Here is a 56,445-nt window from a genome sequence, read left to right on the forward strand (position 1 = left end):
TACACCGACGCAAACTCCGGCGGGTAGCGCACCGTGCCCGCCGCCCGGGCCAGCGCGCCGGGCCGCAGCTCCAGGGCCATAAAGGCCTTGTCCGGTACCTCAAACGGGGCCCGGACGCCCCACAGGCTGGCCGGGGCGAAGCCGAAGCGCGGGTAGTACGCCGGGTGGCCCAGCAGGATGACCGACTCGTGGCCCCTGCTCCGGCCGGCCGCCAGTCCCGCCTCCACCAACTCGGCCCCGATGCCCCGGCGCTGCTGCGCGGGCTGCACCGCCACCGGCGCCAGGGCCAGGCTGGGCCTCGACGCGCCGCCTTCTACCGATTCAATGTCGATGGGCGTCAGCAGGATGTGGCCCACCACTTCGCCGCCCAGCGTGGCTACCAAGGCCAGCTCGGGGGTGTAGTCGGGGCGCCGGCGCAGCTGCTCCACCAGATGCGCCTCGCCGGGGCCGGGAAAGGCGGCGCGCAGCAGCGTGGCCACGGCGGGATAATCGGCGGGCGTTTCGGGGCGGATCAGCAGGTCGAACATGGGACGCGGGGAATGGACGGCCGGAAAGTACGGTTTCTACCACGGCAAAGGCCCCGGCGCCGACAAAGGTGTCGGCACCGGGGCCCTGGTTGAGCACCCGCGGGACGCGCTTACTGCAGCGCCACCGTTTGCAGGCGCAGCATCTTGCGGCCGGGCTCGTAGCGGTAGAGCAGCACTTTGCCGGGCGTGGCGGCCACGAAGCCGGTCAGCGGGTCCTGGCGGAAGTACACCGGCTGGGGCGGCGCCTCGCCGTACACGAACTTGTTCACGACCTCGGCGGTGGTGTTCAGGTTCTTGCGAAACAGGTCGATGCCCTGCTGCAGCTCGTTGGTGGGCTGGGGCGGCGCGGGCGGGTCGGGCAGCTTTTCCAGCGAGGAGGCGGCGCGTACGGCCGTGCGCGTGGGCACGTTGGCCAGCACCGTGGCGTAGGCGTACTCCTGCTGACCCTCCACCCCGGTGTAGAGCAAGTAGGGTTCGGCCTGCTTGCCCACCACGTTGCGGTAGTGGCTGTAGCGCAGCTCATCGGCCGAGCTGCCGGCCTTGAAGGTGCGCGCCACCGGGTAAATCCCGCTGGGCTTGCCCGTGGCGTCGAAGTTCAGCACGACGAACGGGCCGGGCTGCGAGGCGCCGCCGGGCTGCACCGAGGTGCTGTACTCCCCGATCAGCTTCGCGTCGTTGCCGGTGGTAGTGATGAGCTCGTGTAGGGGCAGGTAGCCGCGGCGCGACTGAATGCGCGGGCCCAGCGAGGGGTCGTTCAGGCTTTTGCCAAGGTCGGCCCAGCTGGTGAGCACCGGCGCGGCGGCCGAGCCGTCGGGCTTGTAGGTGGTCAGAAACACGCCCTGGGCGCTGTCGACGCGGGTGGCGCGGCTGTTGAAGTACAGGCCGGTGGTGGCCACGCGGCCGTCGGCCAGGGGCAGCAGCTGCTCGGGTAGCATGGTCAGGCCGTCGCGGCGGGTGGGCGTGCGGTAGAGCACCCGGCCGCTGGCGCGGTCGATGCCGAGCACGGAGAAGTCGGTGATGGTGCGCTGGGTTTTGAGGTTGCGGTTCACCACGTAGGTATCCGACAGCACCAGCGTAATCACGTCCTTGCTCACGGCCACCTTCAGCGGCACGTGCTGGCGCAGATCCTTCGGGAAATACATCTGCGACCATTCCGGCTTGAGGTTGGCGTCGAGCACGGTGATGGCGTAGCCGGTGGTGTCGTTGCGGTAGGGCTGCACCAGGCACACGCCGTCGGTGGGCGTGCCCACCACCAGCGGGGCGCCGGCCGGGGCGCGGCGGGTGTCGGGCAGGGCCTCCAGCTCGCGGCCGAGCTGGGCGCCGGTCTGCGTGTTGAAGGAATACAGGGCCAGGCCGGCGCCGCCGCGGCTGTGGAAGGCCAGCGTGTAGGTGGCCTTGCCGGGCAGCGTGGCCAGCGGCACGGCGCCCACCGGCACCGGCAGGGCGTACTGGTACTTCACTTTCAGCTCGGGGTCGAGCACGCGCACGGCGTAGAGGTCGTGGCCGTCTTCGCCGGCTTCGCTGCGGTACAGGGCCATGTAGCCCTTGCCCTCGATGGGCAGCAGCTGCGGCTGGCCGGGCACGCCCTTTATGGAGAGTTGTTGCTGGGCCTGGGCGCGGCCGGGCAGCAGCAGGCCCGCCGCCAGGGCCAGGGTGAGCAGCCCGCCGAGGGGCCGCTGGGGGAAAGTCGTCATCGAAAACAGAGGATTAGACACGCGGATTACTTCAGCCCGGGCACGTCGAGCACCTGCAGGTGCAGGGTACGGGCGGCTTTGTCGTAGTGCGAATAGAGCAGCTTGCCGGGGGCGTGGGGCAGCACGTCGTCGTAGGCCAGGTCCTGGTTGGGGGCGGCCACTTCGTGCTCAAACTCGCGCACCGTCAGCTCGCCGCGGTCCTTGTCGGCGGGCACTACGGGCTGGTCCAGGTAGAGGCGCGAGAACATATCGTCGCGCTTGTCGGTCAGGGCCACGGAGTTGACATACTGCAGGTTCTGGTGCCAGTTCAGGTACACCAGCCGGGGCGTGGCGCCGGGCGCCAGGAAGCGGTAGCTGTACATCGTGCGCTGGGACCAATCCTCGGGCCCACCGCCCACGCTGTGGTTCTGGTAGAGCTTGTAGGGCTTTGGAATGCGGCGGATGTTCTCGATTTTGCCTTGGGCGTCGAGGTCGAGCACCACGAAATCGAGGATGTAGCTGCGGGTGTTGCCGATGCCGAAGCCGCCCATCGAGCCGAAGCTGCTGTTGCTGTTGGTGGCCGCCGCCGGGGCCGACTTCACGCCGCCGGCCCGCTCGTAGTCGGCGTCGTTGTAGCCGAAGTTCTTGTAGGTTTCGCCCACCAACTGGTAGCCGCCGCCGGGCTTTTCCAGGATTTCGTGCAGCTTGATGCCCGGGTAGTTGCGCACGGTGAACACGGCCACGCTGGAGCGCGAGTTCAGCTTCTGGCCCAGCTCCTCGGTGTAGGGCGTGGTGCTCAAAAACTCCTGCTTGCCCTCGGGCGAGAGGCCCATGGTGAAAAAGCCGCCGCGGGGCGGGGCGTCGGGCTTTTCGGTGTACACGGCCGGGCGCGGCGACTTGTCGGCGTAGGGCCCGGCCAGCAGCAGGCGGCCGGCCTTGTCGACGCGGGCAATGTTGGGCAGCACTTCGTTGGGCGCCGCGGGCAGGGCCGGCCGGGCTTTTTCGGCCCCGGTGGCCCCGTCGAGGCAGGCGACTTCCCAGCCGGCTTTCGAGTACTCATCGATGGCGTAGACGTGGGTGTCGTCGGCGGCGAAGCGGCGCAGCTGGTACTTGCCCTTTTCGGGGGCGAAATCCTTCTGCCACTTGGGCTTGAAGTCGGCGCCATAGCGGGCTACTGAGTAGCCCTTCTTGTCGGCATCGATGGGGTAGGCCAGGTAAAAGTCACCGGCGGTGCCGGCCGGCTCCAGGGCGGTGATGCTGCCGAACACGTCGGCCAGCGGCACGTGGATGTCCTGGGTTTTCTGGCCGGCGGCGTTGAACTGCAGCAGGGTGCCGTCCTTGCCGTTGTAGAAGCAGAACACGGTGTTCGTCCCCACGGCGCGGGCGGTGAGCAGCTTGCCATTGCGGCCCAGGCGCACGTCGGTGGTCGAGAGCTTTTTCAGGTCGCGGCCGTAGAGCTCCAGGTGGAACAGATCGTACACGTTGCGCTCCTGGCGCATGGTGTAGTAGAGCTGCCCGTCGGCCGATTTGAAGCCGGTAAACGACCAGGCTTCTACGTCGGGAATGGTGACATCCTGCGCCACGGCGGGCCCGGCGGCCAGCAGCGCCAGCAGCAGCCCGCGGCTCAGGCCGCGGCGCGTAAAGCGGGTATTCATGCAGTCGATAAGTGAAGGAAGAAATGAAGTGAATCTATCCGCTGACCAGGCCACCGCAGCACGGGCGCAGGTAGCGGAACTTACTGAGGTAAAGATACTACCGGCGTTGGCTTATTCCGCGCTGGTTGACCGATGCCCGGCTGAAATAGTATACTGGGGCTGCTGGGTGCAGGCTGCCGCCGGGGCTTCGCTTGACTAGCTGCCCGCCCTTGCCGGCCGCCGCGTGCAACGCAGCAGCGCCGGTGGTTTCTTTGCCTCCTGCAACCTTCTCCCCTTATTCCCCATGCGCCTCCTGCTTCTCCCCTGCCTGCTGCTGGCCGCCCCGGCTGCCCTGGCCCAAACCAATGCCGCCGCTACCCCGCCCGCCGAAACCGAGGCCGTGAAGGCCACCGTCACCCGCTTTTTCGAGGGTTTGCGCAAGGGCGACAGCGCCGTGGTGCGCAGCACTCTGGCGCCCACCGTGGTGCTGCACACCATCAGCACCCGCGGCGGCAACGTGCAGGTAATCAACGAAAGCCCCAAGGAGTTTCTGAAAGCCGTGGGCACTCCGCACAAGGATGTATGGGATGAGCGCATCAGCTTTGAGCGGGTGCTCATCGACGCGCAGCTGGCCAGCGTGTGGACGCCCTACCAGTTCTACGCCGGCGCCACCTTCAGCCACTGCGGCTACAACTCCTTTCAGCTGGTGAAGCTGCCGCAGGGCTGGCGCATTGCCTACGTCATCGATACGCGCCGCAAGGACGGCTGCAAGTAAGCCCCGCCGCCCCCGTCCCTACTTCAGTGCCTCGCCGACCTGCTGGCGATACATGCGCCCGATGGGTACCTCCTGCCCGGCTACTTCCAGGTGGCTCGGGCTGTAGGTGCGCACTTTGTCGAGAGCCACGATGAAGGAGCGGTGGACCCGCAGAAAATTACTGGCCGAGAGCTTTTCCTCCATGCTGTTGATGGTCTGCTTGACGACCAGGGCCGGCCCCGCGGCGCAGTGAATCTTCACGTAGTCTTTCAGGCCCTCCACGTACAGCACCTCGCGCAGCACCACTTTCACCATCTTCCGGTCGATGCGGAAGTACAGAAAGGCGTCGGAGTTGACCCCGGCCGGGGCTTCGGGGGGCGCGGGCGGGGCCTCGGTTTTGGTGGCTTTAGCCACGGCTTTCAGAAACCGCTCCAGCGACACGGGCTTGAGCAGGTAGTCCACCGCGCTGAGCTCAAAGCCCTCGTAGGCGTACTCGCGGTAGGCCGTGGTGAAGATAACCTGGGGCGGGTGCGGCAGGCTGCGCAGAAACTCCGTCCCGAGCATCTTAGGCATCTTCACGTCGAGAAACAGCAGGTCGACGGGCTGCTGTTGCAGGGCAGCAAAGGCCTGCAGGGCATTTTCGCAGGTGCCGACCAGCTCCAGGTGGGCCACTTCCCGCACGTAGGCGGTCAGGACTTCCAGGGCCGGCGGCTCGTCGTCGACCAGCAGGCACTTTAGTTTCATAGCAGTTGCGGTTGAAGCGTGGCGGCGGCGGCCACGGGTTGCGGCTGGCCGGGGGCCGGCAGGGGCCGGGGCACCAGCGGCAGCTGCAGAATAACGAGGAAAGTATCGGGCTCGGGCACGAGCTGCAGCCGGTACTGCCCGGCGTAGTGGTGCTCCAGGCGCTGCCGCACGCGCCGCAGGCCCGCGCCTTCCGTCCAGCCCACCGCGTCGGGCGGCTGGCTGTTGATGACTTTGAGCACGAGCTGCCGCTGGCGCGCCACCAGGTCGATGCTGATCCAGGCGCAATCCAGGGCCGGGGCGGTGCCGTGGCGGAAGGCGTTTTCCAGAAAGGGCAGCAGCAGCAGCGGCTCGATGGCGTAGTCCTCGAACGAGCCGCTGCAGTTGAGCGACACCTCCACGCGGCGGCCCAGCCGGAGCTGCTCCAGGGCCACGTAGCGCCGCATCATGGCCACTTCGTCGGCCAGCGGCACGGTGTCGTGGGGGCTTTCGTAGAGCATGTAGCGCAGCAGCTCGGCCAGGTGCAGCACCGCCCCCGGCGACTCGGGGCCCTTGGCGGCCGTGAGGTGCTGCAACGACCGGAGCGTGCCGAACAGAAACGCCGGTTGCAGCTGAGCCTTCAGCAGCTGCAGCTCGGTGCGCAGGCGCTGCTGCCGCAGCTGCTGGCGCTGGCGGCGCTGCGTTTCCCACTCGCGGGTGATTTTCACCGTCACGGCAATGCCGGCCGTCAGCAGGGTGATGAAGAACGTGTAGTTCAGGTGCCAGTAATCCACTTTGTGAAACGCCGGATCAATGCGGGTATGAAACAGCCCGGGCAGCACCCCGAGGTCGAAGAAAATGACCGTCAGCATCGTCAGCGGGGCGCAGGCAACTACCCACGCGGCCAGCAGCAGCAACGTGAGGGGCCGCCGCTGGCGCAGCAGCCGGGGCAGCAGCCAATACAGCAGCGGGTAGGTGGCCAGCAGCGAGGCCGGCAGCTGGTTGAAAAACAGGCCCAGCACGTACAGCCGGGTGCCGTTGCCCCAGTGCGCGGGCAGCTGGATGATCAGGGAAAAGGCCAGCATGGCCGCCCAGAACAACCCGTGCCGGACGAGCCAGTGTCGCAGCGCGGTGCTCATGCGGATGCCGGGCTGGCAGTGGCTTCCAGCAACCGGGCCAGGGCCGGCCGCCGGCGCCGGCCCGTCAGCAGCCGGGCCCGCCGGCGCGGCGCAGTGGCCTCACCCAGCTCCCGCAGGGGCAGGCGCAGCTGCACGGTAAAGGTGTCGGGCAGCGCCTCCACCACCAGCTGGTGCTGCCCGGGGTAGAGCAGCTGCAGGCGCTGGCGCACGTTGCGCAGGCCGATGCCACCGGCTCCGGCGGGACCATCGGCGTTTTTCGTGTTGTGAATGGTGCAGCGGAGGTAGCCGGGCTCCAGCACCAGCCGGATATCGATGCGGGCGGCCCCCAGCTGCTCAGCGGAACCATGCTTGAAGGCGTTTTCGACCAGCGGCAGCAGCAGCAGCGGCGCCATGCCCGCCCGGGGCGGCATGGCGGGGGCCTCGAACCCCACCGTCAGGCGCGGGCCGTAGCGCAGCTGCTCCAGGGCCACGTAGTTGCGCAGCAGGGCCAGCTCGTCGCGCAGGTCCACCAGCGGCGCGTGGCCCTGCTCCACCACAAAGTGCAGCAGCCCCCGCAGCCGCTCCACCACCCGCGGCGCCTCGTCGGACTGCCGGAGCGTGAGGGCGTAGAGGTTGTTGAGGGTATTGAAGAGGAAATGCGGGTGAATCTGGGCTTGCAGCAGTTGCAGCTCCGCCTGGTAGGTTTCCTGCTGGAGCTGCTCGTTGGCCAGCTCCTTGCGGCGCCAGCGGCGGTAGCCCCACAGCCCGGCGGCGGCCCCGGCCGTCAGCAGCAGGGGCAGGTGCAAGGCCGGCGACAACGCCATCTGCGCATCCGGGGGGCCGGCCGCCATGGCCGCCCGCAGGGGCAGCAGCCCCCAGTGCCAGCCAGCGTAGGAAAGCAGCGCCGTCGCACCCAGCCACCCCAGCGCTAGTAGCAGCAGGCGGCCGTAGCGGGGCTGCTCGGCCCACAGCTCGGGCAGTACCCCGTAGAGCAGCGCGTAGGTGGCCGGCGCGAAGGTACCCAGCACCACCAGCAAGGCATACAGAAGGGCCAGCCCGAGGTGGTCGACGAACGTGCAGTGGTAATACAGCAGCACCGTTTCCAGCAGCACAATGGCCAGCCAGAACAGCCCGTGGCGCAGGCCGCGCCGCGCCTCAATCGTCCGCAGCGCCTGCCGCAGCGTCTGTGTTAGTGCCTGAGCCATATCCACCGGTTGCGTTGAGCCCAGTTGAATATACCGATTCCGTCGTCGTTAAACCGCTTGTTATCTGTTTTATAGACTAAATGCAATACTTCATCGACCAACGGCAGAATCGGCGGTTTATCGACCCACGCCTACCGTATTTCCCGGCGCGGGCGTCGCCGGGCGAATAGACCGGCGCGGGCTGATTGGGTGGGCCATCTTTAGGTCAGTCAGCGGCTGGTTCCCTGATGCGTGTTTCACCCTTAGCCTACCCCAACGCCATGAAAACGTCCCTGCTTGCCGCCTGCTTCTGCCTGCTGATGCCGGCCTTCGCCCTCGCCCAGCAAGCCCCGCACAGCGGCTACTGGAACCTGGAAACCAACCTCAGCACCCGCGACTACACCATCGTGCGCTTCTACAACGACCAGGACGAGCTGCTGCGCGAGGAGCGCCTCGACGCCCTCTGCCTCAACCTAAGCCAGGGCACGCCGCTGTGCCGCCGCACCGCTCGCCTGCTCAACACCACCCTGGCCCAGGTGCTCCACGACCCGGCCAGCCCCACCCAACTGGCCGCGCAGCTGGGCCAGAACCGCCGCATCCAGCGCGTGTACGCCGTGCGCTGAGTCTGGCCCGAGCCAGTTCTCAATCGACCTCAAAAGGCCGGAATGCGCCGCACGGGCGAGTCGTCGGCTTTCCAGCAATCCAGCTCGTACAGCTCGCCGGCCGTGTCGAGGTACAGGGCCACGAACACCGGCACGCCGTCTTCGTCCAGAAACTGCGTGCGGCCCACGATGTCGCCCAGCCGGCGCTCGGGCGTGGCGCTGACAAAGCGCAGGCTGCCCACGCCGGCGGGGTTGATTTCGGCCACGGCGGCCTCGTGCAGCCCGGCCAGCAGGCGCTCGGCCTGGGTCTGGCCGCGCAGCAGGTAGATGAGCAGGCCCAACTCGGGCAGGTTCAGCGGACGTTGGGGCATACCGAAGGACTTTGCCTTGGCATACGCAGCCCGCGCCAAAGGGTGGCACTCCCTACCTGCCGCGCTTATTCGACGCCCAAGGCCTGAATCTGCGCTGCCGACAGCTGCCCCAGCTCCGACACCACGAAATGCGCGTGGTGCAGGTCCTGGCCCGTGGAATGCTCGCTGCGGTAGCCGATGCAGAACATGCCCGCCGCCCGGGCCGCCGTCACCCCGTTGGCCGAGTCTTCGATGACCAAACAGTGCTGCGGGGGCATGCCGGCCAGCTCGGCCGCGCGCAGAAAAATGGCCGGATTGGGCTTGGACTGCGGAAAGTCCTCCCCGCTCACCATGTTATTGAAGTACGGGTAGAGCTCGAAGCGCGTGAACACCCGGTTGATGGTTTCGTGCGAGGCCGAGGAAGCCAGCTGCAGCGGCATGCCGGCGCGGTGCAGGTCGAGCACCAGGTCGAGGGCGCCGGGCAGCAGGGTCAGCGTGGTGTTGGCTTCGAAAGAGACGCCGAACAGCTCCCGCTTGCGCCGCACCAGCTCGTGCACTTCCTGGGTCAGGCCGTATTCCTGCTTGAGGCGCTGGTACATGTTGGTGGTCGAGGAGCCGAGGAAGGTGGCGTACTCGGTGTCGGAAATCAGCAGGCCCAGCTCGGCGAAGTGGCGGAAAAAGGCGTCGTGGTGCAGCGGCTCGGTGTCGACGAGCACGCCGTCCATGTCGAAAATGACGGTGCGAATCATGCGCTAGTGGCAGTGGTGGAAGCGCGGCAAAGGTAGACGACAGTCCCGCATCCGGCCACTACCTGCCAACGGGAAGGGTAGCACTGGCTTTTATCCAAATCCACCTTTGATTGTCGCAGGTCGTCGCGACGAGTAGGCCGTTGTCAGCGCGCAAGACCCTACTTGTCACGACGAGTACCGATTTGCTAACGAGCAACTAGCTTCTTGTCACGACAAGATCCTAGTTGTCAACGTGCGGAGGGCTTCTCGTCGCGACAAGTGTCTAGTTGCGAACGAGCAAATGCCTTCTTGTCGTGACAAGAACCTATTTGCTAATGAGCAAAGACCTTCTTGTCCGGACAAGCCAGTCGTTGCAAAGACGCGGGGGCCTTCTTGGCGGAACACGCCCCGTTATAAATGAGCAAGGCCCCGCTGAGCCAGGTCAGCGGGGCCTTGCGACGAAGACCTAGCGGGCCTACCACGCATTGGTCAGACGAAGCCCGGTCGGCGGTCGGCCCGGCGGGCTACAGCAGCTGCCGAAAAAACGGGTCGCGGAAGTCCGCGGCGAAGTGCAGCACGTTGTCGAGGTAGTCGAACTCGGCTACCTGGTGGGTGGTGGTCAGCACGACGCAGCTCATGCCGGCGTTGCGGGCGGCTTCGGCGCCCTTGGGCACGTCCTCGAACACCACGCAGTCCTGCGGCTGTACGCCCAGCGCAGCGGCGGCTTTGAGGAATGTTTCGGGGTGGGGCTTGCTCTCCGTCACGTCGTCGGCGCTGACCACGGCCTGCACGTACTGGCGGATATCGAGCCCGTCGAGCACGAAATCGATGTTGAAGGGAATAGCCGCCGAGCCGATGGCCACCGGAATGCCCTGGGCCTTGGCCGCCCGCAGAAACGCCAGCAGCCCCGGCAGCAGCTGCAAGTGGGGCCGGTACTCGGCCTGGTACCGCTCCTCCTTGCGGCGGGAAAGTTGGTCCATTTCGGCGGGGCTGAACCGCTCCGGCCCGAACATGCGCACCAGCACCTCCTGGTTTTTGCCGTACATCTGCGGCTTCACCTCCTCGTAGGTGAACTGCCCGCCCAGCTCCTCGTTGAAGAGCCGCTGCCAGGCGCGGGTGTGGTAGTCCATGTCGTGAATCATGGTCCCGTTCAGGTCGAAGAGGAAGGCTTTCAATACGGTTGGGGGTTATGTGGGTGACGTATCCAGAACGTCATGCTGAGCTTGTCGAAGCATCTCTACCGCTTCGTCAGATAGTACCCGCTCCCCTCTCTTTTGGAGAGGAGTTGGGGGTGAGGTTCTCGGCCGCCAACGAAGCGGTAAAGATGCTTCGACAAGCTCAGCATGACGGCCTTTTTGCGCGAATAAGTCTTACCTACACCCCTACCGGCTCCTCCACCGCTACCGGCTCCACCCAGCGGCCATCCTCGCGGATGAGGTTGATCAGCTCGTCCACGGCCGCTTCTTCGGGCACCGACTTCTTGATGACTTCCTGGCCGCGGTAGAGGGCAATTTTGCCCCGGCCCACGCCCACGTAGCCGTAGTCGGCGTCGGCCATTTCGCCGGGGCCGTTCACGATGCAGCCCATGATGCCGATTTTGACGCCCTTCAGGTGGTCGGTGCGGCGGCGGATCATGGCGGTGGTTTCGGGCAAATCGAAGAGCGTACGGCCGCAGCTGGGGCAGCTGATGTACTCCGTCTTGCTCATGCGCGTGCGCGCCGCCTGCAGAATGCCGAAGCTGAGCTGGTTGAGCGCGTCGAGGCGGGCCAGCCAGGTTTGCTGGTCGGCGTCGGGCAGCTTTTCGGTGCTGAGCACCACCCCGTCGCCGAGGCCGTCGAGCAGCAGGCCGCCCACGTCGGTGGCGGCGTAGAGCTGGGTTTGCTCGGGCGCCTGGTCGGGGTACTGGCGGTTGATGATGACGGGATTGGTCACGCCCAGGTTCAGCAGCCGGAAGAAGGCTCGGCGGATTTCGGGCATGGCGTGGGCGTTGTCGGTGTAGAGGATGACAACGGCCGTCTTATCGGCCCGCAGCTGGTCGATGGCGGCTGAGGTCAGCGAGTCCAGGTTGTGGAACACGAAGTTGGCCTCCGAATGCTTGGCGGCGGCCACGGCATATTCGCTCTGGGTCAGCACCGGGAAATGGTCGGCGCGCTGGCCGCCGTCCAGCCAGGCCGAGTAGTCGACCAGTTCCTTGAGGCCGTTGGGCAGCATGAACGGAATGGGGCGCTGGCCGGTGTAGATGTAGTCGGCCCCGAGGTCGTTCATCTGGAACTTGTCGAGGAAGGCCGAGTACAGGTGCCCCACGCAGCGCAGGTCGTTGTATTCCACCTGCGGCAGGCGCGAAATATCGGCCAGCACCCGCGGCACGTTCGTCCCGCCGATGTTCAGCACCTCGTGCGTCGGGCGCCGGTGGTACTGGTACGGGTCGATGGGGATTTGGGAATTAATAATTAATAATGAAGAATTAATTCTTAATTCTTCCGTTTCAGCCGCGCCGTTTTTCGACCCATTATTAATTATTAATTCTTCATTATTAATTAAACCCAGAATGGGTTTCGCCTCGGCGGCCCGATTCGTGTACCGGTCGATGAGCATGCGGGCCACGGGGGCTTCGGCTTCGGGGGGCTCGGTAAGGCTCACGCGCACGGTGTCGCCCAGGCCGTCTTCCAGCAGCGTGCCGATGCCCACGGCCGACTTGATGCGGCCGTCCTCGGCTTCGCCGGCTTCGGTTACGCCCAGGTGCAGCGGGTAGGGCTGCAGGCCCTCGGCGTCGAGCTTCTGCACCAGCAGGCGGTAGGCCTGCACCATCACCTGCGTGTTCGAGGCCTTCATCGAGAGGACCACGTCGTAGTAGTTCTCGTCCTCGCAGATGCGCAGAAACTCCAGCGCCGATTCCACCATGCCCAGCGGCGTATCGCCGTAACGGCTCAGGATGCGGTCCGACAACGAGCCGTGGTTGGTGCCGATGCGCATGGCCGTGCCGTACTGCTTGCAGATCTGCACCAGCGGCCGAAACCGCTCCCGGATACGCTCAATCTCGCCCTGGTACTCCGCGTCGGTGTACTCGATGGTCTGGAACTTCTTCTTGTCGACGTAATTGCCGGGGTTCACGCGCACTTTCTCCACGATGCGGGCGGCCAGCTCGGCGGCGTTGGGCGTGAAGTGAATGTCGGCAATGAGCGGGACGTTGCAGCCGCGCTTGCGCAGCTCCTTCTTAATTTCGAGCAGGTTCTGGGCCTCCTTCATGCTGGGGGCCGTGATGCGCACGTATTCGCAGCCGGCCGCCACCATGCGCAGCGTCTCCTCCACCGAGCCCATCGTGTCCATGGTATCGACGGTGGTCATGCTCTGCACCCGAATGGGGTGGTGCCCGCCGAGCGGCAGGTCGCCGATGTTGACGACGCGGGCCTCGCGGCGCTTGTATTCGGTGAGGCTGGGGCAGTAAATCTTGGATTCCGAGGAGGTGCTCATGCGCGGGGTAACGTAGTCGGGGCAAAAACCGCATTCCGGGCGGCAAAGTTGCCAGCGGGCAAAGGTACGAGGGTTTGCGGGTGGCGGAATGCTATCCGAACATCATGTCGAGCCCCGCGAGGCATCTCGCCGGATGGTAATTCCGTCGTTGAGGTTACTATCGTCATGTCGAACTGTCCCGACCAGCTCGACACGACGTGCCTTTATGCTGACCTTAGCCCCCATGCCCACTCCGCCCATCCACCTCGACCGGCACACCGGCCAACTGCATTTCAGCGCCGGCGTCATCACCGACACCACGACCCCGGCCGAGCTGCCCCGGCTGTTACCCACGGCCACCATCACGCCCTACGATATGGGCAACGGCTGGCAGCAGTACCACGTGCGGCTGGAACAGGATGCGTGGCGGGCCAATCTGGTATTGTGGCTGGTCGGCCGTTATTTCGTGCAGTGGCAGTTGGCCTTCTACCCCGTCGACACGCGCCCCCGCACCTGGGCCGACTGGAACGAGGCCGCCGAGCGGCAGCAGGCGCAGGAGTTTCACCAGTGGCTCAGCACGCAGCTAGGCCCTTCGGACGGCAGCTGGCAGTTCGACTGGGGCGAGGTGTGGGTGGGCTACGACGCGCGCAGCGGCGGCAGCAGCATCGGGGTGCGCTACGGCGGCCCCGCGCCTACTCCCCGGCCCGCTTGAAGACGTCTTCCAGGGTATCGACCTGCACGCCCACTTCCTCGTCGAAGCTGGCGTTGATCATGGCCCGGGCCACCGTGCGGCCGTGGACGGGCCGGTACTTGCGCAGCAGCGGCAGCTGCCCCAGCAGCGCCGCCGCGCCGATGGCCAGCTTTTCCAGCCCTCGGGAATTTTCGCGCGGCCCGGCCAGCACGCCCGGCTGCAGAATGCGCGTGCGGGCGAAGGCCAGCGTTTGCACGTCGCGCTCCAGCTCGCCCTTCATGCGGTTGTAGAAGATGCCCGAGTCCTTATCGGCCCCGGCGGCCGAGACCAGCACGTAAGTATCCGTGCCGTTGCGGGCCGCGTGCTCGGCCGTCTGCAGCTGGTAGGTATGGTCGACGCGGTACTGGGCTTCCTGGCTGCCGGCCTGCTTGAGCGTGGTGCCCAGGGCCGAAAACAGCACGTCGCCCTGCAGTAGCTCCTGCCACTCGCTGGGCTTGTCGAAGTCGACGATGTGCTCTTCGAGCTTGGCGGGGTTGTGGTAGCCGGTGGGGCGGCGGGTAAATACTTTCACGCGCTCAAAGCGCGCATCCGTCAGCAGCTGGCGCAGCAGGTATTCGCCCACCAGGCCGGTGGCGCCGATAACGAGGGCCGTTTTCTTCATGCGGGTACGGTCAGGTTCAACGGGCGGCAGTCGTCGCTGCCCGTTGACGTGTACTGCCGGGCTGCGCCCGGGGTTACCGTTCCGTCTTGGCCGGCTGGCGCAGCGGCTCCCACTGCAGCAGCAGCTCCTCGAAGCTCTCGGGGCGCGGGGCCAGGAAAATGGGCAGGTGAAACCGGTCGAGGCGCCGCAGCAGATACAGCAGCTGCTGGCGCTCCTCCGCGTTCAGGTCGCCCGACACAATCTGCGCGGCCTGCGTCATGCGGCCCACCACCTGCCGCAGCACCGCGTGGCCTTCCGGCGTCACGGTGAGCTGCTTGCGGCGGCGGTCGGTGGCGTGGGCCTGCTCGGCAATGAGCCCGTTGGCCAGCAGGCGCTTGATGACTTCGGTGCCCGAGGCTTTTTCGTGCACGTTGCGGGTAATCAGCTCGGTTTTGCTCAGCGGCTGGGCGCGGTAGAGGCTGGCCAGGTAGGCAAAGTCGTCGATGGTGAGCAGCGGCGTGCCGGCCAGGGCCAGGCGGCTGTACACGCGGGCGTAGCGGTTCATGAACACCACCAGCTTGCTGATCTGCACCTCCACGGTTTCGTGCGAGCGGTGCATCTCGTCGGCGTGCGGCTCGTGGGCGGCGGGCGTCAGCACGGCCCGGGCATGCAGCCACGCGGCAAAATGCGCCAGCTTGGCCGGGGCACTGTGGCTGACTTGCTGGTGCTGCTCATAGGCTTCGACCTGGTCGAGCAACTGCTTCAGCAACGAGTAATCCATGGCGGACGAGGTGAGCGAAACCACCGCCCGGCAACGTAGGCGGCGGCAAAAAAGAGAGTAGCGCGGCTTGCAGAGCTGCAAAACCGCCCCATAAGCCGGCGTACGGGCACAGCCCCGTCGCGTTTGCATTCGGGCAATAAATATTCGCCAAGGCTGATGCCCGGGCCTCGGCTTAACGATTCACGCGCAGCACAATCTTGCCGATGTGGGCACTGCTTTCCATGAGTCGATGCGCCAGTTCGGCTTCGCGGAGGGCAAACTTACGGAATAGCACCGGCTTGAACTGCTTGTTGGTCAGCAGCGGCCACACGTGGCGCTCCACCTCGGCGGTCAGCGCGGCCTTGAAATCGGCCGAGCGCGGGCGCAGGGTGCTGCCGGTGATGGTCAGGCGGCGGCGCATCACTTCCAGGGCGCTGAACTCGGCCTGGGCGCCCTTCATGGCGTTGATGAACACCAACCGGCCGTCGTCGCGCAGCAGGCGCAGGTTTTTGGCCGTGTAGTCGCCCCCGATCATGTCGAGCACCACATCGACGCCCCGCACCCGCAGCTCGGCCTCGAAGTCCTCGGTGTGGTAGTTGAAGCAGCGGGTGGCGCCCAGGGCCTCGCAGGCGCGGCATTTTTCGTCGGAGCCAGCCGTGGCGTACACCTCCGAGCCCCGCAGCCGGGCCAGCTGAATGGCCGTCACCCCGATGCCGCTGCTGCCGCCGTGCACCAGCAGCGTCTCGCCGGGCTGCAGGGCGCCGCGCTGAAACACGTTGTGCCACACGGTCAGCACGGTTTCGGGCAGGGAGGCGGCCTCCGTCATGCGCCAGCCAGCGGGCACCGGCAGGCAGTGGCGGGCGTCCACCACGGCGTAATCGGCGTAGCCGCCGGCCGTGAGCAGGGCACACACTTCGTCGCCCACCTGCCAGCGCGTCACGCCCGCGCCCACTTCCGTCACCACGCCGGCTATTTCCAGGCCCGGCACCGTGCCCGCCACCTCGCCCGCGCCGCCGTATTTGCCCTGGCGCAGCAGCACGTCGGGGCGGTTGACGCCGGCGGCCAACACCTGCACTAGCACCTGGCCGGGGCCGGGCTGCGGGGCGTCGAGGTGCTGAAGCTCAAGAACTTCGGGGCCGCCGGGGCGGCTGATGACAATGGCGTGCATGCTAGGTCAGGTCAGTGGAAAGGGCGTACGTCAGGCCGGGGTATACGGCATGGCCGCGCAATAGAACGATTCTGCGCCCTCCGCGCAAGCTTCCGCGTCTCCTGCGGGCTAATTCCGTTGCCGCCGGCCGCGTCACCTTTCCCCGGCTTTTGCGTTTCTTGGCATTGATGAAAGCCCCCGCCATCTTCCCCACCCTGCTCGACGCCACCCGCGCCCTGGGTTTGCGCGCCTGGCAAACCGGCCCGCTGTTCCGCAAAGCCTTCCGCTCGGCCGCCGAATCGGTGCAGGAAGTGCTGCGCGCCGAAGTGCAGAAGGGCAATGCCCGGGTGGTGGCCGACTTTCTGACCGACAAGGCGGCCCCGGCCGTGAAAGCCCTGCTGCTGGAGCGCATGACCATCCGGCTGCTGGCCCGCCTGGGTTTGCGCGGGGTGCTGGCCTCGAACGTGGTCGGCTGGATTCTGCCCTTCGTGGTGGAGAAAATCGTGCGGGCCGTGCTCAAGACCGAAGCCGCCGCCAAGCTGCAGCAACACCCCACCGTCACGAACGTGCGCCAGACCCTCGACGAGCTCAAAAACCGCCTGCGCCGGGCCGTGGCGCCAGACTTCGGCTCCAAAGCCGAGGTACTGGAGCACGACCTGCCGGAGCTGCCGGCCGCCGCACCAACGGCCGGGGCTATGTAGCGTACAAAGCTCGTCCGCCCACCACGCCGCCCCATGCGCCCCGACCACCTCGCGCTCTGGCAGAAAATCGAGGCTTTCGAGCTCGACGACCCGCACGCGGCCCTCACCTTTACCGACCGCCTGGCCCGCGAAAACGGCTGGCCGCTGAGCTTTAGCCTGCGCGCTGTGCACGAGTACAAGCGCTTCATGCTGCTGCTCTGCGTGGCCGAGCACCTGCTCACGCCCTCCGACCAGATCGACCAGGTCTGGCACCTGCACCTGCTCTACACCCGCTCCTACTGGGACGACTTTTGCCGCGACACGCTGGGCCGCGCCATTCACCACGGCCCTACCCGCGGCGGCAGTCAGCAGCAGGCCCAGTTTACCGACTGGTACGCCCGTACCCAGGAACTGTACGCCCACACCTTCGGCCACGCGCCGCCCGCCGACCTCTGGCCCGACAGCCCCACGCGCTTCGGCGACATCAACTTCCAGCGCGTCAACCTCGGCCGCTACTGGCTGCTGCCCAAATTCCGCTTCTTCCGTCGTTTCTGATGCAGCTGGCCCGTTTCTCTCCCGCCGAAATCCTCATTCTGCAGCGCATGGCCCAGGCGCCCGTGCGCCACATGCTGCGTCTCACCTTCGCCGACCTCGTGCTGCGCGACGTGTTGCGGCTCGAAAACCGCCCTTTCCAGGCCTCCCCCTACGACCCGCCCGCCCCCTGCTACTACGTGCGCCCCGGCGACGCCTGGCTGGCCCACCGGCCCCGGCCCCACGAGCTGCCGCTGCTACAGGTGCTGCCCGAGGCCCGTCAGATGATATTGCTGCGGCACTACGTGGGCGTGCTGCTGGAAGAGCTGCCTGCCCCGCCCAATTTCCGCCAGCTGGTGACCGAAGCGCCGGGCCTGCAGGGCTGCGTGCGGCGCAACGGCTGGCACAAGCTCGTCCAGTCGTTTGCGCTGACCGACCAAGGTATCGACCTAGGCATAATACTGCGACAGGAAACGGAGGCGCTTATGGCGCAGGTAGCCGCCGGTGACCCGGATATGGTTCAGCTGCTGCCGCCGCTCTACGGCAGCGCGCTGCTGGCCGGTATGGCCCCGCCGCCAGAGCTGCACCTTTTCGACCAGGAGCTTCTGCGGGCGTTGCGGGCGCAGCGCGAGCAGCGTTTCAGTTCTTCCGACTGGGCTGCCGGCATTGGCGGCTGCGGCGGCCACAGCTCCAGCGACGGTTCCGACAGCCCCGGCGGCGGCGGGGCGGACTTTGGCGGCGGCCACTCCGGCGGCGGCGGGGCCAGTGGGGACTTCGGCGGCGACAGCGGCTGCTCCTCGGGCTGCTCCGGCTGCAGCGGCAGCGGGTGCGGGGGCTGCGGTGGCGACTAACCGGTCAACAAAAAGCCCGGCCGCCAGAACTGGCAGACCGGGCTTTGGTCGTCGGCACGTAAAACCGACTAAAAATGAAAAAACCCGCCGGCTCCCGCACTTGCTGCGGGGCCAACGGGCTTAGTGGCGAACCGGTCGAACTGCATTCCCACCCGAATTCGAACCGGTTGCACCGGCGGCTGCTAATGCAAGAAGAGCAGCTCGCGGTATTTTACTAGGGGCCAATCTTCGTCGGCCACTAGAAGTTCCAATTTGTCAACCTGCCGACGAATGACGTCGAACAGCGGACGAATAGTTGCGCCGTAGGCCAGGGCCCGCTCGCGCGTATCCTCTAGCTTGTTGGCTTTTTTCCGTTCGTCAATCATCTCCCCCACCGTGTTCTTGATGGTGGCGATGCGCCGCGAAATTTCCTTGATGGAGTCCACAGTCACCTGCGAGTACTCGTCATCGAGGCCCAGTTCGCGCAAGCCGCGCACGTTTTGCACGAGCTTGTTCTGGTACGCTACCGCGGTCGGAATAATGTGGTTTACGGCCAAATCCCCCATCACGCGGCTCTCGATCTGCACCCGCTTGATGTAATCCTCGAGGAGGATTTCGTGGCGGGCGTGCAGTTCAACGTGCGAATATATACCCAAACGCTCGAATAACTGCGAAGAGGGCTCCGTGACGAAGGCGTCGAGGGCCGGCGGCGTGGTCGGCACGTTCGACAAACCGCGGCTGGCGGCCTCGTCCTTCCACTCGTCGCTGTAGCCGTTGCCCTCGAAGCGGATGGCTTTCGAGTCAATCACGTACTGGCGCAGCACGTCGATGATGGCCATTTCCTTTTTGCGGCCGGTCTCGATCAGCGCGTCCACTTCCTTGCGGAACACCTCCAGCTGGTCGGCCACGATGGCGTTGAGCACGGTCATGGCCGAGGAGCAGTTGGCCGACGAACCCACGGCGCGGAACTCGAACTTGTTGCCGGTGAAGGCGAAGGGCGAGGTACGGTTGCGGTCGGTATTGTCGAGCAGGATGGGCGGAATCTTGTCGATGCCCAGCTTCAGGTACAGGTTGTCGCCCTTGTCGAGGGGCAGCTTGGCGTTGCGCTCCAGCTCGTCGAGCACTTCCGACAGCTGCTTGCCCACGAACACCGACATGATGGCCGGCGGTGCCTCGTTGGCGCCGAGGCGGTGGTCATTGGAGGCCGAGGCAATGCTGGCGCGCAGCAAATCGGCGTGCTGGTGCACCGCCTTCACCGTGTTGATGAAGAAAGTGAGGAACTGCAGGTTTTCCTTGGGCTTGCGGCCGGGCGAGAACAGGTTCACGCCGGTGTCGGTGCTCATTGCCCAGTTGTTGTGCTTGCCCGAGCCGTTGACGCCCGCGAAAGGCTTCTCGTGCAGCAGCACTTTCAGGTCGTGCTTGTCGGCCACCTTGTCCATGACGTCCATCAGGAGCTGGTTGTGGTCGATGGCCAGGTTGGCGTCCTCGAAGGTGGGGGCGCACTCAAACTGGTGCGGGGCCACTTCGTTGTGGCGGGTGCGCAGCGGAATGCCCAGCTTGTTGCATTCCTCCTCAAACTCCAGCATGAAGGCGTGGAAGCGGGGCGGAATCGAGCCGAAGTAGTGGTCTTCGAGCTGCTGGCCCTTGGCCGGGGCGTGGCCGAACAGCGTGCGGCCGGTCATCAGCAAATCGGGACGGGCCGAGTACAGCGCCTTGTCGACCAGGAAGTACTCCTGCTCGATGCCCAGCGTGGTGTTCACGCGCTGCACGTCCTTGTCGAAGTAGTGGCAGATGGGCAGGGCGGCGGCTTCCAGGGCGGCCAGCGACTTCAGCAGCGGGGCTTTATAGTCGAGGGCCTCGCCGGTGTAGGCCACGAAGATGGTCGGAATGCACAGCGTTTTGGCGCCGGCGGTTTCCAGGATGAAGGCGGGGGAAGTCGGGTCCCAGGCGGTGTAGCCGCGGGCCTCAAAGGTGTTGCGGATGCCGCCGTTGGGGAACGACGAGGCATCGGGCTCCTGCTGCACCAGCGCCGAACCTTTAAAGTTCTCGATGGGACGGCCGTCGGAGTTCAGGTCAAAAAACGAGTCGTGCTTTTCGGCGGTGGCGCCGGTCAGGGGCTGGAACCAGTGCGTGTAGTGCGTGGCGCCCTTGCTCATGGCCCAGGTTTTCATGGCGCCGGCGACGGCGTCGGCCACGCTGCGCTCCACCGGCTGGCCCTGCTTGATGGCCGCCTGCAGTTTCTTGAAATAGTCGCCCGACATGGTGGCCCGCATGGCCTCCAGGTTGAACACATTGCGACCAAACGACTCAGAGCGACGTTCGGAGGAAGTCACCGGCACGGGTTTGCGCTGGTCGACCAAATTCAAAGCACGAAAACGGAGGGTTGCCACGAAACGGGAAAGGTTAAAAAGCGGGGAAATGCTTTTGATAGGGCCAAAGGTAGAAGCGAAAGTTATTTTTCGCAACTACCCCCTGTTTTTTTAGGGCCATTTTCGACTACGCAAACGTTTTCATCGACCACACCCCCTAAAATAGTTACCAATCCGTTGGCCAAACCCTTTACAAAAGTACGAACCAACCGTCCTTTTGTAAGGGGCTATCAATAGTAGGGACTATCAATAGTTATGTATCCGGCGGCACGGGCGCGGCCGTTACCTTTGCGGCTTCGCACTCCGCCCGTGAGAAACCGTTTTCATTACCAGCCGCGCTATTTTCTGTTCTGGCTGCTGCTGTTCGCCCTCGGGCGCGCCGTCTTCCTCCTCTACCACTACGCGCCGCACACCGCCGCCCTCGACGCGGGCACCGTGGCGCGCACCTTTCTCTACGGCCTGCGCCTCGACGGCTCGGCCGCGGCCTACCTGAGTTTGCCGGCCTTCCTGCTGCTGGCCCTCGGCGGCCTGTTTCCGCGCTGGCGCGGCGCCAAGGCCGTGGGCGCCTACACGGCCCTGGCCGGCGTGGTGGTCGGGCTGCTGACCACCGTCGACCTGGAGCTGTACAAGGCCTGGGGCTTCCGCCTCGACAGCACCCCATTGCAGTACCTCGACACCCCGGGCGAAATGGCAGCCTCGGCCGGCTCGGCCCCGCTGCTGCTGCTGACGCTGATTTTTCTGGGGCTGCTGGCGGCGGGTTACGGGCTGTACCGGCGCCTGCTCACGCCGCTGCCGCTGGCCCCGGCCTGGTTTCCGCGCTGGCGGGCGGTGCTCGTCGGCCTCCTGTATATAGCCTTGGTGGTGGTGCCGCTGCGCGGCGGCGTGCAGCAGATTCCGGTCAACCAGAGCGACGTGTACTTCTCCACGAAGTTTCCCTTCGCCAACCACGCGGCCATCAACGTGCCCTGGAACGTGGTGCAGTCCCTGCAGCTGGGCGAGGTGCAGCCCAGCACTACCGTGTATCTGCCCGACAGCACCGCCCGCCGCGTGGTGGCCGAGCTGTACCGCCCCGCCCCCGATTCGGCGCCGGTGCGGCTGCTGCGCGCCCCGCGGCCCAACGTGCTGTTTATCATCCTGGAAAGCTTCACGGCCAAGCTGGTGGGCCACCTCGGCGGCGAGCCGGGCGTCACGCCCACCCTCGATAGCCTGGCGCGCACGGACGTGTCGTTCCGCAACCTCTACGCCAGCGGCGACCGGAGCCAGAAGGGCATCGTAGCCCTGCTCAGCGGCTACCCCAACCAGCCCACCACCAGCATCATCAAGTACCCGCGCAAGACCGAGGGGCTACCCAGCCTGGCCCGCACCCTGGGCCGGCAGGGCTACCAGTCGGCCTTTTACTACGGCGGCGAGCTGGCTTTTGCCAACATGAAATCCTACCTGCTGGCCGGGGGCTACCAGCGGCTGGTGGAGCGGCAGGACTTCCACCAGCGCGACCAGAACTCGAAGTGGGGCGCCCACGACCACGTGCTGCTCGGGCGTTTGCTGCGCGACCTGCGCCAGCCCCAGCCGGCCCCGTTCTTCGTCACGGCCTTCACCCTGAGCAGCCACGAGCCTTTCGAGGTGCCCATGCGCCCGCGCTTCCCCGGCCCCGACCCCGACAACCAGTTCCGCAGCTCGGTGGCCTATACCGACCACGCCCTGGGCCAGTTTCTGCGAGCCGCCCGGCAGGAAGCCTGGTGGTCGAATACCCTGGTGGTCATCGTAGCCGACCACGGCCACCCGCAGCCGGGCTGGTCGGCCATTCAGTCGCCGGAGAAGTTCCGGATTCCGCTGCTGCTCACCGGCGGGGCCCTGCGGCCCGAGGCGGCGGGCCGCCAGGTAAGCACCTTCGGCAGCCAGACCGACGTGGCCGCCACCCTGCTCACTCAGCTCGGCCTGCCCGCCCGCGACTACGCCTGGAGCCGCAACCTGCTGGCTCCCGCCCCGGCCGCGGCGCCCGGCGGCTTTGCCTTCTACTGCTTCACCGACGGCTTCGGCATGATGACGCCCGACGGGGAATTGACCATGGACAACGTGGCGCACCGGCTGATGTACCGGGCGCCGGCCGTGAAAGACCGGCAGCTGCTCCAGGGCCAGGCGTACCAGCAGGAGTCGTTTGCCGATTTTATGCGACGCTGAAGCCGGCCCGCCGTTTCGTCCGCCTCCGTCCCATGCGCCAGCTGCTCTTCGTCTACAACGCCACCGCCGGCCCGGGCCACGCCCTGCTCGATTCGCTGCATAAGGTCCTCTCGCCCGGCACCTACCCCTGCACGCTGTGCGGCCTCACCTACGGCCTGACCAGCATGCGCCCCGAATGGAAGGCGTTTCTGCGGACCCTGCCCCTGCCCGCCCGCTTCCTCTACCGCGACCAGCTGCCCGACACGTACCCGGCCCTTGTGGGCCAGCCGCTGTCGGCGGTGTTCATCGAGGACGAAGCCGGCCAGGTGGCCCCGCTGGTGACGGCGGCGGACATGCAGCCGCTGGATCTGCCGGGCCTGATGGCGCTGCTGCGGCAGCGGCTGGGCGGGGCACTGGCGGAATCGAAAACCAGCGCCTTGCTCTAACTTGGCGTTATATAACTTTCCGGGTTGGCAAACAGCACCATATGGACCTTACTTCTTGGACCGAACGAGTCGTTGCGGCCATCGGTGACGTGGCAGATCTGGTCTTTCAACAACGTGCTTGGCTGGGTACTGGCCCCGAAATATCTTCTTTTGTCGAAACCTATTGCACCCTCTACGACGACAATGCCTTTGCTGCCTTTCTGGCCCAGCAAGCGTGGCCGCAAACGGGCCTAGCGCCTGCCGTACGACAGGAAATGATCCTGCTGGACCAGTTACTCCGAGCTTACCAGGAACCGGGGTCCGACGCGGAGATTCTAGCTGACCCCAGGTGGCGGGAGGTGGCCCATCAGGCGCAACGGGTCCTGCAAGCAATAGAGGAAGGAGCAAGTAAGTAAAGGGAACGGGAAGATGCTGGCACCGAATTTCCGACCGCTGGGTGACGGTAGTAGGTTTGATAGGCTTAGCTATCCGGTAGACTCACCAACAGCAGAGGTCTAGCAACCAGTCGCCTCCGCCAATGACTTTGCGCGGTATTCGCAAAAAGTCCATAATACCGCGCAAGGTTCGGCGTTGCTTTTGCGCGGTATTTCGGTAAATTCAGGAATACCGCGCAAATTTTCCGCCGCATCCTATGCCCCGCCGCTCTGCCCCTGCTACTTCACTTGTCGGCCGCATTCAGACCTGGTTTGGGCTTCGGCAAGACCAGTTAGCCCTTTACCTGGGCATCAGCCCTTCCCTGGTACGCGACCTGGCTACGGGCCGCCGCTCCATGACCTACTCCGTCAGCGTGGCTTTGGGGCCGCTGCTGCACCAGTTGCCCCCGCCTGCGGTGGTGGTGGCAGTGCCTGACCCCGCCGCCCCCCTGCCGCCCGCCACGCCCGCGCCCGACGCGGCCGACCTCGACTTTCGGCGGCGCGAGTGCCTGCACCGTGCCGCCCGGCTGCTTGGCGAGGCCGAGCAACTGGCGGCCCGCGCCCACACCGCCGCCCGCTGGCAGGCCGCCTTGCCCGCCCTGCTCCCGCCCGAGCCGGGTACCGCGCTACCCGCCACCCCGGCCGGGCAGGCGCTGGCCGCCGCCCTGGAGCAGGCCGCCGACCCCACCGACCCCAACCGCGCCACGGACCACACCCGCTGGCTGCGGGGCTGGTTGCAGCGCCGCGCCCGACCCCTGTCGGTGCAGGAGACGACGCGCTACCACCGCCTGCGCGCCCAGGCCGCCGGGCTACAGGCTGAAGCTGCCGCGCTGGCGGCTGTTCTGGGCGGAGGCAATGGAGCGGCTGTAGCTGACTAAAGCAGCCCTAGCGCGTTTCGCTTTCCATCAGCATGCCCATACGCCCCATCTGGTAGTCGCGCACGGCTTCCATGAGTTGGGTAGTGGTGTTCATCACGAAAGGGCCCTGCCGGGCCAGCGGCTCGTTGAGGGGCGCGGCGGCCCCGAGCAGCAGCAGCGCGTCGGCCTCGGCCCGCAGCTCGACGGTGTCGCCGTCGGCCGCCAGGGGCAGCAATTCGCGAGTCTGTAGGGGCTGGTTGTTCGCCCGCACGGTGCCGCGCACCGCGTACACGAAGGCGTTGGCCGGCTCGTCGACGCGCCATTCGTAGCGGCCACCGGCCTGCAGCTGCAGCAGCGCCAGCTGCACCGGGTGCAGGGGCTGCGCCGGTCCGGCAGCTGCAGGCCAGTTGCCGGCCACGGCCGTCAGCCGGGCCCGGCCCTCGTCCGACACCACCTGCGGCAGCCGCTCGGCGGGCAGGCCCTGGTAGGCGGGCTGCTCCATTTTCAGCGCCGCCGGCAGGTTGATCCAGAGCTGCAGCAGCTCCAGCTCCCCGCCCGTTTCGCGCAGCTCGCGCGGCAGGTTTTCGGCGTGAATGATACCCCGGGCCGCCGTCATCCACTGCACCCCGCCGGCCCCTACCGTCTGCCGGTTGCCGCGGCTGTCGTGGTGGAGCACGGCTCCGGCCAGCACCAGCGTGACGGTGGCAAAGCCCCGGTGCGGGTGCGGGCCGAAGGGCAGGCCGGCGTTGTGGGGCTCCAGCGTGACGGGCCCGATGTGGTCGAGCAGCAGAAACGGGTCGATTTGCTCCAGCGCCCCCACTGGCAGGGCGTGGTGCATGGGCACGCCGTCGAGGTCGGCGGCGCGGGCGGGCTGGGGCGGCTGGGGCGTACGGAGCGTCATGGCGCAAAACAACCACAGAAAACCCAGCGACGCACACCGCCCGGCCGCAAAATCAGACCGGCATCAGTGACTACGGAGTAACCGGCGGAACCACGACCCCGGCCGGCGTTGTATCTTTGCCGATCCTATGAACACGCGCACCGTTGCCTTTTACACGCTGGGCTGCAAGCTCAACTTCTCCGAAACCTCGGCCCTGGGCCGGCAGTTCGAGGAGCGTGGCTTCGCGAAAGTAGCCTTCGAGCAGGGCGCCGACGTTTACGTCATCAATACCTGCTCCGTCACCGACCACGCCGACCGGAAGTGCCGCAAGGTGGTGCAGCAGGCCCTCAAGCACAACTCCGAGGCCTACGTGACCATCGTGGGCTGCTACGCCCAGCTCAAGCCCCAGGAAATTGCCACGATTCCTGGCGTCCACGCCGTGCTCGGTGCCGCCGAAAAATTCCGCCTGGCCGAAATCCTGGCCGAAACCGCGTTCAGCAAGCCCGCCGCCGGGCAGCCCGGGCAGGTGTTTGCCTCGCCGATTTCGGAGGCCACCGAGTTTCACGCCGCCCACAGCTTCGGCGACCGGACGCGCACGTTTCTGAAAGTGCAGGACGGCTGCGACTACAGCTGCTCGTTCTGCACCATTCCGCTGGCCCGCGGCCACAGCCGCTCCGGCTCGGTGCAGAGCGTGGTGGAGCGCGTGCAGAAGCTGGCCGACACGGGCGTGAAGGAAATCGTGCTGACGGGCGTCAACCTGGGCGACTTTGGCCTGCAGGGCGCGGAACGGCAGCGGCTCGAAACGTTTACCGATTTGGTAAAACACCTCGATCAAATCGAAGGCATTCAGCGTTTTCGCATCAGCAGCTGCGAGCCAAACCTGCTCACCGACGAGATTATCCGCACGGTGGCCCAGTCGGAGCGCTTCATGCCGCACTTCCACATTCCGTTGCAGTCGGGCTCCAATAAAATACTGGGGTTGATGCGCCGCCGCTACCGCCGCGAGCTGTACGCCGAGCGGGTGGCCCTCATCAAGGAGGTCATGCCCCACGCCTGCATCGGCGTCGACGTCATCGTGGGCTTCCCGGGCGAAACAGAGGCCGATTTCCGGGACACCTACCAGTTCCTGAACGAGCTGCCGATTTCCTACCTGCACGTATTCCCCTATTCCGAGCGCGACAACACCCTGGCCCCTACGCTGCCCGGCCGGGTGCAGGACCGCGTGCGGCACGAGCGCACCACCCAGCTACGCAGCCTCTCGGAAAAGAAGAAGCGCTTTTTCTACGAGCAGCACCTGGGCCTGGAAACCACTGTGCTCTTCGAAGACGACCTGGGCCCCGACGGCCGCATGGAAGGCTTCACGCCGAACTACATCCGCGTGGTGGCCAACTACGACCCGCTGCTGGTGGGCGAACTGAAGAAAGTGCGCCTCACGCAGGTCAATGCCGCGGGCCTGATGGAAGCCGAAGAGCTGGGCTTCGAGGTACTGGCACATTAACCAACCTGATACCGCTGACAAACGTGCTGCTGTTAGCGCGCCGGCCGCAGCATTTCCATCATTTGCTGCATCATCCGCTGCTGGTCGAGCAGCATCTTCTGCTGCTCCAGCAAGTGCTGGTTGCGCTGCTCGGCCAACGCCAGCTGATGCTGCAGCTGCTGAGCATAAAGCGCGGCTTCCCAGTTAGGCGCCGGGGCTACGGCGGGTACAGGCAGGGGTGGAGCGGGTTGAGCCGCGGGACCTGGTGCCACGGGCTCGGCTTGCGACGCGGGGGCAGCGCTGGTTACGTCTTGTTCTGCGGGCACCGCCGCAGAAGCCGTCGTTTCGGCCGCCCGCACGTGGGCAGCTGCAGTGGTATCAGGTACCGGCAGGTCCTCGGGCTGTCCCGCGTCGACGCGTGGTGTTACCGCGTTTTGTGCTGCTTCGGCGTCATTATACATTTGGCCAAAACCCTGCAACAGCCAATCTTTTGACACATTTGGATACACATCAAATACCTTACACAAAAGGTCAAACCCCGGCTTATTACGCTCCTCCACAATGTGTTGAATAACCGTTGCCGTTTTGTCCAATGATAACGCAAATGCGTTTTTTGAAAGCCCCACTGCCTGGATCAGCTGAGTAAAACGCTGTCCAACTGTTTCTACATTTGCCATATACCCAAATGGTTTTACAGAACAAATGTACAAACAAAATCTATTCCTACTTCTTGCGGCTGGGCTTCGGGGCACCGGCCTTACGCGCTATTGGCACGAGCAGGCTTTTGGGCTGTACCCGCTCGTAAGGGAAGCGGTACATTTCGTCGGGCAGAAACTCGAAGTCGAGGCGCGACATGCCCACCGGATGAAACAGCAGCAGCTCCTTCGGCGTCAGGGCGAATTCGAGGTGTTCGGGAAAATCTTCATCCGGCGCGGCCAGATCTTCGGCTAGGCCGCGGGCGGGCGCCGCGTTCCAGTTGGCGAGTTGGTACAGCTCCGCTACGTGCGCCACCGTGGCCGAGTCGCCGTAATTGGCGGCTACCTGCGACAACTCCTCGCGCAGCCGCCGACTCACGGCCGCCCGCAGGCGGCGGCGCAGTTGGAGCGGCGAATCGGCCAGCAGATCGGTTACGCGAAGTAGGTTGCCGGTGCGCAGATCAAACGTGAGATGCTGGGTTGCGGGGTAGTTGAGCCCCTGGTAGTAGAGCTGAAACTCGACCGACAGCAGGTAATCCTGGTTCAGCAGCACGGTGTATTCCAGCTCGGTCAGGCCGTTGCCGCCCGCGCGCCAGCGTTCCGTTAGCTCGTCGTAGCAACACTCGCGGGCGGCCGCGGTCAGCAACTGGCGCGGGCTGGCCGTGGCGTTTTCCAGCCCGTGCTGCTCCACAACCAGCCGCAGCAATTCCTGGTTGATGCGCCGGGCCACGGCCGCGTTGGGTAGCTTCACCTGGGGCACCTGAAAGCGGGCGGCCGGGCCGGTGGTAGCTACGGGCGCAACGGAGGCCTGACTACCTGGCGCTACCTGGGCCTGAGCCCCGGCCCCGCTCAGCAGCGCGGCCGCCAGCCACGCGCACAGCACTTGTTTCATGACCGGGCAACCGCGGATTTACTCGTAGCGCAGCGCCTCGATGGGGTCCAGGTCGGCGGCCTTGCTGGCCGGGTAATAGCCCGAGGCCAGGCCCACGGTGATGCAGATGACCAGGCCCACCGTCATCCACAGCCAGGGCACCAGAAAGCCCCCCTCGCCCACCAGCAGCGACACCGCGTTGCCGGCCGAGACGCCGAGCACGATGCCGAAGGCCCCGCCCATCACGCAGATGACAATGGCCTCGATCAGGAACTGCTGGCGGATCTGCAGGGAAGTGGCGCCAAGAGCTTTACGCACCCCGATTTCGCGGGTGCGCTCTGTCACCGACACCATCATGATGTTCATCAAGGCGATGCTGGCGCCGAGCAGGGTGATGAAGCCCACCACGCCCCCGCCGATGCGCAGGCTGCCCGACATGCTGTCGAGCTTGCCGGCCAGCGAGTCGCTGCTTTCCATCTCGAAGCTGTCTTCCTGCCCGAGCCGGTCGTGGCGCACGGCGCGCATCAGGCCGCGGGCCTGGTCCATGGCGAAGGGCAGGTTTTCGGGTCGGGCCACGGCCGTTTTGATATCGTAGGTCAGGGCCTGCTGGCGCGGCATCTGGTTGCCGGTGGTCAGCGGAATGAGCACCATGCGGTCGGCACCGCCCCCGCCGCCCATGCCCGAGCCGCTGCGCTCCAGGGAGCCCACCACCAGGAAGCGGCGGCCGAGCAGGTACACGTACTTGCCCAGGGCCCGAGCCTCCGAGCCGCTGCCAAAGAGCTTTTCGCGGATTTCGGCGCCGATGATGGCCACGCTGCCGCCGCTTTCCAACTCCTGCTGCGAAAAGGTGCGGCCCGAAGCGAGGTTGTAGCTCTGGTTGAGCAGGTAGTTTTCGTCGCCGGCCACCACGTTGGTGTTCGGGTTGGTTTCCTCGGTGCCGGCTTTCACCTTCACCGCTCCGCGGATAAAGGCCGAAATGCCCACCCGGCCTTCCTCACCGAGCTGCTGCTTGTACTGCGTGGCCTGCAGGTAGTTGATGGCCGGGTATACTTTGCCCCGCACCCCGCCGCGGCGGAACTGGTTGCTGTAGCCCTTGGCCTGAATGTCGAAGGAGTTGGCGCCGAGACTGGCAAAGGTGGAGTTCAGCGAGGCCTTCATGGCGTCGATGGCGGTGAGGATGCCCACCAACGACATGATGCCGATGCTCACGATGAGTGCCGTCAGGACGGTACGCAGCAGGTTACTTTGAATGGAACGGAACGCTTCGCGAATGTTTTCCAGCAAATGCATGCCTACCGGGGGTCAAAAAGCCAACAAAACCAACCAACGGCCGCGGGACAGCACCTGCCCAATCAGCCCGCCGAAAGGTAATGGCTTTGGGGTAAACCTGTAGGCGTTTCGCTACATTTGTTTGGCCGGCTTCCGGCCCGCAGGAGGCTGCTGGCGCGGCCGGCTGGTTGGCCTCAAAAACCACTGCCGCCACCTCGGCGGAACGCCGAGCGACCCGCCGCCGTTCAGGAATGCAACGAACCGGCCGTTTCCTTCTTCTTTTGCCTTGTGATGCATAGTGTTGTTAATCGTTTGCTGACCGGCGGGCTCTTGCTGCTCGCCACGCTGCTGCCCGCGGCGGTGCGCGCCAGCGAGATTCTGATTCCCATGGACGAGGCCCAAAAGGAGCACCTGAAGGCCTACGGCGCGGCGTACTGGCTACTGACCAAGGAAGTGGAGGTAGACTGGCTGCTGAACTACCGCGGCGGGGCCTTTGCCTGCCCGGCCATGCAGGGCATGGAGCAGGAGCTGGCCATCCGCGGGGTGAGCTACCAGGTTATCAGCGACGCCCAGTACGCGGGCATCCTGGGCCAGATAGCCGACCCCAACGCCAACATGGACGTGATGAAGCTGGAGAAGGCGCCCAAGATTGCCGTGTACACGCCCAAGGGCAAGCAGCCCTGGGACGACGCGGTGACGCTGGTGCTGACCTACGCCCAGATTCCCTACACCGAAATCTACGACGACGAGGTGCTCGACGGCAAGCTCACCAAGTACGACTGGCTGCACCTGCACCACGAGGACTTCACCGGGCAGTACGGCAAGTTCTTCGCCTCCTACCGCAACCGCCCCTGGTACCAGCAGCAGCAGCGCGACTCCGAAGCCGCCGCCAAGCGCCACGGCTTCGGCAAAGTGTCGCAGATGAAGGCCTCGGTGGTGACCAAGATGCAGGAATTCGTGGCTGGCGGGGGCTTCCTGTTTGCCATGTGCTCGGCCACCGATACCTACGACATTGCCCTGGCCGGCCTGGGCGTGGACTTGGTGGAGAGCATGTACGACGGCGACCCGGCCGACCCGCAGGCCCAGCAGAAGCTCAACTACAACCGCACGCTGGCCTTCAAGGACTTCCAGATCGTGCGCGACCCGTACCAGTACGAGTACAGCAACATCGACATGCAGCCCTACGAGCGGGGCGTAGGCGAAGACAACGACTACTTCCAGCTGTTCACCTTCTCGGCCAAAAACGACCCGGTGCCCACCATGCTCACCCAGGACCACGAGAAAACCGTGAAAGGCTTCATGGGCCAGACCACGGCCTTCCGCAAGTCCCTGATCAAGTCCGACGTGCTGGTGCTCGGGGAAAACAAGACTTCGGGCGAGGTGCGCTACATGCACGGCGAGCTGGGCAAGGGCACCTGGACCTTTTTCGGCGGCCACGACCCCGAGGACTACCAGCACCTGGTGGAAGAAGAGCCCACCGACCTCTCGCTGCACCCCAACTCCCCGGGCTACCGCCTGATTCTGAACAATATTCTGTTTCCGGCGGCCAAAAAGAAAAAGCAAAAAACCTGATGCCATCTTTCCTTACCAAATGGAGCCGCGCCGGCCTCGGCGCGGCTTTTTTGTCAGTGGGGCTTACCCTAGCGGGCTGCCAGTCCTCGCCCACCCCCGCTCCTGATCCAACGCCTACCGCCCCCACGTTCTACCGCGGGGCCGACCTGTCGTTTTCGGCGGAGATTGAAGCGGCCGGCACCCGCTTTACCGACCAGGGCCAGACCGGCACGCCGCTGGCGCTGCTGCAGCGGCGCGGCCTGAACCTGGTGCGCCTGCGCCTGTGGCACACCCCGGCATCGGGGCACAGCAACCTGGCCGAGGTCGTTGGTTACGCCCGCCGCGCCCGCCAAGCCGGCTTGGCCGTACTCCTCGACCTGCACTACTCCGATACCTGGACCGACCCCGGCCAGCAGGCCCCGCCCCGCGCCTGGCAAAACCTCGCGGCTCCGGCGTTGCAGGACAGCGTGTACCAGTACACCCGCCGCGTGCTGCGCGCTTTCGAGGCCCAGCAGGCCACGCCCGATCTGGTGCAGATTGGCAACGAGATAAACGGCGGGATGCTCTGGCCGCAGGGCCGCATTCAGTCGGCCAGTGACTACCCGGCCCTGGCGGCGCTGCTGCGGCGCGGCCTGCAGGCCGTGACCGATGCCGACCCCGCGCACCGCATCCGCACGGTGCTGCACTTCGCCGGGCCCGTCGGGGCCGAGTTTTTCTTCGACCAGATGCAGCGGCAAAACGTGGCCTACGACGTGCAGGCGCTGTCGTATTACCCGCAGTTTCACGGCCGCAGCCTCGCCACGCTGCAGCAGCAGTTGACGGGCCTGGTCAACCGCTTCGGCAAGGACTTGCTGGTGGTGGAAACGGCCTACCCCTTCACGCTAGGCTGGAACGACTATACCCATAACTCCGTCGGGCAGGCCGATCAGCTGGTGCCGGGCTACGACGCGACGCCGGCCGGGCAGCGAGCCTACCTACTAGCGCTTCGTCAGTTAATCAAGGAGTTACCCGGCGGCCACGGCCTCGGCTTCTGCTACTGGGCGCCCGACTGGGTGGCCTTTAAAGGCCCCACGGCCACCAACGGCTCCGCCGCCGAAAACCAGGCCCTGTTCGACTTCACCAACGCGGGCGTGCCGGCGCTGGAGGCCTTCGGTGCCAATTAACTCCGCCGCTCCCGCGGCCCTCGAGCCCGGGCCTAAATTCCATCGGTAATGCTTTGAGGGTATCCGCCGGCGCGGCTTATGCGTTTGAATGGGCTGCACCCACCCCAGCCTGCATGGATACGGACCACGTCAACTACGGCCTCTCGGCCGCCAGCGCCGAAGAAAAAACGCCCATCGAAGACGCGCCCAACCCGCTGCCGCGGGCGGTGCTGCGCCTCAACAACGTGATGCTGCTCGACGGCGAGTGGCGCTTTGCCCTCGACGCCGACGACGCGGGCCTCAACGAAAGCTGGTACCTCGGCCGCGACTACGAGCACGTGGCCACCTGGCCCGGCTCGGTGGAAATGCACTTGGCCGAAGCCCGCGGCCTGAGCGACCCGGCCCGCTGGCACGACCAGGTGGTGGCCTGGTACGAGCGGGAATTCACCGTGCCGGCCTGCGCCGAGCCCGGCGGGCGCTGCATGTATCAGCTCACCTTCGGGGCCTGCGGCTACGAAACCCGGGTGTGGCTCAACGGCCGCCCGCTGCGCACCATCGAGGGCGAAGACGTGCACTACGGCGAGTACACCTCGTTTTCCTTCGAGCTGGACGAGAGCCTGCTGCTGCCCGTCAACCGTCTCACCGTGCGCATTGCCGACACGATGGACGCCGAGACACCGCGGGGCAAGCAGGAGTCGCACGTGTACAAGCGCGGCGGCATCTGGTACCAGACCTACACCGGGGCCGTGCGCTCGGTGTGGCTGGAAGTGGTGGAGCGCAACCGCCTCCGCTCCCGCGTGAGCGTGGTGAGCTTGGTGGAAGACCGGCTGGTGCGCTTCAATGTGGCTACCCGCATCCACGACCCGGGCCAGTACACGCTGCGCCTGCAGGTGTTTGAGCGCCCCAACGGGCACGGCCCCGCCACCGAGCCGCTGGCCTCGTCGGACTTCCCGCTGCGGCTGGAAGCGGGCCAGAAGCAGCAGCGCGTGGTGCTGGAAGTGCCCGGCGCGGAGCTTTGGTCGCCGGAGCACCCGCAGCTCTACCGCCTGGTGGCCGAGCTCATCGACGAGCACGGGTACGCAGCCCGCATCGAGGCGCAGTTTGGGCTGCGCAAGATCGAGGCGCGGGGCCGCTACGTGTACCTCAACAACGAGCCCACCTACCTCGACGGCATCCTCTACCAGCCCGGCACGGCCAGCTACGAGGAAATACGCCGCCATTTCCGGGCCATGAAGGAGCTGGGCTGCAACCTGGTGCGCGTACACATTGCCGGCGTCGACCCGCGCATCTACCAGCTGGCCGACGAGCTGGGCCTGCTGCTGTGGGTGGAAGTGCCCAGTCCGCACTCCTCCACCCCGCGCAGCCGCCAGAACCACCGCGCCGAGCTGCTGCGCATGCTGGCTTTGATGGAAACGCACCCGTCCATCGTCATCTGGAGCCTCTACAACGAGGACTGGGGCGCCCAGGACATTGCCTCCAACGCCGCCACCCGCCGCTACATCATCGACACCTACCACTACATGCACCTGGAGCACCCGCAGTTCCTGGTGGTCGACAACGACGGCTGGCAGCACATTTCCTGGGAGGGTCGGCTGAAGTCGGACCTGCTCACGGCCCACCTCTATACGCCCGCCCTGGACCGCTGGCGCGAGCTGCTCGACCAGCTCACCGCCGGCCAGCTGGAGGGCGTGGCGGCCTTTCCGCTGGTGGTCGGCGACCCGTTTTTCTACCGCCATCAGGTGCCGCTCATCGTCAGCGAGTGGGGCGGCTTCGGCTTCTCCGACTACGGCGGCCCCCAGGACGCGGCCGCCCGCACCGAGCAGATCCGGCAGTTCAAGCACGAGCTGCGCCAGCGCCCCATTGCCGGCGATGTGTACACCCAGGCCACCAACATCGAGGATGAGCGCAACGGCCTGATCGACCCGCAGACGGGCGAGCTGTCGGTGCCGGCGGGGCTGCTGGACTCACGCACTAAGCCGGAGCCGCCGCCTGCCACACCTAAACCAATAGTGTAGGCTACAGCCCTGAATTGACGCCATAACAAGCGCTTGTACCAACAAACACTGACACGCTTACCGCTTCATCCGCAGCGTCGCGGCCACTTTGCGAAAGTCCGCCACCGGATCGGTGACGGCAGCCGGCTTGGCAGTTGGTACTTTACCCTTCACCGGATTCTTTGGCGCTGGTTTGGCCGCTGAGGCCGGCGGTCCAAACACTACGCCGTGGAAAATCAGCGTAGCGTCCTCGTCGGTGCGGATGAGTTGGTAAAAGCTGTTGCGCCGCCCGCGCAGCGTGCTGCTGCCGCTGACTTCGTAGCCCGAACCGGACGGCAGCTGCCGCTCCTGGCTCTGCAGGGTAGCACCGGGCGTGGTCAGGGCCCGGACCAGGCGCAGCAGCCGCAGCCGGGCTTCTTCGGCGGGCAGCGGCGGCAGCACCTGCACGGAAAAGCGGGTGGCGAACGTATCGGGCACGGCGCCGGCGCTGCCCGCCGGGCCAAACACGTAGGTTTTGTCGGCGCGGCGCACTTCCAGCAGCTGGTAGGGCGTGCCGGTCAGGCTGAGGACGAAGGGCGCCAGCTCCAGCGGCGGCACCTGCCCTTGGGGGTCGTAGTAGCCGGTGAGCAGCATCTGCCGCAGCTCGGCTTCGGCCGCCGCGTCGTTATCGGGGTAGAGGCCAAACACCAGCGTGAAGCTGGCCGAGTCGCCGAAGGCCAGCATCATCAGGTCTTTGCCCGGTTCCAGGCTGGCGCCTTCGCCAAATACGGCCGGGTAGCCGTTGAACTGCAGCTCGTGCTGCCGCACTTCCTTGGCGCGACCAGCTAGGTACTGCTCGACCACTAGGCCGCGTATTTTCAGGAAGTTCCCCTCGCTCACGCGCAGCACTTCCAGCAGGGAGCCATCGGGTCGGGCCAGGCCATTGAGCGACTCTTCCGGCGCGTAGCCCGGGGCGGCCTGCACGTAGAACGTGGAGCCGGGCACGCGTCGGTGCCGGGCCGTGAGGGTGCTACGCACGGTGTCGGGCACAGTGCTTTCGGCCGTTTTTTCAGGCGTTTGGGCCGCAGCGGGTAGTCCGAAGCCCAGCAGGAGGCTCGCCAGCAGCCAGTGCCACAACACGTTAGCAGCCCGTCCTGGTCGGCTTGCAGATAGAGCCTTGGCTGCTTGGGCACTGGCCCGGCGTACGGAGAGTATCGTGTTGATGATGAGCATACGTAAGCACCCGTTAGCCGGTCCTGGTCTGCGAGCCACCAAAGCCTTGTTCGGGGGCCCAGTCAGGCAGTTTGGCTATCCAGGGGGTTTGGGTGTGCCAGGGTACCCCGGGCAGCGCACGGCGCAGCTTCCCCGCATCAATCAGCTCAGAGGAAAGACAAAGTACCTGCCCGTTCCGTAGCCACAACTCGCTGTAACCGAGAGGCCGCCACGGGGCTATTTTCACATCCTGAGATTGGTAATGCACCACTTCCAGCACATCTACCTTAGGAAAGCAGCGCCATTGTGTTGGGAAGCCGTAGCATAGCCCGAGTATGTCAACGCGCAGCTCCGCCCCTTTATGAAAATTACGGTGCGTGCGATAAGCCCGAAAATCCAGCCGGGAGTACAGCAACAGAGGCGAAAAGCACAGCGTTAGTAGACCTGCGGTTGTGAGCCGGCTGGTGAAAGACTTTTCTGCGGGGTAACCCAGCATAATCACCAGCAGCATTCCTCCAAACATGGCGAAGAGCGGCAGCCAGTGCCAGCGGCGAAGCAGGTAACCGCGCCAGCTTCGGGGAAAAGTGTGCAGACCGACGGCCTTAACGGCAGCTGCCATCAGTGCATTCGGTCGTCGCGCACCGGCAGGCTGGTCACGATGTCGCCCTCGATTTTGAGCAGCTCCTGCAGGCGCGCGTCCACTTCCTGCGGGTCGCAGTATTCCTTGGCTAGGTCCACGTAGGCCACGAAGTGCCCGGCCTCGGACACCATCAGCTCGTAGTAAAACTTGCTCAGCTCCTGGTCGGGAATGTGCTTCCAGAGCAGTTTGAACCGCTCGCAGCTGCGCGCTTCGATGAGCGCCGACACCAGCAGCTGGTCCATGAGCTGCCGCTCGCGGGCCCCGCCGCGGCGCACGTGCTTGAGCAGTTCCACCACGTACTCGTCGCGGCGCGGGCGGCCCAGCGGCAGACCGCGCTTGCGCAGCTCCTGCAGCACCCGCTCGAAGTGGCTCCATTCCTCGGCCACCAGCTCGGTCAGCTCGTCGACGAGGCGGGTTTTCTCGGGGTAGCTCACGATCAGCGAAATGCCGGTGCTGGCCGCTTTCTGCTCGCAGTAGGCGTGGTCGACGAGGATGTCGCCGATGTTTTTGCTGGCAATATCGACCCAGCGTGGGTCGGTGTTGAGCTTGAGCTTGAGGATGGTTTTTTCGCGCTGCTGAGCTACCTCGGTCGAGGGCAGCGCGGCGTTATGATCGGTCATAGTCGAGGATTGTCGAATGGCTAAATGGTCAAATTGCTGGTCGTTCTGCACTTGAAGCTATTATTCAGCCCACACATCAGAACAGCCAATCATTTAACTATTTAACAATTCAATCATTCAAAGTCGTTTAGTCGAAGAAGTTCCACTTCAGCCCGAGCTGGAAGCTGCGGGGGTTGCCGGTGTAGAAGGGCGTGGGGAAGTAGCCGGCTTCGGGCAAACCCTGGTTGACGTACGCCATTTTCAGGAACACCGATACCGTTTTGATGTCGGCCGTGAAGAACACGTCGGCCACCGCGAAGCCGCGGGAGGTGAAGTGGTCCTGCACGTAGAACTGCTGCACGCTCGGCGCATAGTCGTAGGGCGTCCAGCTCGACTGGAAGTAGGTCTCGACCCCGAACTGGCTGAACAGGGCTTTTTTGAAGATGAAGCCCTCGGCGTAGATGCGCGAGTTGCCCACCAGCTTCGGAACGCGCAGGCCCTCCCCTTCGCCGCCCTGCGTGAAGGTCACCTGGTTGTCGAGGCGCAGCAGGCCGTAGCTCAGCTGGTGGCGCAGAAAGCCCACCAACAGCTGCTTGCTGCCGTCGATCTGACGAGGCAGCAGGTCGCGGCGGTAGTTTTCGCGCTGGCCGTAATACACCAGGTTGTAGATGGTCACGAACGAGGCCGAGACCTGCACGCGCTGCTGCCAGGCCGCGTCGGCGCGGCTCAGGCGCTGGTTCAGGCTCACCGTGAGCTGGTCGACGGTGGTATTACCCACTCTGAGAATGTCGCCGGTGGCGGTGGTATCGGGCCAGGCGTGGTGGTTGCCCCGGAACTGCTGCTGGGTGAGCGTGGGCGCGTAGGTGGAGTGCAGAACCTCGCCGGTCAGCGGGCCGAAGCGCACGCGCCCGCGCAGCCATACTTCGTTGAAGAACTTGTACTCCCCGGCCGCTTCCACGTCGAACAGCTTGCGCCAGCGGAAGGAGGCCGTGCCGCCCACAAACAGCTGATTCGCCGTTACTTCGGGCAGCACGTCGATTTCCTGATCCGGGTTGCTGGCGCGCGACTGCGTGCGCAGCCGGGCGTTGCGGTAGCGGCCGTAGAGGCGGTATTCCAGAAAATCGGTGCGCCCAAGCAGGCCCAGGGTGTTTTCCAGCTGCCGGTAGGTGGAGCGGTCATCGGTCTGGGTCGAGCTGCGCAACACCTGGGCGTAGTAGTCGCGGTCAAGGGGGCCGAGGGTGAAGTCGTCGGTGTAGCGGTTGTACTGCCGGCGCCAGTCGAGCAGGTGGTAGGCGGTCAGGCCCCGGCCCACCAGGTTGTAGGTGTGGGTGAGGTGAAACTGGTCGCGGTGGTCCTTGTTCTGGGCCTGACGCAGCCACACATCCTCGCTGCGGTAGTCGAAAAGGAAGGAGAGCGTGTCTCCGTCGGTGGCGCGGGGCTTGATGCCGCCCTGCTCGATGGCACGGTGCCGGGCCTCGTAGTAGTTGAGCAGCACGTGGTACCGCTCGTCCTTGGTCTGGTAGCGGGCAAAGATGAGCACCCCGGCGTGCGTCACCTGCGGGTCGCGGCTGTTGGTAGTGCCCAGCTGCTTGTTGGCCCCGAACCGCTCGTAGGCAATGCCCACGTTCACCGCCTTTTTGATGCTGCGGGTGTAGGCGCCCTCGAAAATCTGCTCGCCGGCCCCGCCCTGCACGAAGCGGAAAAAGCTGTAGGGCGAGCGGGTGTCGTAGTACGGAATAGTGGCCGGGTCGCGGAAGTAGCGGTCGAAGGCGTTGCGGCCGACGCGGGCGCCGAGGCGGGTGTTGGGCTCCCACAGCAGGCGGCGCGAGGCCAGGGCCACGTTGCCCAGGCTTTGCTGGAAGGTACTGTCGTAGTACCAGTTGCGACTGTTGTGCATACCCGTCAGGGTGGTATCCAGCGGGTGACCGTCGGGCTGGTTGCGCAGCACATCCACCTCCCGCACGACGAGGGTGGTCTTGGGGCCGTAGATGGCCCGGGTGGAATCGTCGACCACCTGGGCGCGGCTCAGCGTGGGCAGCAGGCCCAGCGGCAGCCCCAGCAGGGGCAGCCACCAGCGGCCAGGGCGCGGGGAGGTCAAACGGCAGATAATAACGTCAGGCAACGGCACGGGGCGTAAGCAAGGGCGTGAGCAGGGCCTGCAGGCGCGCAGCGCCGTCGGCCAGGAAAGCGACCCGGATGGGAACGTAAAACAACGGCAAACTCGCCGCGCTGGTGTGCAAGGCCGGCTCGCGCAGGCGGGCGGCGTCCTTTTCGGTGGTAATAATAACGGCCCCGGCCGGCAACGCGGCGCCCAGCTGCCGCAGCTCGGCCGCCGTGAAGGCGTGGTGGTCGGCAAAGCGGTGGTGGGCGGCAATCGGGTGGCCGCGCCGCCGCAGCTCGGCCAGCAGGGGCTCGGGCTGGGCAATGCCGGTGAGTACCACGACGGGCTGACCGGCAGCGGGCAGCGGGCCCGCTTCGGCAAAAACCGGCTGCGGCGGGCCGTATTCGTAGCTCGAAAACAGCACGGGCACCCCGGAGCGGGCGTAGCGAAGGGCCCGGGCCGTGGCCTGCTGCCGGGCCGCCGCGGGCAGCTCCGCCGGACACTTGGTCACCACGATGACGTCGGCGCGGCGGGCGCCGCGGCGGCTTTCGCGCAGGCGGCCAGCGGGCAGCACGTGGTCGAGCCAGAAGGGCCGGGCCAGTTCGGTGAGCAGAATATTCAGGTCGGGGCGCACGCGGCGGTGCTGGTAGGAGTCGTCGAGCACCACGGCCGTCACCCCGGGCGCCTGGGCGGCCAGTTCGGCCAGGCCGTGGCGGCGGTCTTCGTCGACCACCACCGGCACCCGGCCGCCGAAGCCGTGAAAGTGCTGCCAGGGCTCGTCGCCGATGCTGGCGGCCGTGTCGGCGCTGGTGGCGCGGCGGAAGCCCCGGGTCTGGCGGCCGTAGCCGCGGCTGAGGATGGCCGGCTGCTGGCCCAGGTCGAGCAGCTGCTGCGTCAGCCAGGCCACGTGCGGGGTTTTGCCGGTGCCGCCTACGCGCAAGTTGCCCACGTTGATGAGCGGTACGGCCGCCGCCGTGCTTTGCCAGAAGCCCGTATCGTAGAGCCAGTTGCGCACCGCCGCCACGCCGGCGTACAGCCAGCTCAGGGGCAAGAGCAACAGGGTCAGCAAACGGGGCATGGCAGGCAGCCGCGCGGCACACGGCCACGACGGGCGGCAAAAATACGCGAAATGCCGCCGCCCCGGCCGCCCGCAGCGCTATTGCGTACTGATTTGGCCTATGACCGCGCCCTCCACCTTCGCCGACCGCCTGCTGGCCCTGCTCACCGCCTTCCCCGCCGCCCCGCCCCTGCCCGACGGCGTGCAGGCCCTGAACCCCTACCAAACCGAGCCCGCCCGCGGCCTGCTCACGCAGTTTGCCCAGCGCTACTACGCTGATAATAAGCCCCGCGTGGCCTTGCTCGGCATCAACCCCGGCCGCTTCGGCGCCGGAAGCACCGGCGTGGCTTTCACCGACCCGGCCGCCCTGGCCACGCACTGCGGCATTCCCAACGAGTTGCCGCGGCGGCCGGAGCTGTCGAGCCAGTTCGTGTACCAGCTCATCGACGCAGTGGGCGGGCCGGCGGCGTTCTACAGGCATTTTTACCTTGGTTCGCTGTATCCGCTGGTGCTCATGCGGGCGGGCCGCAACTACAATTATTACGATTCCCGGGCCGTGACGCAGGCGCTCTGGCCCGATTTGCAGCGGTCCTTGCAGCAGCAGGTGGCCGCCGGCCTGCGCCGCGACGTGGCCATCAGCCTGGGCCGCCGCAACGGGGAATATTTCACCAAGCTCAACCAGGAGCTGGGCCTGTTCGAGCGGATTCTCGTCTTCGACCACCCGCGCTTTATCATGCAGTACAAGCGCCGTGAAGCCCCCGATTACGCCCTGCGCTACGCGGCACGGCTTGCGGACCTGTTGTAAAGGCATTCAAGCGGGCACGGGGTCCGCTTAAGCTTTGCAGCCCCAGCAGACCCGGATGCATAACGAGCCGGGGCTAATCCACCCGAATCCAACGAAGCGTGAAGGTGGCCTGACCGCTGGTCTGGGTGTTGCGCAGCCAGACGTTGGTGGAGTTGTTGTCCACGTTCTCGTAGCTGACGGAGATAGACATACCTGTGCCACCCGCCCCGCTATCATCTACGCTAAACATTAGCGTGGGCTTGTAGCCCAGGTTGTGAAACCAGGTGAAGTGGCCCTGCACGCCGGCGTTCAGAGTTAGGGGGTTCGAGTACACGGCCTGGCGGATGCTCCCGTTCACGTCGAGCTTGCGCTGGGGCGTTGCGGTGCCCACGCCCACGTTGCCCGTGTTGTCGATGCGCAGGCCCTCGGTACCGCCGTCGTTGCTGAGCCAGTTGTTGTTGAGCCGCACGTTGGCCGTGGCCGTGTGGTTGCCCAGGTTGTCGGCCCCCGAGGGCAGCGTCACGCTGTTGCCCCCGCTGATGCTCAGCGACTGGCCGCTCACGTTCAGGGTTTGCGTCAGGTTAAACCAGCTTGTGCCGTTGAAATAGTAGTAGCCGGCCGTGCCATCGGTCTGATATACCAGCAGGCCCTGGGCCGGAGTGCTGATGGCCGTGCGCTGGGCCGCCGTCATGCGCGGGGCCAGCAGGCCCTTGCTGGTGGACTTCACCTCCAAGGCGGCGGAAGGATCGGGGCTGGCGGTGCCCACGCCCACCGACTGCGCCAAGGCAACTGGAGCGGTGAGCAGGAACAAGAGCAAAGTAGTAGTGTGCTTCATAGCAGGTAGTTGGTCGTGAATGCCCAATGCCTCACCTCGGGGCCGGGCTTGGGGCGAAACTATTTTTCCGCCCGACATCGTCCAACTGCGCAGCACACTTTATCCATAAAATCAGGTATTTACACTTAGAACGTCCCCGCATCGGGCAGCCGGGCTGACTTCGCGGGGCAGAGGAGTTCCGGTTCCTGAAGCCGCAAGCGAAAAGCCGCTACCGTATACCTTCGCAGCACTATGTCCGCAACCGTCCAAGACCTCACCCGCGCCCTCGAAGCCTGGGCGCCCCTGCCCTACCAGGAAAGCTACGACAACGCCGGCCTGCAGTGCGGCGACCCGCAGATGCTCGTCAAGGGCGTGCTTATTGCCCTCGACTGCACGCCAGCCATCATCGACGAGGCCGTGCGCCGGGGCTGCAACGTGGTCGTGGTGCACCACCCGGTCATTTTCGTGCCCCTCAAGCGCCTCACCGGGGCCACCGAGGTGGAGCGCACCATCATGCGCGCCCTGCGCCTCGACGTGGCCGTGTACGCGGCCCACACCAACCTCGACAACGTGCGTCACGGCGTGAGCCGCCACCTGGCCGAAAAGCTGGGCCTGACCAACCTGCGCATCCTCGACCCCAAGCCCGGCCTGCTCGGCAAGCTCATCACCTACGTGCCGCCCGCTCACACCGCAGCCGTGCTGCAGGCCCTCTACGCCGCCGGCGCCGGCCAGGTGGGCGACTACCACGACTGCAGCTTTCGCCTCGACGGCACCGGCACCTTCACGCCCGGCCCCCATACGAACCCGACCGAAGGCGAAAGGAATGTTCCGCAAACCGTGCCGGAGCAGCGGGTGGAAGTGCTGCTGCCGCTGCACCTGCAGCACAAAGCGTTGGCGGCGCTGCGCCAGGCGCATCCCTACGAGGAAGTGGCCTACGAGCTGATCAAGCTGGAAAACGTAAACCAGGAAGTTGGCTCCGGCATGATCGGGGAGCTGCCCGAGGCGCTGCCGGCCAAGGACTTTCTGCGCCTGCTGCGCGAGCGGCTCGGCGTGCCGGTGGTCAGGCACACCGAGTTCCACGCCGTGATTCGCCGGGTGGCGGTGTGCGGCGGGGCCGGCTCCTTCCTCACGAAGAAAGCCGTGGCCGCCGGCGCCGATGCCTACGTGACCGGCGACATCAAATACCACGAGTTTTTTGCCCCCGAAGGCCGCCTGCTGCTCTGTGACGTGGGCCACTACGAGAGCGAGCAATATACCGGGGAGTTGTTTCGCGAATTGCTTAGGGAGAAATTTGCGCGTACTTTTGCGGTCTTGTTAGCCGAGACCCCCACGAACCCTGTTCGCTATGATTTCTAATTCCGCTTCGGACATCACCGTAGCCAGCAAGCTGGAAGCCCTGCTCAACCTGCAACGCATTGACTCGCAGCTCGACGAAATTCGGCGCGTGCGCGGCGACTTGCCGGAGGAAGTGCGCGACCTGGAAGACGAAATTGCCGGCTACGAAGTCCGCGTTTCGAAATTCGACGAGGAAGTAGCGAGCCTGAACGACCAGATCAAGGCCCGCAAGCAAGCCGCCAAAGACGCCGAAGTACTGATCCGTCGCTACGAGGACCAGCAGCAGAACGTGCGCAACAACCGCGAGTACGAAGCCATCGGCAAGGAAATGGAGCTGCAGAAGCTCGAAATCCAGATTTCCGAGAAGAAGATTCGCGAGTTCCAGTACCAGATCGACCAGAAAAACCAGGAAATCAGCGGCACCAAGCTGCGCCTGGACGAGCGCCGCAAGGACCTGACCAACAAGCAGTCGGAACTGCAGGTTATCGTGGGCGAGAGCGAAGCCGATGAGCAGAAGCTCGTGGCTGAGCGCGAAGTAGCCGCCAAGCCTGTGGAAGACCGCCTGCTGTCGGCCTACACCCGCATCCGCGGCAACGCCCGCAACGGCCTGGCCGTGGTGATGGTGAAGCGCGACGCCTGCGGCGGCTGCTTCAACACGGTGCCCCCGCAGCGCCAGGCCGACATCATTGCCCACAAGAAAATCATCGTGTGTGAGCACTGCGGCCGCATTCTGGCCGACGTGGAAGCCCGCGCATAAGTTTTCGTTGCGCGTTTTGCGTTGTTTGTTTTTCGAAAAGGAACGGCCCCGTGTCGTTCCTTTTTTCATTGTTCGGATGAAGGTTCTCGCAGAGGTGCGCCGAGGGTTGCGCGCAGGCGCGCTACGAGCGGCCCTGCTCCTGCTGCCGCTTTGCGTCTGCGCGGCGCAGGAACCGGATTCGAACAACGAACAACGAACAACAAACAACGAAACGGCGTCCGACCAGCTCAGCCCCGCCGCCCGCCGCGCCTATACCGAGCTGCTGAAGCTGCGCACCGGCACGGCCCAGGCCCTGGCGCGGACGGAGCTGCGGCAACAGCCCGGCAGCCCCGGCGCCCTGCTGGTGGCCGAGGGCGCGGGTTTTGCCGAGCTGGTCATCAGCCAGGACGCCAGTCGCTACCAAACCATTATCGACCAGCAGGATGCCGCCCTGGCGGCCCTGGACGCGCAGCCGCGCACGGCCCTGCGCGACTACGTGCGCGGCGAGATTCGCCTGCACCAGGCCGTGGCCCAGGTGATGTTCGGCCACGAACTGCAGGGCGCCTGGAGTTTGCGCCAGGCCTACCTGCAGGTGCAGCAGAACGCCCGGCGCTGGCCCGGCTACCTGCCTACGGTAAAGACCCTGGGTTTGTGCGAGTTTCTGATCGGCTCGGTGCCCGAGGGCTACCGCTGGTTTCTGAACCTGCTGGGCCTGCCCGGCAACACCGAAGCCGGGCTGCAGCACCTGCGCACCGCCGCCCAGCGCCCCCACGACTTCCAGCCCGAAGCGCAGATTCTGGTGGCCCTGATCCGGCAGACCTACTACGGCGCCGATGAGGAAGCCGCCGCGCTGGTAGCCCGCCTCAGCCGCGAGCAGCCCGATAACCTGCTGTTCAGCTACCTGGGCATGTCGGTGCAGAAAAAGCTGCACCACGCCGACCAGGCCCTGGCCTACTACCGCAATCAGCCCACCGGCCCCACCTACGTGCCCGTGGCCTACCTGCACCACATGGCCGCCGACCTGCTGCTTTACCAGGGTCAGTACACGGCTTCGGAGCGGGCCAACCAGCAGTTTCTGAGCGAGTACCGCGGCGTGCACTACCGCAAGGATGCCTGGTTTAAGCTCTACCTCGCCTACTGGCTCAGCGGCGACGCGGCCCAGGCCGAGCGCAGCCGCCAGCAGATCAGCAAGGGCGGCGACACCACCGTGGAAGAGGACCGCTACGCCCAGCGCTTCGTCGACGACCGGGTGCCGCTCAGCCGCCCGCTCACCCGCGCCCGCCTGCAAATCGACGGGGGCTACTACCGCCCGGCCCTGGCCACGCTGGATGAGTTTCGGGCCACCGGTGCCACCCCGCTGCGCGACCGGCTGGAGGAGCCCTACCGCCGCGCCCGCGCCTACCACGGCCTGCAGCGGCTCGATTCGGCCCGGCTGTACTACGGGCGCTGCATCACGGCCAGCGGCACGGCGCCGTATTATTTTGCCCCGCAGTCGGCCCTACAACTAGGTTATATTTGCCAGGAAGCCGGCCAGAAAGCCCAGGCGAAGGCGTATTTTCAGCAGGCGCTGAGCTACGGTAAGCACGAGTATAAAACCAGCACCGACGCCAAGGCCAAGGTGGCGCTGGCGAGTTTGAAATGACGCCGACTTTTTCCCCGGCCCAGGCCCTGCGCTGGGCCGCCCGGTTCCCGTACTGCGCCTACTACGTGCCGGCCGTGGGCACCGCCGCGCCCGGCGGCGCCTTCGCGCACCTGCTGGCCGTGGGCACTGCGGCTATACCCGGCCCCGATTCGTTGGCCGGGCTGGATGCGTGGCTGGCCGCCCAGGCTGACGCAGCGGCCCCACGCTGCGGCTTGCTCACCTACGACCTCAAAAACGAGGTGGAGCCCCTGCTCCACAGCCGGCACCCCGACGGTCTGCACTGGCCCGCCCTGCACTTCTTCGTGCCCGACAAGTGGCTGCGCTGGCACCCCGACGGCCGCCTGGAAACCCACGGCCTGACCGCCGACGACCTGCACACCATTGAAGCCACACCTACGGCTGCCGCCCCCACCGCCCCGGTGCCCGCGCTACGCCCCCGCCTGCCCCGCGCCGAGTATCTGCGGGCCGTGGAAGCCGTGCGCGAGGACATTCTCAACGGCGAAGTCTACGAGCTGAACCTCTGCCAGGAGTTTTTCGCCGAAGGCGTCCAGCTGGAGCCCGTCGACACGTTTCTGAAGCTGCTCGATGCCTCGCCCACGCCCTTCGCCGGCTTTTATAAGTGGCAGGACCGGTTTCTGCTCTGCGCCTCGCCCGAACGGTTTCTGCGCCGCGACGGGGAGCAGCTGCTGTCCCAGCCCATCAAGGGCACCAGCCGACGCGGCGCCACGCCCGAGGAAGATGAGCAGCAGCGCCACGCCTTGTTGCACGACGAAAAGGAGCGCGCCGAGAACCTGATGATTGTGGACCTGGTGCGCAACGACCTGGCCCGCGTCAGCCGCCCCGGCACGGTGCAAGTGCCCGAGCTGTTCGGCCTCTACCCCTTCCGCCACGTCTGGCAGATGATTTCGACCGTCACCAGCCAGCCCGCGCCCGGCACAACTCTCGCCGATACCTTACGCGCCACCTTCCCGATGGGCTCCATGACCGGCGCGCCCAAGGTGCGGGCCATGCAGCTCATCGAGCAGTACGAGCGGGCCCGCCGCGGCCTCTACAGCGGCAGCATCGGCTACACCTGGCCCGGTGGCGACTTCGACTTCAACGTGGTCATCCGCAGCCTGCAGTACCGCCAGGATACCGGCTACCTCAGCTTCCAGGTCGGCTCGGCCATTACCTACGACTCGGTACCGGAACGCGAATACGAGGAGTGCCTGTTGAAAGCCAAAGCCCTGCTGGAAGTGCTGGACAGTGAAATTGTTGAATGGTCAAATGGCTAAATGGTTGGTCGTTCAGGCGTGCCGCAGGAACACACAGCCATTTAACAGTTTAACCGTTTAGCCATTCAACGAAACTGCCAAACTGTCATTTCTCCCCCGGAAGCCGTACCTTTGCCCTCCTTACGCTGATTTTCCGAGGCCATGTCTCAACCCCTGCTTACGCTCGATTTCCTGGATAACGCCCCCGCGCCGGCCGCCGACCAGCTGCCCGCCGACGTGCGCGTGACCGAAGCTACCCACACCGGCCGGCAGCGCCGGCTCTACATCGAGAGCTACGGCTGCCAGATGAACTACTCCGACTCCGAAATCGTGTCGAGCATCCTCTACGACGAGGGCTTCGACACCACCACGGAGCTTTCGGAGGCTGACCTGGTGCTGCTCAATACCTGCTCCATCCGCGAAAAGGCGGAGGTGACGGTGCGGCAGCGCCTCAAGGAAATCAACTCCCACAAGCGCAAGCGGCCGGGCCTGCTGGTGGGCGTGCTGGGCTGCATGGCCGAGCGCCTGAAGAGCAAGTTCCTGGAGGAGGAGAAGATTGTGGACCTGGTGGTCGGCCCCGATGCCTACCGCGACCTGCCGAACCTGATCCGGGACGTGGACAATGGGCAGCGGGCGGTGAACGTGCTGCTGAGCCGGGAGGAAACCTACGCCGATATCACGCCGGTGCGCCTGAACTCCAACGGCATCACCGCCTTCGTGAGCATCATGCGCGGCTGCGACAACATGTGCTCGTTCTGTGTGGTACCCTTCACCCGGGGCCGGGAGCGGAGCCGCGACGCCCACAGCATCGTGGCCGAAGCTCAGTCGTTGTTCAACCAGGGCTTCAAGGAAGTAACGCTACTGGGCCAGAACGTAGATAGTTACAAGTGGCAGTCGGAAGACGGCACTGAGCAAGTGAACTTCGCCGGCCTGCTGGAACGGGTGGCCCTTGTCAGCCCCGAGCTGCGCATCCGCTTCTCCACCTCCCACCCCAAGGACATCACCGACGAGGTACTGCACACGATGGCCAAGTACGACAACGTGTGCAACTACATCCACCTGCCCGCCCAGAGCGGCAACTCCCGGGTGCTCAAGCTGATGAACCGCACCTACGACCGCCCGTGGTACCTCGACCGCGTGGCCGCCATCCGCCGCATCCTCGGCGAGGACTGCGGCATCTCGACCGACATGATTGCCGGCTTCTGCTCCGAAACCGAGGAGGAGCACCAGGAAACGCTGAGCCTCATGGACCACGTCAAATACGACATGGCCTACATGTTCTTCTACTCGGAGCGCCCCGGCACCCTGGCCGCCCGCAAGCTGGAGGACGACATTCCGCTGGACGTGAAAAAGCGCCGCCTGGCCGAAATCATCGAGCGGCAGCAGCAGCACAGCCTCGTGCGCAGCCAGCAGGGCGTGGGCAAGGTCCACCGCGTGCTGGTGGAGGGCGTCTCGAAGCGCAGCGAAGAGCACCTGAGCGGCCGCAACGACCAGAATAAAGTGGTCATCTTCCCCCGCCAGCACTTCAAAAAAGGCGACTACGTGAACGTGCTCGTCCACGAATGCACCAGCACGACCCTACTCGGCAACGCGGTAGCGTAAGCTCCCATGAACGTCATGCCGAGCGCAGTCGAGGCATCTCGCTAGATAGTAATCTACTCGTTGGACGAAAAAATTACTATCCGCTATCAGCACGCGAGATGCTTCGGCTTCGCTCAGCATGACGTTCTGGATTTCTACCGCCGCTGGTAAAATATCCGCCGCCGCTGTTCGTCTATTCCCCGAAAACCACTCGGATTTGACACCTTCTGAAATACAGTCCATCAAGCAGCGCTTCGGCATCATCGGCAATGCCGCGTCGCTGAACTTCGCCATTCAGGTGGCCGCGCAGGTGGCCCCGACCGACATGACCGTGCTCATCACGGGCGAAAGCGGCTCGGGCAAGGAATCGTTTTCCAAGATCATCCACGCCCTCTCCCCGCGCAAGCACGGGCAGTTTATTGCCGTCAACTGCGGCGCCATCCCGGAGGGCACGATTGATTCGGAGCTGTTTGGGCACGAAAAGGGCTCGTTTACGGGCGCCACGGAGGCCCGCAAGGGCTACTTTGAGGTGACCAACGGCGGCACCATTTTCCTGGACGAAATCGGAGAAATGCCGCTGGGCACCCAGGCCCGGCTGCTGCGCGTGCTCGAAAACGGGGAATTTATCCGCGTCGGCTCGTCGAAAGTGCAGAAAACCGACGTGCGCGTGGTGGCGGCCACCAACGTGAACCTGCTCAACGCGGTGCAGGAAGGCCGCTTCCGCGAGGATCTGTACTACCGCCTCAACACGGTGCCCATCACGGTGCCGCCGCTGCGCGAGCGGGGCGAGGATATCTACCTGCTGTTCCGCAAGTTCGCCACCGACTTTGCCGAGCGCTACCGCGTAAAGCCCATCACCCTCACGCCCGACGCCCAGCAGGAGCTGATGCGCTTCCGCTTCCCCGGCAACATCCGCCAGCTCAAGAACATAGCCGAACAGATGTCGGTGCTGGAAACCGACCGCGAAATCGAAACCCGCGGGCTGCGCCGCTACCTGCCCCAGGACCAGTCGTCGAACCTGCCGATGCTGCTGGGCGCCACCGCCGACGGCACCGCCCCGCAGGGCCTCTCCGAGCGCGACCTGCTCTACAAGGTGCTCTTCGATATGCGCCGCGACATGACCGACCTCAAGCGCCTGGTGCTGGAAGTAGCGGCCGGCGCGGCCCGCGGCGGCGACGGCGCCGGGCAGGCCCAGGAGCTGGTGCGCCAGAACAGCCACCTCTTCACCAACGTGGGCAGCAACCTGAGCGTGACGCCCTACGACGGCGGCAGCCGCCTCGGCGGGCGCCCGACCGAATCAGCAGAGCCCTTTATTCTCAGCGCCGAGCCGGCCGACGCCGACTACGTGGACGACGAGGTGCAGCGCGTGGAGGACATCACCCACGAGACCGAGGAGGAGAGCCTTTCGCTGGAAGCCAAGGAAAAGGAAATGATTATCAAGGCGCTCAAAAAGCACCACAACAAGCGCAAGTACGCCGCCCAGGATTTGGGCATCTCGGAACGCACGCTCTACCGCAAGCTCAAGCAGTATGACCTGGAATAAGCCCCGCGTGCTCCGCCCCTTCGGGCTGCTGACGGCCTTGCTGCTCAGCCTATTGCCGCTGTCGGGCTGCGGCGTATACTCCTTCACCGGCACCAGCATCGACTACACCCAGATCAAGACCTTCTCGATTGCGGTGTTTCAGAATAATGCCTCCAACGGCCCCTCTTTCCTCGCCCAGCGCCTCACCGAGGACATGAAGGACTACTTCCTGCGCAACACCACCCTGAAGCTGGTGCCCCGCGATGGGGACTTGCAGTTCGAGGGGCAGATTGTGGCCTACGACTTTGCCCCGGCGGCCATTCAGAGCACCAACGGGCAGGACCAGGCCGGCATCAACCGCCTCACCATCCAAGTGCGGGTGAAATTCACCAATACCAAGGACTCCAAGCAGGACTTCGAGCAGACGTTTCAGAGCAACGCCGACTTCCCGGCGGCTACCAACGTATCGAGCATCATGAACGATCCGGCGGCCAACCGCCGCATCACCGACCGCATCATCACCGACGTGTTCAATAAATCGGTAGCCAACTGGTAAGCGGGCGGTTTTTGGCTTGCCAACTGGCTAAATTCCCGTATTGTTGCGGCCCCATTTGGCGAATTCGCCTTTTCCGCGTCTTTGCGTCAAGGGCTGACCGGCCACCGGCCGCTGTCATCAGCCATTTAACAATCAAATAGTTAACCAATGAACCGCGCCTCGCTGTTGCACATCCTGGACCACGCCAGCGGTATTTCGGAGGCCGAAGTGCGGGAGTTGGAGCAACTGGCCGCGGCCTTTCCTTACTGCCAGACGGCCCACCTGCTGCTGGCCAAAGCCGCCCACGACCGCGGCAGCATGCTGGCCGGCCAGCGCCTGCGCCGCGCCGCCACCTACGCCGCCGACCGGGAGTTGTTGCGCGCCCTGATCGAGCAGCCAGCCGCTGACCGCCTGGCCGTGAGTGCGGAAGCCGTAGCGGCACCGTATTCGCCCGCTGCGCCAGTTGCAGAGACCGTAGCCGTTCGTGCTGCTGATCAGGCTTCTAGCACTGATTCGTTGGTCGCGGCCGAGGAACCAGAGGTCAGCGAAGTCACTGCCCCCGCTGCCGATCAGACCGCTACGGCCGCAACGGCCGCCCCGCCTGACGCGCTGGTTGCTGCCCCCGATGCCGGGTCCGCTAGGGTTCCGGCGCCGGATTCAGCACACTCTGCGGCTGAAACCTCAGCAGTGGGGGCTGATTCGGCGGCGGAAGAGCAGTTAGCAGATGAAGCTGCTATTGCTGCTTCGGCCGAAGCGAGCAGCGACATACCAGTCGCAACCACGGAAGAGGAGGTCTTCGATGCCGAGGCAGCAGCTGCAGCCGGTGCCAGCAAGACAGCAGAAGAACTAGCTGACATTGAGCCGATTGACGTTGAACCGACTGATGTAGCGCCAGCTGACACGCCGGTGAAACCCACTGCCGATAGCCCGGGCACCGAGCTGACAGCCGCTGAGGCGGAACCGGTATCCACGGACACTGCGCCCGAAGTCATAACGACGGCAGAACCAGAAGTGGCTCCGGCCGCCCCGGAAACGGACCTGACCATGCCCGGGGCAGCGGCCGAAGCTGTGCCCGCGCCTCTGGTGGCCCAGCTTGCCGCCGCCGATGAGCTGCCCCTGGCCGCGCCGCCCATCCGGCCGCCGGTGGAAGCGGGCAGCTCCCGCTTCGAATTCGGCCTGGGCGACGCGCCCGAGCCCGACCCGGCTTACCTGCTGCCGGAAATACCCGAGGCCCCCGCACCCGGCACCATCCCGCCCTACCGCGCCGACGAACTGCTGGCCTACGCCCTGAGCAGCGGCAGCCGCTTCGGCGCCGCCCTCACCCTGCGCGTCGCCGAGCTGACCCAGGACCTGCCCACCGCCGCCACGTGGCACCCCGACGCGGCCCTGCAGGCTCACGCCGCCGCTCACCGCCCCGCGCCGCCCGCCCTGCCCTCGTCGCTGGCGCTGATTGACAAGTTCTTGCGCAGCCAGCCGCGCATCAAAACCGCCCAGCGCCCCGCCCCGACCGATTCGCCGCAGGCCGATTTGTCGGTGCGCAGCACCAGCGCGGCACCCAGCCTGGCGTCCGAGAGCCTGGCCAAAATCATGGTCCGGCAGGGCAAAATCGGGCGGGCCATTGAAATTTACGAGCAGCTGATGCAGCGGCAGCCGGAAAAAAAGGCGTATTTTGCCGCTCAAATTGACTTACTGAACCAACAACCGGAGTAGATGTACACCGCTATTATTGTCATTGCCCTCTTCGTCTGCTTGCTGCTGGCCCTCGTAGTGCTGGCCCAAAACTCGAAGGGCGGCGGCCTGGCCGGTGGCTTTTCGGCCGGCGGCACGGCCCAGCTCATGGGCGTAAAGCGCACCGGCGACCTGCTGGAGCGCCTGACCTGGGGCTTCGCCATTGCCCTGATGGTACTGGCGCTTGGCTCGCACGTGGTGCTGAGCACCTCGGGCAACGGCCCGGTACGCAGCGTGAACCAGCAAAAAGCCATGGAGGCCCGCCTGCCCGCAGCGGCGCCTGTAACGGCCCCCGGCGCCGCTGCTCCGGCGCAGCCTGGCGCTACGGCTCCCGCCGCCGCCCCGGCTGCGCAGCCCGCAGCTCCCGCAACTGCTCCGGCTCAGTAACCAACTCAGCCCCGTTTCAGACCGGCGGCTTTTCGCAGCAGCGAAAAGCCGCCGGTTCTTTTTTTGCGGCGCGGCGGCGGCAGTTTGCCTATACTTGCGCCGCTCCGGCCGCCGTCCTGTCAGGTCGCGTGTCAGGTGCGGCGCCCAACTCCGGCTGAAAGCTCTTCAGACGGGGGCATTCTGTCAGTTTTGAGCCGATTGGCTACGGCTGGCACAAGAAATGCCCGGCCGCTGCCGACTCTATAGTCGTCTTTCCCTCCAACTTCAACATACCAAACCTAACACCACAGTATGGCAGTTAGCATCAAACCGCTGGCCGACCGCGTTATCATCGCGCCGGCTGCCGCCGAAGAGAAAACCAAGTCGGGCATCATCATCCCCGACACGGCCAAGGAAAAGCCGCAGCGCGGCGAAGTAGTAGCCGTGGGCTCCGGTAAGACCGAAAACGGGACGCTGGTGAAGCCGCAGGTATCGGTGGGCGACCAAGTGCTCTACGGCAAGTACGCCGGCACCGAAATTACCGTCGACGGCCAGGACTACCTCATCATGAAGGAGTCGGACATTTTCGCCATCCTGTAAGCATTTCCCCTCTAATACCCATAGCACAGCCCCATGGCCGCTAAACTCGTTCACTTTGACATTGAAGGCCGCAACAAGCTCGTTGCCGGCGTAGATAAACTGGCTAACGCCGTGAAGGTAACCCTTGGCCCGAAAGGCCGCAACGTGGTTATCGACAAGAAATTCGGCGCTCCGACCATCACCAAGGACGGCGTAACCGTAGCGAAAGAAATCGAGCTGAAGGACCCCATCGAGAACATGGGCGCCCAGCTGGTAAAGGAAGTGGCTTCCAAAACCGCCGACCAGGCCGGTGACGGCACCACCACCGCCACGGTACTGGCCCAGGCCATCTACCGCGCCGGTCTGAAAAACGTAGCCGCCGGGGCCAACCCGATGGACTTGAAGCGCGGCATCGACAAGGCGGTACACGCCGTCGTGGCCAACCTGAAGGCCCAGTCGAAAAAGATTGAAAACTCGTCGGAAATTGCTCAGGTAGGCACCATTTCGGCCAACAACGACCAGGAAATCGGCAAAATGATTGCCGACGCCATGGACAAAGTGGGCAAGGAAGGCGTCATCACCGTAGAAGAAGCCCGCGGCACCGAAACCGAAGTGAAAACGGTGGAAGGCATGCAGTTCGACCGCGGCTACCTCTCCCCCTACTTCGTGACCAACGCGGAGAAGATGGAAGTGGAGCTGGACTCGCCCTTCATCCTGATCTACGACAAGAAAGTCAGCACCATGAAGGAGCTCCTGCCGGTGCTCGAGCAAGTGGTGCAAACCGGCAAGCCCCTGCTGATCATCGCCGAAGATGTGGACGGTGAGGCACTGGCTACGCTGGTGGTGAACAAACTGCGCGGCTCGCTGAAAATCGCTGCCGTGAAGGCTCCGGGCTTCGGTGACCGTCGCAAGGCCATGCTGGAGGACATTGCGGCCCTGACCGGCGGCACCGTTATCAGCGAAGAGCGCGGCTACAAGCTGGACAACGCGACGCTGGATTACCTCGGCCAGGCCGAGAAAATCATCGTTGACAAGGACAACACGACCATCGTCAACGGCAAAGGCGGCAAAGAGGACATCACCGCCCGCGTCGGTCAGATCAAGGCCCAGATCGAGACGACCACCTCGGACTACGACAAGGAGAAGCTGCAGGAGCGCCTCGCCAAGCTCTCGGGCGGCGTAGCCATCCTCTACATCGGTGCCAGCACCGAGGTGGAGATGAAGGAGAAGAAAGACCGCGTAGACGACGCGCTGCACGCTACCCGCGCCGCCGTAGAAGAAGGCGTGGTACCTGGCGGTGGCGTGGCCCTGGTGCGCGCCCTCGATGCCCTGGAAGCCGTTGACACCATCAACAGCGACGAGCGCACCGGCGTGAACATCATCCGCACCGCTCTGGAGGCTCCCCTGCGCACCATCGTGGCCAACGCCGGTGGCGAAGGCTCGGTCGTGGTGCAGAAAGTGCGCGAAGGCAAAGGTGACTTCGGCTACAACGCCCGCGAGGACAAGTACGAAAACCTGATGGCCGCCGGTATCCTCGACCCGACCAAGGTGACCCGCCTGGCCCTCGAAAACGCTGCTTCCATTGCTGGCCTGCTGCTGACCACGGAGTGCGTGATTTCGGAGGAAGCCGAAGACAAAGCCGACGCCGGCCACGCTGGTGGCATGGGCGGTATGGGTGGCATGGGCGGCATGATGTAATCAGCCGGCCCGAGCTGCACTGCTCTGGTTCAATAAAAAGCCCTGCCGGACCTGGTCCGGCGGGGCTTTTTGCGTGTGGTAACCGGCTTTAGCTGCCTTGCCACCAGGCCAGCAGCGCTTCGCCCAGCACCCCACCGAGGCGGCTCATGATGAACCCCGCCGCCATCAGCAGGGCCAGGTACCGGACCGGGGCGCGCCGGGCTGTCAGCGTAGGCAACAGTACGTTCAGGACGTTGTTGGCCGGATAGAGCAGCACCATGGCGGCCAAGGCCATGGCCCAGCTGTTAGCCGACGAGGCTACGGCGTCGGCAGCGGGCGTGGTGTTCAGGGCCAGGGCAGCTCCCCAAAGCAGTACCGATAGTCCGAGCACAATTCCGCAGGCGACAACGAGGCGGCCCAGTGGCCCCGGCCCGCCAGCCGGCTGCCGGCTGACCCACAGCCAAGCGAGCAGCAGCCCCACCAACGGCCCGGCCACCATCAGTCCGATGCTCAGCGACGACCCGACTTGCACGCCGTCGTAAGTTAGGCTGGGCATCAGCACCATTAGCACCACCGTCAGCACGTCGGCCAGCATGAGCACGACCAGCAGCCCGAGGCTGCGCAGGCCGACCCGGAAGCTGCAGTAAATCAAGGCAGCCGAAATCAATGCTGCACTGAGCAGCTGCAATATCCAAACGGGCTCGGCTCGCAACAGCCACCAAGCGCTGCCGGCTGCCAGGAACAGCAGCCCGATTGATGGGCCCAGCCACAAACGGCCCGGCGACGCGGATTCTTCGGTTTCCGATGCACCCGCCTTGGGCAGCAGCGCCAGCAACATGACCACTGCGGCAGCACTGGCGGCCGTCATACCCAAGCCCGTGGGGTAGCCAAACCCCGAGGCAAGAGGTATGACCACCGTCGAGGCCATGAACGCCCCGGCCATGACGAAAGCCGTTAGCAGCACGAAGCCCGTCAGCTGGTTGCGCGAATCGTCGCGGGCGAATAGCTGCCCAACCGAGGCATACAGGGCGGGCGCCAATAGGGCATTGCCCAGCACCTGCAGCACCAAGCCCATGCATACCAGCTCCCACCCCAACGCACCACTCAGGCTGGCGCCAACCAGCACCAGTTGCCCCAGCAGCAGCACCACGCCGCCAGCCAGCCGGGCGCGGGCTAGGCCCCAATACCGGTCGGCAATGAACGCCCCGGCCAGCGGCAGCAGGCACAGCAGCGCATCGATGGTAGTGAGCAAGGGGCTGACCTGAGTCCGTGGCACCTGCAGCTGCTCCTCCAGAAAGATGGTCAGGACGCTGCGGGTGCCATAGTACGTCAGGCGCTCCAGGCCGATAATCATGCCCAGCCAAAGCAGGTTCGGGGCGGCCGAGGTACGGGGGCGGGCCTGCGGCCGGGCTGGTAAGGTGACGTATTGGTGCGTCATATGCGCGAATAAGGGCGGAAAAAAGCCCGCCGAAATCAATCGACGGGCTTGGTAACAATCAGAATGAGCGGAGTGGCTTGCGCTTACGCTACCGGCGCCACCGGCTCGTCCATCATCTTCGTCAGTCTGCGGTAGATGACGAACAGGATCAACGAAGCGGCGGCCGACAGCACCACGAAAATCATGAAGAAGTCGTAGAGGCTGTGGATCTGGTAGCCCAGGAACGAGGGCCACTGGTAGGGAATTTCCAGCTCTTTCAGCTTGGTTACCACCTCGGCCGTGGCCTGCTGGGTGCCGTTGAGGATGGCGGGCAGGTCGATGCCAGCGTCGGCGGCTTTCTTGAACTCGCCGGGGCCAGCCGGGTACAGGCCCGACAGCACGCCGGCCAGCTTGTTGCCGGCGGCGGTGGCCAGGAACCACACGGCCATCAGCAGCGAAGCGAAGCGGGCCGGGGCCAGCTTATTGACCAGCGCCAGGCCGATGGGCGACAAACACAGCTCGCCGAAGGTGTGCAGCAGGTACATGGTAATCAGCCAGAACATGCTCACTTTGGTGTTGGCATCCACGCCCTTCACGCCGAAGGCAATGATGAGGTAGCCCACGGCCAGCAGCATCAGGCCGATGGACATCTTCAGCGGCGAGGAAGGCTCGTTGCGGCCCAGGCCGCCCCAGAGTACGGCGAAAATCGGGGCGAAGATGATGATGAACAGCGCGTTGGCCGACTGGA

General features: G+C 65.3%; 52 protein-coding genes (2 of these 52 running past the window's edge). 26 read left to right on the plus strand and 26 right to left on the minus strand.

Translation table 11 applies throughout. The features are described 5' to 3' along the window. The 3 genes from FDY95_RS14510 to FDY95_RS14520 all read right to left on the minus strand — a co-directional run. Positions 1-527, minus strand: partial view of a GNAT family N-acetyltransferase gene (locus tag FDY95_RS14510; RefSeq protein ID WP_138078712.1) — the 5' portion only. It extends 1 nt beyond the left edge of the window; 527 of the gene's 528 nt are visible here — the first part of the coding sequence; its start codon is at positions 525-527; only part of the stop codon is in view: it crosses the left edge, with 2 bases visible at positions 1-2. 110 nt (positions 528-637) lie between these two features. Then, a complete protein-coding gene (locus FDY95_RS14515) occupies positions 638-2,221 on the minus strand; it encodes a DUF6770 family protein (RefSeq protein WP_138078714.1) in 1,584 nt (527 codons plus the stop codon). Positions 2,222-2,247: 26 nt separating this feature from the next. Further along, positions 2,248-3,855, minus strand: a complete 1,608-nt coding sequence (locus FDY95_RS14520; RefSeq protein WP_138078716.1) for a hypothetical protein — start codon at positions 3,853-3,855, stop codon at positions 2,248-2,250. Positions 3,856-4,138: 283 nt separating this feature from the next. Between FDY95_RS14520 and FDY95_RS14525 the strand changes: the two genes are divergently transcribed. Beyond that, positions 4,139-4,609: a nuclear transport factor 2 family protein gene (locus FDY95_RS14525; protein WP_138078718.1), complete on the plus strand. Its 471-nt coding sequence runs from the start codon at positions 4,139-4,141 to the stop codon at positions 4,607-4,609. Between the two features lie 18 nt (positions 4,610-4,627). On the opposite strand, the gene FDY95_RS14530 is transcribed toward FDY95_RS14525, so the two are convergent. The 3 genes from FDY95_RS14530 to FDY95_RS14540 are packed head-to-tail and all read right to left on the minus strand — an operon-like array spanning position 4,628 to position 7,631. Beyond that, positions 4,628-5,332, minus strand: a complete 705-nt coding sequence (locus FDY95_RS14530; RefSeq protein WP_138078720.1) for a LytR/AlgR family response regulator transcription factor — start codon at positions 5,330-5,332, stop codon at positions 4,628-4,630. Beyond that, entirely contained in the window at positions 5,329-6,447 is a 1,119-nt protein-coding gene (locus FDY95_RS14535) for a sensor histidine kinase (RefSeq protein ID WP_138078722.1), read from the minus strand. Before FDY95_RS14535 ends, FDY95_RS14530 begins: the two co-directional genes overlap by 4 nt. Next, positions 6,444-7,631, minus strand: a complete 1,188-nt coding sequence (locus FDY95_RS14540) for a sensor histidine kinase (RefSeq protein WP_138078724.1) — start codon at positions 7,629-7,631, stop codon at positions 6,444-6,446. Before FDY95_RS14540 ends, FDY95_RS14535 begins: the two co-directional genes overlap by 4 nt. A 260-nt stretch (positions 7,632-7,891) precedes the next feature. Here FDY95_RS14540 and FDY95_RS14545 point away from each other — a divergent pair, with 260 nt between their 5' ends. Then, positions 7,892-8,233, plus strand: coding sequence for a hypothetical protein (locus tag FDY95_RS14545; RefSeq protein ID WP_138078726.1), 342 nt, complete (start codon positions 7,892-7,894; stop codon positions 8,231-8,233). Positions 8,234-8,262: 29 nt separating this feature from the next. On the opposite strand, the gene FDY95_RS14550 is transcribed toward FDY95_RS14545, so the two are convergent. From FDY95_RS14550 to ispG, 4 genes are all read right to left on the minus strand, one after another. Beyond that, complete coding sequence (locus tag FDY95_RS14550) at positions 8,263-8,583, minus strand: DUF6984 family protein (protein WP_138078728.1); 321 nt, start codon at positions 8,581-8,583, stop codon at positions 8,263-8,265. 65 nt (positions 8,584-8,648) lie between these two features. Then, the gene (locus tag FDY95_RS14555; RefSeq protein WP_138078730.1) at positions 8,649-9,311 is read right to left on the minus strand and encodes an HAD family hydrolase; all 663 of its coding nucleotides are present in this window, start codon (positions 9,309-9,311) and stop codon (positions 8,649-8,651) included. Between the two features lie 503 nt (positions 9,312-9,814). Beyond that, positions 9,815-10,465, minus strand: a complete 651-nt coding sequence (locus tag FDY95_RS14560) for an HAD family hydrolase (RefSeq protein WP_138078732.1) — start codon at positions 10,463-10,465, stop codon at positions 9,815-9,817. A 199-nt stretch (positions 10,466-10,664) separates the two neighbouring features. Beyond that, complete coding sequence (gene ispG / locus FDY95_RS14565; RefSeq protein ID WP_138078734.1) at positions 10,665-12,761, minus strand: (E)-4-hydroxy-3-methylbut-2-enyl-diphosphate synthase; 2,097 nt, start codon at positions 12,759-12,761, stop codon at positions 10,665-10,667. Between the two features lie 223 nt (positions 12,762-12,984). On the opposite strand from ispG, the gene FDY95_RS14570 reads away from it, so the two are divergent. Continuing rightward, entirely contained in the window at positions 12,985-13,452 is a 468-nt protein-coding gene (locus tag FDY95_RS14570; protein ID WP_138078736.1) for a hypothetical protein, read from the plus strand. Here FDY95_RS14570 and FDY95_RS14575 read toward each other — a convergent pair. The 3 genes from FDY95_RS14575 to FDY95_RS14585 form a co-directional block, all read right to left on the minus strand. Further along, on the minus strand, positions 13,433-14,092 hold the full coding sequence (locus FDY95_RS14575) for an NAD(P)H-binding protein (protein WP_138078738.1): 660 nt from the start codon (positions 14,090-14,092) through the stop codon (positions 13,433-13,435). The two genes, FDY95_RS14570 and FDY95_RS14575, sit on opposite strands and share 20 nt — an antisense overlap. Positions 14,093-14,165: 73 nt before the next feature. Further along, positions 14,166-14,852, minus strand: coding sequence for a MarR family winged helix-turn-helix transcriptional regulator (locus tag FDY95_RS14580; protein WP_171025685.1), 687 nt, complete (start codon positions 14,850-14,852; stop codon positions 14,166-14,168). A 172-nt stretch (positions 14,853-15,024) separates the two neighbouring features. After that, positions 15,025-15,999 carry an NAD(P)H-quinone oxidoreductase gene (locus tag FDY95_RS14585; protein ID WP_138078742.1) on the minus strand — a complete coding sequence of 325 codons (975 nt, stop codon included), beginning with the start codon at positions 15,997-15,999 and terminating at the stop codon, positions 15,025-15,027. A gap of 167 nt (positions 16,000-16,166) precedes the next feature. On the opposite strand from FDY95_RS14585, the gene FDY95_RS14590 reads away from it, so the two are divergent. The 3 genes from FDY95_RS14590 to FDY95_RS26340 are packed head-to-tail and all read left to right on the plus strand — an operon-like array spanning position 16,167 to position 18,040. Further along, complete coding sequence (locus FDY95_RS14590; RefSeq protein ID WP_138078744.1) at positions 16,167-16,679, plus strand: hypothetical protein; 513 nt, start codon at positions 16,167-16,169, stop codon at positions 16,677-16,679. Positions 16,680-16,712: 33 nt separating this feature from the next. Continuing rightward, positions 16,713-17,213, plus strand: a complete 501-nt coding sequence (locus FDY95_RS14595; protein WP_138078746.1) for a glycine-rich domain-containing protein — start codon at positions 16,713-16,715, stop codon at positions 17,211-17,213. Further along, the gene (locus FDY95_RS26340; RefSeq protein WP_171025679.1) at positions 17,213-18,040 is read left to right on the plus strand and encodes a hypothetical protein; all 828 of its coding nucleotides are present in this window, start codon (positions 17,213-17,215) and stop codon (positions 18,038-18,040) included. The genes FDY95_RS14595 and FDY95_RS26340 overlap by 1 nt, the downstream gene beginning before the upstream one ends. Before the next feature lie 182 nt (positions 18,041-18,222). Here FDY95_RS26340 and FDY95_RS14605 read toward each other — a convergent pair whose 3' ends face one another. Next, positions 18,223-20,409, minus strand: a complete 2,187-nt coding sequence (locus tag FDY95_RS14605; protein WP_138078748.1) for a glutamine synthetase III family protein — start codon at positions 20,407-20,409, stop codon at positions 18,223-18,225. Positions 20,410-20,697: 288 nt separating this feature from the next. Between FDY95_RS14605 and FDY95_RS14610 the strand changes: the two genes are divergently transcribed. From FDY95_RS14610 to FDY95_RS26975, 4 genes are all read left to right on the plus strand, one after another. Further along, entirely contained in the window at positions 20,698-22,566 is a 1,869-nt protein-coding gene (locus FDY95_RS14610; RefSeq protein ID WP_138078750.1) for an LTA synthase family protein, read from the plus strand. A 32-nt stretch (positions 22,567-22,598) separates the two neighbouring features. After that, a complete protein-coding gene (locus tag FDY95_RS26345) occupies positions 22,599-22,991 on the plus strand; it encodes a hypothetical protein (RefSeq protein ID WP_171025686.1) in 393 nt (130 codons plus the stop codon). A gap of 41 nt (positions 22,992-23,032) precedes the next feature. Further along, complete coding sequence (locus FDY95_RS14620) at positions 23,033-23,386, plus strand: hypothetical protein (protein ID WP_138078752.1); 354 nt, start codon at positions 23,033-23,035, stop codon at positions 23,384-23,386. Positions 23,387-23,622: 236 nt separating this feature from the next. After that, on the plus strand, positions 23,623-24,282 hold the full coding sequence (locus FDY95_RS26975) for a hypothetical protein (protein ID WP_138078754.1): 660 nt from the start codon (positions 23,623-23,625) through the stop codon (positions 24,280-24,282). 7 nt (positions 24,283-24,289) lie between these two features. On the opposite strand, the gene FDY95_RS14630 is transcribed toward FDY95_RS26975, so the two are convergent. Then, positions 24,290-25,162: a pirin family protein gene (locus tag FDY95_RS14630; protein WP_138078756.1), complete on the minus strand. Its 873-nt coding sequence runs from the start codon at positions 25,160-25,162 to the stop codon at positions 24,290-24,292. 127 nt (positions 25,163-25,289) lie between these two features. Here FDY95_RS14630 and mtaB point away from each other — a divergent pair, with 127 nt between their 5' ends. Beyond that, on the plus strand, positions 25,290-26,639 hold the full coding sequence (mtaB, locus tag FDY95_RS14635) for a tRNA (N(6)-L-threonylcarbamoyladenosine(37)-C(2))-methylthiotransferase MtaB (protein ID WP_138078758.1): 1,350 nt from the start codon (positions 25,290-25,292) through the stop codon (positions 26,637-26,639). Between the two features lie 32 nt (positions 26,640-26,671). Here the strand turns inward: mtaB and FDY95_RS14640 are convergent, their stop codons facing one another. From FDY95_RS14640 to FDY95_RS14650, 3 genes are read right to left on the minus strand one after another with little or no spacing between them, the layout of a single operon-like run. After that, positions 26,672-27,295, minus strand: coding sequence for a helix-turn-helix domain-containing protein (locus FDY95_RS14640; protein WP_138078760.1), 624 nt, complete (start codon positions 27,293-27,295; stop codon positions 26,672-26,674). Positions 27,296-27,341: 46 nt separating this feature from the next. Beyond that, entirely contained in the window at positions 27,342-28,205 is an 864-nt protein-coding gene (locus FDY95_RS14645; protein WP_138078762.1) for a hypothetical protein, read from the minus strand. Positions 28,206-28,223: 18 nt separating this feature from the next. Continuing rightward, positions 28,224-29,474, minus strand: a complete 1,251-nt coding sequence (locus tag FDY95_RS14650; RefSeq protein WP_138078764.1) for an ABC transporter permease — start codon at positions 29,472-29,474, stop codon at positions 28,224-28,226. A gap of 270 nt (positions 29,475-29,744) precedes the next feature. Here FDY95_RS14650 and FDY95_RS14655 point away from each other — a divergent pair, with 270 nt between their 5' ends. The 3 genes from FDY95_RS14655 (at position 29,745) to FDY95_RS14665 (ending at position 34,161) form a co-directional block, all read left to right on the plus strand. After that, entirely contained in the window at positions 29,745-31,025 is a 1,281-nt protein-coding gene (locus FDY95_RS14655) for an asparagine synthetase B (protein ID WP_138079013.1), read from the plus strand. Further along, entirely contained in the window at positions 31,025-32,167 is a 1,143-nt protein-coding gene (locus FDY95_RS14660; RefSeq protein WP_138078766.1) for a glycoside hydrolase family 53 protein, read from the plus strand. The genes FDY95_RS14655 and FDY95_RS14660 overlap by 1 nt, the downstream gene beginning before the upstream one ends. A gap of 113 nt (positions 32,168-32,280) precedes the next feature. After that, positions 32,281-34,161, plus strand: coding sequence for a glycoside hydrolase family 2 protein (locus FDY95_RS14665; protein WP_138078768.1), 1,881 nt, complete (start codon positions 32,281-32,283; stop codon positions 34,159-34,161). Between the two features lie 57 nt (positions 34,162-34,218). Here the strand turns inward: FDY95_RS14665 and FDY95_RS14670 are convergent, their stop codons facing one another. From FDY95_RS14670 to lpxK, 5 genes are all read right to left on the minus strand, one after another. Then, entirely contained in the window at positions 34,219-35,157 is a 939-nt protein-coding gene (locus tag FDY95_RS14670; protein WP_171025687.1) for a hypothetical protein, read from the minus strand. A 208-nt stretch (positions 35,158-35,365) separates the two neighbouring features. Next, on the minus strand, positions 35,366-35,950 hold the full coding sequence (locus FDY95_RS14675) for a hypothetical protein (protein ID WP_138078771.1): 585 nt from the start codon (positions 35,948-35,950) through the stop codon (positions 35,366-35,368). Beyond that, a complete protein-coding gene (miaE, locus tag FDY95_RS14680; protein ID WP_138078774.1) occupies positions 35,950-36,591 on the minus strand; it encodes a tRNA-(ms[2]io[6]A)-hydroxylase in 642 nt (213 codons plus the stop codon). Before miaE ends, FDY95_RS14675 begins: the two co-directional genes overlap by 1 nt. Positions 36,592-36,718: 127 nt before the next feature. Continuing rightward, positions 36,719-38,668 carry a putative porin gene (locus FDY95_RS14685; RefSeq protein WP_171025688.1) on the minus strand — a complete coding sequence of 650 codons (1,950 nt, stop codon included), beginning with the start codon at positions 38,666-38,668 and terminating at the stop codon, positions 36,719-36,721. A gap of 16 nt (positions 38,669-38,684) precedes the next feature. Then, positions 38,685-39,749 carry a tetraacyldisaccharide 4'-kinase gene (gene lpxK, locus FDY95_RS14690; RefSeq protein ID WP_138078778.1) on the minus strand — a complete coding sequence of 355 codons (1,065 nt, stop codon included), beginning with the start codon at positions 39,747-39,749 and terminating at the stop codon, positions 38,685-38,687. 100 nt (positions 39,750-39,849) lie between these two features. Here lpxK and FDY95_RS14695 point away from each other — a divergent pair, with 100 nt between their 5' ends. Then, a complete protein-coding gene (locus FDY95_RS14695; RefSeq protein ID WP_138078780.1) occupies positions 39,850-40,533 on the plus strand; it encodes a uracil-DNA glycosylase family protein in 684 nt (227 codons plus the stop codon). 73 nt (positions 40,534-40,606) lie between these two features. Here FDY95_RS14695 and FDY95_RS14700 read toward each other — a convergent pair whose 3' ends face one another. Continuing rightward, the gene (locus FDY95_RS14700; RefSeq protein ID WP_138078782.1) at positions 40,607-41,347 is read right to left on the minus strand and encodes a hypothetical protein; all 741 of its coding nucleotides are present in this window, start codon (positions 41,345-41,347) and stop codon (positions 40,607-40,609) included. Between the two features lie 231 nt (positions 41,348-41,578). Between FDY95_RS14700 and FDY95_RS14705 the strand changes: the two genes are divergently transcribed. The 11 genes from FDY95_RS14705 to groL all read left to right on the plus strand — a co-directional run bounded on the left by FDY95_RS14705 (position 41,579) and on the right by groL (position 54,301). Then, positions 41,579-42,682, plus strand: coding sequence for a Nif3-like dinuclear metal center hexameric protein (locus tag FDY95_RS14705; RefSeq protein WP_138078784.1), 1,104 nt, complete (start codon positions 41,579-41,581; stop codon positions 42,680-42,682). Beyond that, positions 42,672-43,418: a zinc ribbon domain-containing protein gene (locus FDY95_RS14710; protein WP_111476949.1), complete on the plus strand. Its 747-nt coding sequence runs from the start codon at positions 42,672-42,674 to the stop codon at positions 43,416-43,418. Before FDY95_RS14705 ends, FDY95_RS14710 begins: the two co-directional genes overlap by 11 nt. 76 nt (positions 43,419-43,494) lie before the next feature. Beyond that, positions 43,495-45,039, plus strand: coding sequence for a tetratricopeptide repeat protein (locus FDY95_RS14715; protein WP_138078786.1), 1,545 nt, complete (start codon positions 43,495-43,497; stop codon positions 45,037-45,039). Beyond that, positions 45,036-46,313 carry an anthranilate synthase component I family protein gene (locus FDY95_RS14720; RefSeq protein ID WP_138078788.1) on the plus strand — a complete coding sequence of 426 codons (1,278 nt, stop codon included), beginning with the start codon at positions 45,036-45,038 and terminating at the stop codon, positions 46,311-46,313. The genes FDY95_RS14715 and FDY95_RS14720 overlap by 4 nt, the downstream gene beginning before the upstream one ends. Before the next feature lie 141 nt (positions 46,314-46,454). After that, positions 46,455-47,894 carry a tRNA (N6-isopentenyl adenosine(37)-C2)-methylthiotransferase MiaB gene (miaB, locus tag FDY95_RS14725; RefSeq protein ID WP_138078790.1) on the plus strand — a complete coding sequence of 480 codons (1,440 nt, stop codon included), beginning with the start codon at positions 46,455-46,457 and terminating at the stop codon, positions 47,892-47,894. Positions 47,895-48,090: 196 nt separating this feature from the next. Further along, positions 48,091-49,416, plus strand: a complete 1,326-nt coding sequence (locus tag FDY95_RS14730; RefSeq protein ID WP_138078792.1) for a sigma-54 interaction domain-containing protein — start codon at positions 48,091-48,093, stop codon at positions 49,414-49,416. After that, positions 49,403-49,951 (plus strand): LptE family protein, encoded by a 549-nt coding sequence (locus FDY95_RS14735; protein ID WP_138078794.1) that lies wholly within the window; start codon positions 49,403-49,405, stop codon positions 49,949-49,951. Before FDY95_RS14730 ends, FDY95_RS14735 begins: the two co-directional genes overlap by 14 nt. A 147-nt stretch (positions 49,952-50,098) precedes the next feature. Beyond that, positions 50,099-51,640 carry a hypothetical protein gene (locus FDY95_RS14740; protein WP_138078796.1) on the plus strand — a complete coding sequence of 514 codons (1,542 nt, stop codon included), beginning with the start codon at positions 50,099-50,101 and terminating at the stop codon, positions 51,638-51,640. Beyond that, positions 51,641-52,045: a preprotein translocase subunit SecG gene (gene secG, locus FDY95_RS14745; RefSeq protein ID WP_138078798.1), complete on the plus strand. Its 405-nt coding sequence runs from the start codon at positions 51,641-51,643 to the stop codon at positions 52,043-52,045. Positions 52,046-52,336: 291 nt separating this feature from the next. Next, entirely contained in the window at positions 52,337-52,624 is a 288-nt protein-coding gene (gene groES, locus FDY95_RS14750) for a co-chaperone GroES (protein WP_111476960.1), read from the plus strand. A 33-nt stretch (positions 52,625-52,657) separates the two neighbouring features. Further along, a complete protein-coding gene (groL, locus tag FDY95_RS14755; RefSeq protein WP_138078800.1) occupies positions 52,658-54,301 on the plus strand; it encodes a chaperonin GroEL in 1,644 nt (547 codons plus the stop codon). Between the two features lie 88 nt (positions 54,302-54,389). On the opposite strand, the gene FDY95_RS14760 is transcribed toward groL, so the two are convergent. Both FDY95_RS14760 and FDY95_RS14765 read right to left on the minus strand, forming a co-directional pair. After that, entirely contained in the window at positions 54,390-55,718 is a 1,329-nt protein-coding gene (locus FDY95_RS14760; RefSeq protein WP_138078802.1) for an MFS transporter, read from the minus strand. A gap of 83 nt (positions 55,719-55,801) precedes the next feature. Continuing rightward, positions 55,802-56,445 carry the 3' end of a peptide MFS transporter gene (locus FDY95_RS14765; protein ID WP_138078804.1) on the minus strand. The gene runs 1,093 nt beyond the window's last position, so 644 of the gene's 1,737 nt are visible here — the last part of the coding sequence; its start codon lies beyond the right edge, outside the window; it ends in the stop codon at positions 55,802-55,804.

The organism is Hymenobacter jeollabukensis (assembly GCF_005771675.1).
In the GTDB taxonomy this organism is placed as follows: domain Bacteria; phylum Bacteroidota; class Bacteroidia; order Cytophagales; family Hymenobacteraceae; genus Solirubrum; species Solirubrum jeollabukense.

Bases quoted from the DNA above. Each gene is read 5' to 3' on its own strand.
- FDY95_RS14595 (WP_138078746.1), top strand. From the start codon at position 16,713: ATGCGCCCCGACCACCTCGCGCTCTGGCAGAAAATCGAGGCTTTCGAG.
- mtaB (WP_138078758.1), top strand. From the start codon at position 25,290: ATGAACACGCGCACCGTTGCCTTTTACACGCTGGGCTGCAAGCTCAAC.
- FDY95_RS14580 (WP_171025685.1), bottom strand. From the start codon at position 14,852: ATGGATTACTCGTTGCTGAAGCAGTTGCTCGACCAGGTCGAAGCCTAT.
- FDY95_RS14535 (WP_138078722.1), bottom strand. From the start codon at position 6,447: ATGAGCACCGCGCTGCGACACTGGCTCGTCCGGCACGGGTTGTTCTGG.
- FDY95_RS14715 (WP_138078786.1), top strand. From the start codon at position 43,495: ATGAAGGTTCTCGCAGAGGTGCGCCGAGGGTTGCGCGCAGGCGCGCTA.
- FDY95_RS14575 (WP_138078738.1), bottom strand. From the start codon at position 14,092: ATGAAGAAAACGGCCCTCGTTATCGGCGCCACCGGCCTGGTGGGCGAA.
- FDY95_RS14515 (WP_138078714.1), bottom strand. From the start codon at position 2,221: ATGACGACTTTCCCCCAGCGGCCCCTCGGCGGGCTGCTCACCCTGGCC.
- FDY95_RS14570 (WP_138078736.1), top strand. From the start codon at position 12,985: ATGCCCACTCCGCCCATCCACCTCGACCGGCACACCGGCCAACTGCAT.
- FDY95_RS14665 (WP_138078768.1), top strand. From the start codon at position 32,281: ATGGATACGGACCACGTCAACTACGGCCTCTCGGCCGCCAGCGCCGAA.
- FDY95_RS14640 (WP_138078760.1), bottom strand. From the start codon at position 27,295: ATGGCAAATGTAGAAACAGTTGGACAGCGTTTTACTCAGCTGATCCAG.
- FDY95_RS14550 (WP_138078728.1), bottom strand. From the start codon at position 8,583: ATGCCCCAACGTCCGCTGAACCTGCCCGAGTTGGGCCTGCTCATCTAC.
- FDY95_RS14545 (WP_138078726.1), top strand. From the start codon at position 7,892: ATGAAAACGTCCCTGCTTGCCGCCTGCTTCTGCCTGCTGATGCCGGCC.
- groES (WP_111476960.1), top strand. From the start codon at position 52,337: ATGGCAGTTAGCATCAAACCGCTGGCCGACCGCGTTATCATCGCGCCG.
- FDY95_RS14735 (WP_138078794.1), top strand. From the start codon at position 49,403: ATGACCTGGAATAAGCCCCGCGTGCTCCGCCCCTTCGGGCTGCTGACG.
- FDY95_RS14590 (WP_138078744.1), top strand. From the start codon at position 16,167: ATGAAAGCCCCCGCCATCTTCCCCACCCTGCTCGACGCCACCCGCGCC.
- FDY95_RS14675 (WP_138078771.1), bottom strand. From the start codon at position 35,950: ATGGCAGCTGCCGTTAAGGCCGTCGGTCTGCACACTTTTCCCCGAAGC.
- FDY95_RS14630 (WP_138078756.1), bottom strand. From the start codon at position 25,162: ATGACGCTCCGTACGCCCCAGCCGCCCCAGCCCGCCCGCGCCGCCGAC.
- FDY95_RS14700 (WP_138078782.1), bottom strand. From the start codon at position 41,347: ATGAAGCACACTACTACTTTGCTCTTGTTCCTGCTCACCGCTCCAGTT.
- FDY95_RS14650 (WP_138078764.1), bottom strand. From the start codon at position 29,474: ATGCATTTGCTGGAAAACATTCGCGAAGCGTTCCGTTCCATTCAAAGT.
- FDY95_RS14760 (WP_138078802.1), bottom strand. From the start codon at position 55,718: ATGACGCACCAATACGTCACCTTACCAGCCCGGCCGCAGGCCCGCCCC.
- miaE (WP_138078774.1), bottom strand. From the start codon at position 36,591: ATGACCGATCATAACGCCGCGCTGCCCTCGACCGAGGTAGCTCAGCAG.
- lpxK (WP_138078778.1), bottom strand. From the start codon at position 39,749: ATGCCCCGTTTGCTGACCCTGTTGCTCTTGCCCCTGAGCTGGCTGTAC.
- miaB (WP_138078790.1), top strand. From the start codon at position 46,455: ATGTCTCAACCCCTGCTTACGCTCGATTTCCTGGATAACGCCCCCGCG.
- secG (WP_138078798.1), top strand. From the start codon at position 51,641: ATGTACACCGCTATTATTGTCATTGCCCTCTTCGTCTGCTTGCTGCTG.
- FDY95_RS14525 (WP_138078718.1), top strand. From the start codon at position 4,139: ATGCGCCTCCTGCTTCTCCCCTGCCTGCTGCTGGCCGCCCCGGCTGCC.
- FDY95_RS14645 (WP_138078762.1), bottom strand. From the start codon at position 28,205: ATGAAACAAGTGCTGTGCGCGTGGCTGGCGGCCGCGCTGCTGAGCGGG.
- FDY95_RS14540 (WP_138078724.1), bottom strand. From the start codon at position 7,631: ATGGCTCAGGCACTAACACAGACGCTGCGGCAGGCGCTGCGGACGATT.
- FDY95_RS14710 (WP_111476949.1), top strand. From the start codon at position 42,672: ATGATTTCTAATTCCGCTTCGGACATCACCGTAGCCAGCAAGCTGGAA.
- FDY95_RS26975 (WP_138078754.1), top strand. From the start codon at position 23,623: ATGCCCCGCCGCTCTGCCCCTGCTACTTCACTTGTCGGCCGCATTCAG.
- FDY95_RS14530 (WP_138078720.1), bottom strand. From the start codon at position 5,332: ATGAAACTAAAGTGCCTGCTGGTCGACGACGAGCCGCCGGCCCTGGAA.
- FDY95_RS14740 (WP_138078796.1), top strand. From the start codon at position 50,099: ATGAACCGCGCCTCGCTGTTGCACATCCTGGACCACGCCAGCGGTATT.
- FDY95_RS26340 (WP_171025679.1), top strand. From the start codon at position 17,213: ATGCAGCTGGCCCGTTTCTCTCCCGCCGAAATCCTCATTCTGCAGCGC.
- FDY95_RS14655 (WP_138079013.1), top strand. From the start codon at position 29,745: ATGCATAGTGTTGTTAATCGTTTGCTGACCGGCGGGCTCTTGCTGCTC.
- FDY95_RS14705 (WP_138078784.1), top strand. From the start codon at position 41,579: ATGTCCGCAACCGTCCAAGACCTCACCCGCGCCCTCGAAGCCTGGGCG.
- ispG (WP_138078734.1), bottom strand. From the start codon at position 12,761: ATGAGCACCTCCTCGGAATCCAAGATTTACTGCCCCAGCCTCACCGAA.
- FDY95_RS14585 (WP_138078742.1), bottom strand. From the start codon at position 15,999: ATGCACGCCATTGTCATCAGCCGCCCCGGCGGCCCCGAAGTTCTTGAG.
- FDY95_RS14695 (WP_138078780.1), top strand. From the start codon at position 39,850: ATGACCGCGCCCTCCACCTTCGCCGACCGCCTGCTGGCCCTGCTCACC.
- FDY95_RS14620 (WP_138078752.1), top strand. From the start codon at position 23,033: ATGGACCTTACTTCTTGGACCGAACGAGTCGTTGCGGCCATCGGTGAC.
- FDY95_RS14720 (WP_138078788.1), top strand. From the start codon at position 45,036: ATGACGCCGACTTTTTCCCCGGCCCAGGCCCTGCGCTGGGCCGCCCGG.
- FDY95_RS26345 (WP_171025686.1), top strand. From the start codon at position 22,599: ATGCGCCAGCTGCTCTTCGTCTACAACGCCACCGCCGGCCCGGGCCAC.
- FDY95_RS14555 (WP_138078730.1), bottom strand. From the start codon at position 9,311: ATGATTCGCACCGTCATTTTCGACATGGACGGCGTGCTCGTCGACACC.
- groL (WP_138078800.1), top strand. From the start codon at position 52,658: ATGGCCGCTAAACTCGTTCACTTTGACATTGAAGGCCGCAACAAGCTC.
- FDY95_RS14660 (WP_138078766.1), top strand. From the start codon at position 31,025: ATGCCATCTTTCCTTACCAAATGGAGCCGCGCCGGCCTCGGCGCGGCT.
- FDY95_RS14520 (WP_138078716.1), bottom strand. From the start codon at position 3,855: ATGAATACCCGCTTTACGCGCCGCGGCCTGAGCCGCGGGCTGCTGCTG.